The sequence below is a fragment of the Mastigocladopsis repens PCC 10914 genome (assembly GCF_000315565.1).
Taxonomy (GTDB): domain Bacteria; phylum Cyanobacteriota; class Cyanobacteriia; order Cyanobacteriales; family Nostocaceae; genus Mastigocladopsis; species Mastigocladopsis repens.
The window spans coordinates 1,094,455-1,152,125 of the sequence record NZ_JH992901.1 but is presented as its reverse complement, the minus strand read 5'-3'; the positions used below and the strand labels follow the sequence as shown (position 1 = coordinate 1,152,125).

44 protein-coding genes and 2 pseudogenes (2 of these 46 only partly in view) are annotated in these 57,671 nt (G+C 44.3%); 18 read left to right on the top strand and 28 right to left on the bottom strand.

The features are described 5' to 3' along the window. The 3 genes from MAS10914_RS0107385 to MAS10914_RS0107375 all read left to right on the top strand — a co-directional run. Positions 1–137 carry the 3' end of a hypothetical protein gene (locus tag MAS10914_RS0107385; protein ID WP_017315276.1) on the top strand. Its footprint begins 790 nt before the window's first position, so the window shows 137 of its 927 coding nt (coding positions 791–927); the start codon falls outside the window, past its left edge; its stop codon occupies positions 135–137. 326 nt (positions 138–463) lie between these two features. Next, positions 464–1,288, top strand: coding sequence for a hypothetical protein (locus MAS10914_RS31490; protein ID WP_156818107.1), 825 nt, complete (start codon positions 464–466; stop codon positions 1,286–1,288). Between the two features lie 93 nt (positions 1,289–1,381). Then, positions 1,382–2,542: an NAD(P)/FAD-dependent oxidoreductase gene (locus MAS10914_RS0107375; protein WP_017315274.1), complete on the top strand. Its 1,161-nt coding sequence runs from the start codon at positions 1,382–1,384 to the stop codon at positions 2,540–2,542. Positions 2,543–2,613: 71 nt separating this feature from the next. Here MAS10914_RS0107375 and MAS10914_RS0107370 read toward each other — a convergent pair whose 3' ends face one another. The 3 genes from MAS10914_RS0107370 to MAS10914_RS0107360 form a co-directional block, all read right to left on the bottom strand. After that, positions 2,614–3,021, bottom strand: a complete 408-nt coding sequence (locus tag MAS10914_RS0107370) for a hypothetical protein (protein WP_017315273.1) — start codon at positions 3,019–3,021, stop codon at positions 2,614–2,616. A 21-nt stretch (positions 3,022–3,042) separates the two neighbouring features. Next, a complete protein-coding gene (locus MAS10914_RS0107365; protein ID WP_017315272.1) occupies positions 3,043–4,395 on the bottom strand; it encodes a S8 family serine peptidase in 1,353 nt (450 codons plus the stop codon). Positions 4,396–4,798: 403 nt separating this feature from the next. After that, positions 4,799–5,572 (bottom strand): hypothetical protein, encoded by a 774-nt coding sequence (locus MAS10914_RS0107360; protein ID WP_017315271.1) that lies wholly within the window; start codon positions 5,570–5,572, stop codon positions 4,799–4,801. Between the two features lie 755 nt (positions 5,573–6,327). Between MAS10914_RS0107360 and MAS10914_RS0107355 the strand changes: the two genes are divergently transcribed. Both MAS10914_RS0107355 and MAS10914_RS0107350 read left to right on the top strand, forming a co-directional pair. Continuing rightward, positions 6,328–6,987, top strand: a complete 660-nt coding sequence (locus MAS10914_RS0107355; RefSeq protein ID WP_017315270.1) for a hypothetical protein — start codon at positions 6,328–6,330, stop codon at positions 6,985–6,987. A 106-nt stretch (positions 6,988–7,093) separates the two neighbouring features. Continuing rightward, on the top strand, positions 7,094–8,416 hold the full coding sequence (locus MAS10914_RS0107350; RefSeq protein ID WP_017315269.1) for a hypothetical protein: 1,323 nt from the start codon (positions 7,094–7,096) through the stop codon (positions 8,414–8,416). A 9-nt stretch (positions 8,417–8,425) separates the two neighbouring features. On the opposite strand, the gene ilvD is transcribed toward MAS10914_RS0107350, so the two are convergent. The 7 genes and pseudogenes from ilvD to MAS10914_RS32665 all read right to left on the bottom strand — a co-directional run. Next, positions 8,426–10,111, bottom strand: a complete 1,686-nt coding sequence (ilvD, locus tag MAS10914_RS0107345; RefSeq protein WP_017315268.1) for a dihydroxy-acid dehydratase — start codon at positions 10,109–10,111, stop codon at positions 8,426–8,428. A 121-nt stretch (positions 10,112–10,232) separates the two neighbouring features. After that, positions 10,233–10,652, bottom strand: coding sequence for a pentapeptide repeat-containing protein (locus tag MAS10914_RS0107340; RefSeq protein WP_026082396.1), 420 nt, complete (start codon positions 10,650–10,652; stop codon positions 10,233–10,235). Positions 10,653–11,107: 455 nt separating this feature from the next. Continuing rightward, positions 11,108–11,731: a TenA family protein gene (locus MAS10914_RS0107335; protein ID WP_017315266.1), complete on the bottom strand. Its 624-nt coding sequence runs from the start codon at positions 11,729–11,731 to the stop codon at positions 11,108–11,110. 63 nt (positions 11,732–11,794) lie between these two features. After that, positions 11,795–12,568, bottom strand: coding sequence for a pentapeptide repeat-containing protein (locus tag MAS10914_RS0107330; protein WP_017315265.1), 774 nt, complete (start codon positions 12,566–12,568; stop codon positions 11,795–11,797). Between the two features lie 109 nt (positions 12,569–12,677). Then, positions 12,678–12,824, bottom strand: coding sequence for a hypothetical protein (locus MAS10914_RS34890; RefSeq protein WP_017315264.1), 147 nt, complete (start codon positions 12,822–12,824; stop codon positions 12,678–12,680). Positions 12,825–12,982: 158 nt separating this feature from the next. After that, entirely contained in the window at positions 12,983–13,582 is a 600-nt protein-coding gene (locus MAS10914_RS0107320) for a pentapeptide repeat-containing protein (RefSeq protein WP_156818274.1), read from the bottom strand. Positions 13,583–13,741: 159 nt separating this feature from the next. Further along, positions 13,742–13,900: pseudogene (locus MAS10914_RS32665) on the bottom strand (zinc ribbon domain-containing protein); the annotation flags it as partial. Positions 13,901–13,902: 2 nt separating this feature from the next. Here MAS10914_RS32665 and MAS10914_RS0107315 point away from each other — a divergent pair. Next, positions 13,903–14,385: pseudogene (locus MAS10914_RS0107315) on the top strand (transposase); the annotation flags it as partial. A gap of 138 nt (positions 14,386–14,523) precedes the next feature. On the opposite strand, the gene MAS10914_RS0107310 reads toward MAS10914_RS0107315, so the two are convergent. From MAS10914_RS0107310 to MAS10914_RS0107290, 5 genes are all read right to left on the bottom strand, one after another. Next, a complete protein-coding gene (locus tag MAS10914_RS0107310; RefSeq protein WP_198014966.1) occupies positions 14,524–15,417 on the bottom strand; it encodes an aromatic alcohol reductase in 894 nt (297 codons plus the stop codon). Between the two features lie 174 nt (positions 15,418–15,591). Next, positions 15,592–16,461 (bottom strand): aldo/keto reductase family oxidoreductase, encoded by an 870-nt coding sequence (locus tag MAS10914_RS0107305; protein ID WP_017315260.1) that lies wholly within the window; start codon positions 16,459–16,461, stop codon positions 15,592–15,594. 229 nt (positions 16,462–16,690) lie between these two features. Then, a complete protein-coding gene (locus MAS10914_RS29765; RefSeq protein WP_017315259.1) occupies positions 16,691–17,203 on the bottom strand; it encodes a quercetin 2,3-dioxygenase in 513 nt (170 codons plus the stop codon). Between the two features lie 231 nt (positions 17,204–17,434). Then, on the bottom strand, positions 17,435–18,283 hold the full coding sequence (locus tag MAS10914_RS0107295) for an AraC family transcriptional regulator (protein WP_026082394.1): 849 nt from the start codon (positions 18,281–18,283) through the stop codon (positions 17,435–17,437). Positions 18,284–18,948: 665 nt separating this feature from the next. Next, positions 18,949–22,110 (bottom strand): ABC transporter permease, encoded by a 3,162-nt coding sequence (locus MAS10914_RS0107290; protein WP_017315257.1) that lies wholly within the window; start codon positions 22,108–22,110, stop codon positions 18,949–18,951. A 966-nt stretch (positions 22,111–23,076) separates the two neighbouring features. Between MAS10914_RS0107290 and MAS10914_RS0107285 the strand changes: the two genes are divergently transcribed. From MAS10914_RS0107285 to MAS10914_RS0107270, 4 genes are all read left to right on the top strand, one after another. Continuing rightward, positions 23,077–24,750 (top strand): general stress protein, encoded by a 1,674-nt coding sequence (locus MAS10914_RS0107285; RefSeq protein WP_017315256.1) that lies wholly within the window; start codon positions 23,077–23,079, stop codon positions 24,748–24,750. A gap of 108 nt (positions 24,751–24,858) precedes the next feature. Further along, positions 24,859–25,329, top strand: a complete 471-nt coding sequence (locus tag MAS10914_RS0107280; protein WP_017315255.1) for a BON domain-containing protein — start codon at positions 24,859–24,861, stop codon at positions 25,327–25,329. 61 nt (positions 25,330–25,390) lie between these two features. Continuing rightward, positions 25,391–25,831 carry a CAAD domain-containing protein gene (locus tag MAS10914_RS0107275; RefSeq protein WP_017315254.1) on the top strand — a complete coding sequence of 147 codons (441 nt, stop codon included), beginning with the start codon at positions 25,391–25,393 and terminating at the stop codon, positions 25,829–25,831. 324 nt (positions 25,832–26,155) lie between these two features. Further along, positions 26,156–26,566, top strand: coding sequence for a hypothetical protein (locus MAS10914_RS0107270; protein WP_017315253.1), 411 nt, complete (start codon positions 26,156–26,158; stop codon positions 26,564–26,566). A gap of 86 nt (positions 26,567–26,652) precedes the next feature. Here MAS10914_RS0107270 and MAS10914_RS0107265 read toward each other — a convergent pair whose 3' ends face one another. The 8 genes from MAS10914_RS0107265 to MAS10914_RS0107230 form a co-directional block, all read right to left on the bottom strand. Further along, positions 26,653–28,203 carry a metallophosphoesterase family protein gene (locus MAS10914_RS0107265; RefSeq protein WP_026082392.1) on the bottom strand — a complete coding sequence of 517 codons (1,551 nt, stop codon included), beginning with the start codon at positions 28,201–28,203 and terminating at the stop codon, positions 26,653–26,655. 30 nt (positions 28,204–28,233) lie between these two features. Beyond that, entirely contained in the window at positions 28,234–29,214 is a 981-nt protein-coding gene (locus tag MAS10914_RS0107260; protein WP_017315251.1) for a YegS/Rv2252/BmrU family lipid kinase, read from the bottom strand. A 181-nt stretch (positions 29,215–29,395) separates the two neighbouring features. After that, positions 29,396–31,768, bottom strand: a complete 2,373-nt coding sequence (locus MAS10914_RS0107255) for a response regulator (protein ID WP_017315250.1) — start codon at positions 31,766–31,768, stop codon at positions 29,396–29,398. Between the two features lie 10 nt (positions 31,769–31,778). Next, complete coding sequence (locus tag MAS10914_RS0107250) at positions 31,779–33,917, bottom strand: ATP-binding protein (RefSeq protein WP_017315249.1); 2,139 nt, start codon at positions 33,915–33,917, stop codon at positions 31,779–31,781. Next, a complete protein-coding gene (locus MAS10914_RS0107245) occupies positions 33,914–34,927 on the bottom strand; it encodes an ATP-binding SpoIIE family protein phosphatase (protein WP_017315248.1) in 1,014 nt (337 codons plus the stop codon). Before MAS10914_RS0107245 ends, MAS10914_RS0107250 begins: the two co-directional genes overlap by 4 nt. A 7-nt stretch (positions 34,928–34,934) precedes the next feature. Continuing rightward, positions 34,935–35,339 carry an anti-sigma regulatory factor gene (locus MAS10914_RS0107240; RefSeq protein ID WP_232224125.1) on the bottom strand — a complete coding sequence of 135 codons (405 nt, stop codon included), beginning with the start codon at positions 35,337–35,339 and terminating at the stop codon, positions 34,935–34,937. Continuing rightward, positions 35,320–35,715 (bottom strand): STAS domain-containing protein, encoded by a 396-nt coding sequence (locus tag MAS10914_RS29760; protein WP_017315246.1) that lies wholly within the window; start codon positions 35,713–35,715, stop codon positions 35,320–35,322. The genes MAS10914_RS0107240 and MAS10914_RS29760 overlap by 20 nt, the downstream gene beginning before the upstream one ends. A 24-nt stretch (positions 35,716–35,739) precedes the next feature. Continuing rightward, on the bottom strand, positions 35,740–36,600 hold the full coding sequence (locus MAS10914_RS0107230) for an STAS domain-containing protein (protein ID WP_017315245.1): 861 nt from the start codon (positions 36,598–36,600) through the stop codon (positions 35,740–35,742). A gap of 680 nt (positions 36,601–37,280) precedes the next feature. Here MAS10914_RS0107230 and hemC point away from each other — a divergent pair. Then, positions 37,281–38,252 carry a hydroxymethylbilane synthase gene (gene hemC / locus MAS10914_RS0107225; RefSeq protein ID WP_017315244.1) on the top strand — a complete coding sequence of 324 codons (972 nt, stop codon included), beginning with the start codon at positions 37,281–37,283 and terminating at the stop codon, positions 38,250–38,252. Between the two features lie 72 nt (positions 38,253–38,324). On the opposite strand, the gene MAS10914_RS0107220 is transcribed toward hemC, so the two are convergent. Continuing rightward, on the bottom strand, positions 38,325–40,469 hold the full coding sequence (locus MAS10914_RS0107220; protein ID WP_017315243.1) for a peptidase domain-containing ABC transporter: 2,145 nt from the start codon (positions 40,467–40,469) through the stop codon (positions 38,325–38,327). 233 nt (positions 40,470–40,702) lie between these two features. Then, complete coding sequence (locus MAS10914_RS0107215) at positions 40,703–41,569, bottom strand: hypothetical protein (RefSeq protein WP_156818106.1); 867 nt, start codon at positions 41,567–41,569, stop codon at positions 40,703–40,705. Between the two features lie 288 nt (positions 41,570–41,857). On the opposite strand from MAS10914_RS0107215, the gene MAS10914_RS0107210 reads away from it, so the two are divergent. Genes MAS10914_RS0107210 through MAS10914_RS0107200 form a run of 3 tightly spaced genes read left to right on the top strand, consistent with a single transcriptional unit; the run spans position 41,858 to position 44,083 of the window. After that, the gene (locus MAS10914_RS0107210; RefSeq protein ID WP_017315241.1) at positions 41,858–42,094 is read left to right on the top strand and encodes a microviridin/marinostatin family tricyclic proteinase inhibitor; all 237 of its coding nucleotides are present in this window, start codon (positions 41,858–41,860) and stop codon (positions 42,092–42,094) included. A 27-nt stretch (positions 42,095–42,121) separates the two neighbouring features. Beyond that, complete coding sequence (locus MAS10914_RS0107205; protein ID WP_017315240.1) at positions 42,122–43,093, top strand: MvdC family ATP-grasp ribosomal peptide maturase; 972 nt, start codon at positions 42,122–42,124, stop codon at positions 43,091–43,093. A 9-nt stretch (positions 43,094–43,102) separates the two neighbouring features. Beyond that, the gene (locus MAS10914_RS0107200) at positions 43,103–44,083 is read left to right on the top strand and encodes an MvdD family ATP-grasp ribosomal peptide maturase (protein WP_017315239.1); all 981 of its coding nucleotides are present in this window, start codon (positions 43,103–43,105) and stop codon (positions 44,081–44,083) included. A 257-nt stretch (positions 44,084–44,340) separates the two neighbouring features. Here MAS10914_RS0107200 and MAS10914_RS0107195 read toward each other — a convergent pair whose 3' ends face one another. Continuing rightward, complete coding sequence (locus tag MAS10914_RS0107195; protein ID WP_017315238.1) at positions 44,341–45,084, bottom strand: carbonic anhydrase; 744 nt, start codon at positions 45,082–45,084, stop codon at positions 44,341–44,343. Positions 45,085–45,554: 470 nt separating this feature from the next. On the opposite strand from MAS10914_RS0107195, the gene MAS10914_RS0107190 reads away from it, so the two are divergent. The 4 genes from MAS10914_RS0107190 (at position 45,555) to MAS10914_RS0107175 (ending at position 51,066) form a co-directional block, all read left to right on the top strand. Further along, the gene (locus MAS10914_RS0107190) at positions 45,555–47,057 is read left to right on the top strand and encodes an HlyD family efflux transporter periplasmic adaptor subunit (RefSeq protein ID WP_017315237.1); all 1,503 of its coding nucleotides are present in this window, start codon (positions 45,555–45,557) and stop codon (positions 47,055–47,057) included. Positions 47,058–47,417: 360 nt separating this feature from the next. Continuing rightward, on the top strand, positions 47,418–48,857 hold the full coding sequence (glgA, locus tag MAS10914_RS0107185; RefSeq protein WP_017315236.1) for a glycogen synthase GlgA: 1,440 nt from the start codon (positions 47,418–47,420) through the stop codon (positions 48,855–48,857). Between the two features lie 405 nt (positions 48,858–49,262). After that, positions 49,263–50,171, top strand: a complete 909-nt coding sequence (locus MAS10914_RS0107180; protein ID WP_017315235.1) for a M23 family metallopeptidase — start codon at positions 49,263–49,265, stop codon at positions 50,169–50,171. A gap of 283 nt (positions 50,172–50,454) precedes the next feature. Further along, positions 50,455–51,066 (top strand): peptidoglycan-binding domain-containing protein, encoded by a 612-nt coding sequence (locus MAS10914_RS0107175; RefSeq protein ID WP_017315234.1) that lies wholly within the window; start codon positions 50,455–50,457, stop codon positions 51,064–51,066. Between the two features lie 585 nt (positions 51,067–51,651). On the opposite strand, the gene MAS10914_RS0107170 is transcribed toward MAS10914_RS0107175, so the two are convergent. Together MAS10914_RS0107170 and MAS10914_RS0107165 are read right to left on the bottom strand one after the other, a co-directional pair. Next, on the bottom strand, positions 51,652–57,018 hold the full coding sequence (locus tag MAS10914_RS0107170) for a trifunctional serine/threonine-protein kinase/ATP-binding protein/sensor histidine kinase (RefSeq protein ID WP_017315233.1): 5,367 nt from the start codon (positions 57,016–57,018) through the stop codon (positions 51,652–51,654). Positions 57,019–57,164: 146 nt separating this feature from the next. Continuing rightward, on the bottom strand, positions 57,165–57,671 hold the end of the coding sequence (locus MAS10914_RS0107165; RefSeq protein WP_017315232.1) for an amidohydrolase family protein. 831 nt of this gene lie beyond the right edge of the window; the window shows 507 of its 1,338 coding nt (coding positions 832–1,338); its start codon lies off the right edge, out of view — the gene reads right to left on this strand; its stop codon occupies positions 57,165–57,167.

Below are 57,671 nucleotides of genomic sequence, written 5' to 3'. Positions count from 1 at the left end.
CCCCTGAACCTTCAACTAGCCTAGCTTTACTGTTATTTTTGGCATTACTTGCTCTAGTTAACAAAGGTAGATTGAGAGCAAATATTTCGGCTCACTCCTTGAGAGTAAAGGTCATCAAGTTAACTGTTCAGGATTAAGTCAAAGAAGATGTACTCAGAACTCCAGACTCATACTAATTTGTTTTATCCTGATTACAAATCTGTTCACCACAACCCTTCTAGTGTAGGGGGCTAGGAAAAATTTCATGTAAATCACAGCAAAATCAGCCTGTGCGGAAATAAAATAGCGCAGTGTGTAGATTTTGATTATGCTTTACTACTCAGTTAAATTAGCTAGACTGAGTAACAGACAAACTATAGATCAAAATTGCATCCAGCTCTATCTATAAATTGCAAAGAGGTTTTTTCTAATGGCTACTCCAAGCACAGCTACTTCTGCGCCCTCCGCGTCACCTAGTCAGACTGTGACTTTTGCCCTTTCTTATGGAGATTTATTCTTAACAAACTTGGGTGAAAGCTTTTCCACTATTGACAGTGACAATCAGGCTGATACCTCAGCTTTTGCAGATGGTGGTACGGCGACTGTTTACAATAATGCAGTCGTAGAAACTGATGATACAGAAGTATTGACTTTTGCGACTAGTTCAGCTTTCGGTGAAACTAAAAATCATTTTGGATTCGCACAAACTCATGCAACTATTGTTGGTAATTTCTTTATAGATGCAGGTAAAATTTTTTCTTTTAATTTTACATCTGCCCTAGATTTAGAAACATCAATAGATGCTTCTCAACAAGTAGGCAATGCTAGCGCGATTAGAGAGGTTTCCTTCTCTTTATACGATACTTCTGATATACCGAAAGAAACTCTTTCAGACTTTCTTGCCAATTTATTATCTGACCCAGATAGCATTCAAAAAAGCCCTTTAGTCTTCTTTTCTCTATCTGCAGATTTAAACAGTTCGGGTAATGATAATTTTGTGACAAGCGAGAAAAGCGAAAATGTGACCATAAGCACTGAATTCAACGATTCTCATTTTGAAGGAAGTCAAAAATTTGCTAGCACTTTTGTTCGTGGTTCTGTGAAACGCTCTTTTAATAATCAAGCAAATGTCACTTTAGTAGCCTTGAGAAGAGGTCAAGCGAGAGTCGCCGCACCTGAACCTTCACCTAGCTTAACTTTACGCTCAATGCCTGGGTCACTGGGCGTCGCTACCCAAGGTAGACGTCAAGGTACTACCTCAGGTCGCTGTTGCGATAGAAAGGTCATGAAGGTCACAGTTGGCAAATAATTGCGGTAGCATGACAATCTCAAAATCACATTGGCTGGAATAGCACTAAAGAGGGAAAATATCTTTTGAGCCTCCTATAAGCAAGATATTTTAATGAAAACCTACGACTGGATTGTTGTTGGTGCTGGTATTACGGGTGCTACACTCGCCTACGAACTGGCGAAAGGTGGCTGTAAAGTGCTTTTATTAGAGCAAGATGCAACGCCACAGAACGCAACTCGTTATAGTTATGGTGGTTTAGCCTTTTGGTCTGGTACGACTCCACTCACTTGCCAACTGTACGATGAGGGGATAGCACGTCATCGCATCCTGTCGCAAGAGTTGGACACCGATACTGAGTTTCGGGAGCTAGACTTATTGTTGACCATTTCCACTGATGCTGATCCAAAAGCTGTAGCGACGTCCTATACTCGTTTTGCTATCCCTCCCAAATTACTTAATATTAAGGAAGCCTGTGAATTAGAACCACTGTTGAATCAGGAGGCAATTGCTGGTGCTTTAACTGTCAAACATGGTCATATCCACCCAGAAAAAACGACCCAAGCATACATAGAAGCCTTTGTGCGTGCTGGCGGGGAAATGGAGATTACCCAGGTCTTACAAATACTACATAGAGGAGTTAAGACAACAAAAGAGGTATACTACAGCGCTAACACGGTAATATGCGCTGGTGGACTGAGCCGACAGCTACTTAAATCATCTGGCATTTTTACCAAGCTGTATTTCACTCACGCAGAAATGATTGAAACTCCACCTGTGGATGTGCAACTGCGTACCTTAGTTATGCCAGCGAATCTCAGACGGTTCCAATTAGAAGCAGATTCCACTAAAAATGATGATCAATTGTGGGAACAACCAGGTCTTGAGCTAGTACCATCTATCTTAGATGCAGGCGCAGTTCAATTTCGAGATGGTAGTTTTCGCTTTGGTCAAGTGAGCCGCGCTCTCACAGACCCTTATGCCAAAATTGACTCAAAGCAAAGCGAAGCTTCATTAAGAGCAAGCATCAGAAAAATTTTGCCTAAATTAGGTAATCTACCAGGAACTTGGCATCATTGTTTGGTGTCATTCAGTCATGATGCACTTCCCTTGATTGGTCTTATCCCAGAGCGCGAAGGCGTTCATGTTTTCTCTGGTTTCAGCAATCCCCTTGTGATTGTGCCACCCTTGGCTCAACGCTTTGCTGCCTCTGTCTTTGGAAACAAAGACGAAATGATTCCCAAATTTTCTCCGGCTCGCTTTCAAAGTTTCTGATAGCGTCTATTATAAAAACTAATAATTAAGTCCGTTGCTACAGATACAAAACTAAACAGGAGTTGCTCTGTTTAACACTCGCGACTGTGAATATAGAATCTGTTGGCATCATTTGCTGGGACAATCTCTTGTTCCTCCACCACGGCTTTGACCACGTCGGATTCAGCAAGAGCTTCAACACCAGCAGCAGAGATTTCAACAGGAATCGAGCCTAATGCGTCAGGACTCTCTGCTAACTGTATGCCTCCAAAATCCTGTATAATTTTGTGTATGTAACCTAGAGCTTGCTTGGCTGAGTTGCGTATCCCTTCCATGGCTGCTTTGCGTTCAGCACGCGACTGCCGCGAGCAAATCGATTGATCAAGGTTTTCTAGCTTTAAAAATACAATGACACTGATTTTCTGTTGAGGTGCTAGATGACTGAGCCGACACGCAAACTCAGAACTTATCTTGTTTTTCCTAATTGTGTTATGAAACATGATGCACTTCCCTGGTTGCCCTTAACTAAGAGCCTTTAAAGCTTCAAAGGGTTGGAGTAAACCCCATCCCCAACGATTATCAGGGCGACGACCGCTTCCCCCAGGGTGTTTTGCCGTTTCCTTGAGTGCATTAATGATATCCGCTACAGATGCTGTTGGCTGATCTGCCATTAATAAAGCTGCGACGCCTGCAACATGGGGAGTTGCCATAGAAGTGCCATCCATATAGTTGTATTCGTAGGTTCCGTGAGGTGTTTTCGTCGGCGGTATGCATGAGTAAACCTGAGCACCTGGAGCAACAACGTCTGGCTTTGTAACCAAACCATTTAGCTCATCTCCAGGGAACACGAGGCTCGCCCCGCTACTAAAGAATGCGACATCAACCTTGTTGTCTGGCAGTTTTTCTATTGCACCCACACTGAAGGCATTATAAGCATTGCCAGGTGAGCTAGTATTACCGTGGTTTTCATTGCCGATCGCTACTACAGGTAAAATACCATACTGCCTCACAAGTATGTCAAGTACCTCGGCAAACAATGGTTCGTAGTAACTTAAACCAAGGGACATATTGATAATATCTGCTCCTCTTTCGATCGCCCAAGAAATACCTTCCAACAAGGTTCGCAAAGTTGTATCTCCCATTAGCACACCAGCAACTAGCAGATTAGCTTGCGGCGCAACGCCAATAGACAGACCTTTTGAGGTCTGACCTCCAGCGATGGTGCCACAAACATGAGTACCGTGCTGTCCGTAGTCAAAAGCTGGAGAGGCATTAATCCGCCTACCAAGGGAATCAATAACCACAAACTCTTTGACTCGTTTTTTGAGTGCTGGATGAGCCGCATACACGCCTGTATCTAGCACCGCCACATTGATATTCTCGCCCGTGGTTGTCTCCCACAATTTAGGAATTTCAAGCTGTTTCAATCCCCAAGTCACGTTGTCTTTGTTTTCCTCGGTGAATAGCTCAGAATACTCTATTCTCCGGGGTTGGATTAGATGAATTTTTTGATTAGGTAAAATAGCAACCACATTGGGTTGTTCCACCAAAGCTTCTAAGGTCTTGGGAGTCACTTCAACTGTCGCCACTGGCAATGCGCCAGCACCAATCGTAGAAAACTCTAAAGGTTCATCTTCGTACCCAAGATCCTGGCTAGCTTCGTGATATTCATCAAAAATCTCTGCGGCTACTCGGATAGCCGCCTGCTGTTGAACCTGAAACATCCTCTTTTTCAGTTCGCGTAGACGACCCCGTGGCGGCAAACCTTCAATGGGCGGTGCTTCGTAGATCACAATTGCATCTCGCTTGTCATCCTGCCCCATCTCGGCAAGAAACGGCTCGAAAGCGGGTGATATTTTGTTTTCTGGATTCATTGCGATCTACCTCTTTCTCAATTTAGTTTCGTCTGCTTGGCTTTTGACTATAGTGTAATTGCGTAATTTTTCCTCTACCTCTGTATTTATTTTTTCAGACAAATCTCCCCTGCTCAGGTATCCCGGCAGGGGAAGGTGTCCAAGCTGTCTGCTGGTTGAGCAATTTCCGTGCCAATTAAGCCACTATGGAGGTGGACGAAAATTTCGTCCAGTTATCTCCTACCTGCTTTTAAAAATAGCAAAAATTTAAATATTATGAATTTTTCGTGTACTCTTTGAGATTATGCTCAAAAATGTGTTAGTTGATTTAGTTAAACTAAATATTAAGTGTAAAAATATACTTTATGTTATTTGAGTGCGGATGTACTAAACAAAGTAGCTGAGTGCCATCTCAGTTTACCGTTTACTCCACATAATGCTTAAATTTTACTTCCATAGCAATTTTTTCTGGAGCTAAAATCTCTGCTGCTTCTTGTAAAAGCTGATTCTGTTCTTTTTGAATTTCCTCTAATCGAGTAGAAATTTCTATCAATCTTTGCTGCTTGTCCTTGTGAATTTGTTGAGATATAGCAGGCAGTAAAGTTGGCATATTATCAGTTGTGCTAGAATTTGTCAGCTGTTTAGTCGTCAAGCTGGCAACTCTGCTAAACCATGAAAAGCTGACTTTGACAAAAGCTTGAAGTAATTTGAAAGGAACTCGCAAAAGCGACAAACTAGCTGACTCTATTAAACGTCCAATTGCCTTGATAAGGCTCCAAACTACAGCAAGAGCGAAAAGCAGAATCACTAAACTAATGATTGGGTGGTTAACAGCCCAACCTAGAATTTGGACGAGCCGCAAAAGTGTAGGGTATTGCTCAAACCAATCACTCATAGAAGAAGAAATAGCTGTTTGAACCGCCTCCGATGTTGTACTTTTTACCTGTTCAGCAGAGTACAATGTTTGTTCTAAAGAAGCTTTAGCTTGCCCAAGGGTTGTTGTAACTGTATCAACAGCCCGACTGGTTGCGTGAGTTGCTGTTTCCTTCAAAGACTCCCCAGTTTGTTGCGCTGAGTCAGTTAGAGAGTTAACGCTGTGGTTCACAAAATCTTTTGTCTGCTGAAAACGTTGAAAAACTTTTTCAGGTAAATTTATATTTTTATCTAAATAAGAAATTTCAGATGATGGAAGTGTCATAGAGTATTTCACAGTGGACATTGGAAAGCAAGATGATTAACTTGTTGAATGTCAGCAAAAATTTTAAAGTAGATTGTAAATTTTATGTAATAAATATTTTATCTATAGATAAAATTCTATAAACAATGACTATAAATGCACTGATAACCTTATTTTGACAGGCTTGTTAAATTATTGTGTCCTGTAAACAACCAAGTGCAGTCTATTCTTCAAACAAAAAACAAACTGAATGGTCTGCTTGACTGACAATTTTACAGCTCATTCCTCAGTCAGCAGCAATGATCACTCTTAGGTTAGAAGCTAAGGGGCAGTACACGTTGTTAAAAATAAAACAAGGTAAAGCTAAAATAGTAAGCGCCTGTAATTATACTACCTTTATACCCATCCAAAGGGTGTTTTTCCAAAGTCCATCTACTTTTTTTCCGTTTAAATACGAAGAAGGTTAGAACCCCAGTTTATCGCCGGAGCTATTTGCTTTATGACAACAACTAAAACTGCTAATAAAAAAAATTAGCGATTAATCAACTGATTTTCAAGAATTTCTGCCACTTTTCGCGAATTACCAGAGTTTTGCTTTCATTTACATATCAAAATTCTACTTACTCAGGCATAATTACGACGGATAAGTTATCCTGTCAGAGTTTACACCAGAGTTAGCCTCAAAATTTATTAATAGAGGCATCTGTTAACAAAAAGTCTTAGACTCCAACCTTTTACGCAGCAACACTGTCGAGCAATCTACCATCACAAGCCTCATGAATGTCATGATTCGTTTCCTGAGCGCATACACTCTCTCCGTGTCTGTGTTTGCTGCTCTACCTTACGTTGCAATAGCGCAGGAGACTCCAACTCCCCAACAAAGAACAACGCAGAAGCTTTGCTCTTTCGATGCCGTGGAGGATTTGTTGCCCCCAACAGCAGCGCAGCAGAATCGTTCTCCGCTTTCCTACCTGCAAGAGCAAGGTTTTACACAGAACCCAGATGGTTCTTGGGTCTGTTACATGAAAGATGACCAAAAACAGGAACGCTACTACACCCTTTTTAAAGTTCAACAAGTCGATGGAAAGCTTCTAGCCAGTACTTTCCTAGACAGCGGCAGCCTTGTGGAAGGTCAAGAAGACCGCAGCTTGGGTTTGTTCATGACTCTTATTGAGAATCATACGAAGACAAATCAAGGGAATCGTCAAAGTATTCAAAGATATTTAGGATCTTTCATTTCCCTAGTTAAGCAAGGGAAGGTTCCTCCATCACGCCGAGGGTATCTGTTCGACCAACCAAACCGTGGATTTGTGGTATACCACCCTGTCACAAGAGGAGAACTTCAGGGCACAGCAATCACGATTAGTATCAACTCTCCTCAGAACTTAGTTCCCTCCCCAGTCTCTTGGGCTGAATCCCTTCATACCAGGGAGTAGAAAAATTCAATCGTTATAAATATTCAATCATTTTTTGAATTTTGAATTGTGTTCCCTACTCCCTACACCCCGTCAGCCCTACACCCTTAGTGAATGGAGGTCAATCTTGTTTAAGTCCTGTGCCAGAAAAATTGCACTCACGTTATCGTCCTTTGCAGCAATACTGACTGCTTGCCAATCTGCCTCTGCTCAGTTAAATATTGGACGTTATGGCGTCCAACCAGGACTGGAGCCAAATTATCTCCAGTATCAGATGTCGGGGCAGGATTTGAGTCAAATGAGGGCTATTCCTGCATGTCGTGTGGGATTCGGTGTTGGCTGTGACAAGACCGCAGCAGTACTTCAGCAATTAGTTGAGTCCAACGGCGGACCTAGCTACCAAGATCTGCTGATACGAGCGGCAGGTGGGGAGGAAAACTTCCGTAATTTCGCTTCTTTCTACGGAAACAATCCCAATCTTACTCAGGTGCCGTACGCCTCCTTTTGGGAAAACGACAACCCTTATATCATGGATGGGTATCGGTATCTTCTTGGGCAGACAGTCAGTCGGACACCTCAAGAAGGTTTAGGACAGGTTACTAAAAACTTTTATTGGGCACCAGAGGGAGTTGGCGACTCACTTGACCTTCGTAGTGGCTTGCTGAACTTGAAATACTCCTATGGGCGTTTGCTGTTGGAAGAGGTCGCAAAAATTCCCAATATCGAGCAACAGATTCAATCTCAGGATTTGCCGCCAGAGGTCAAGCAGTTTTATGCCAGTAACGCCTCTCAAGGATTGAGTGCGTTGAGTACTGGCAATGAGAGCCAAATAGAAGGTAACATCCTCGAAGTACTCTCCATGCCATTCTCCCCAGATGGGGCGGAGTACAACCGTCCAAATGCTGGCATTCCTCGAGAGTTTGATCGGCTGATTGGGCAAGGTCTTCCTGGAGATGTCTTTGTAGGGGAAGTTCCAGTATTCCCACAGGGAGAAGCAATAAGCCAAGATATTGTTCCCACCCCTGACGCAGATGTTTTGGTACAAGAAGGAACAAGTCGTGGATTCCCATTCTGGGTTCTCGGCGGTCTTCCCTTACTTCTTCTCCCTTTTCTTCTTGGTGGTGGAGATGATTCCTCAGATGAGGGATCAAGTACTGTTGCACAGATATCCCCTTCTGTGGACGTTCAACCTCCCTCGAACGATATCACCTCTCCTGTAGGCGATACTCCTGCTAACCAAATTATTGAGGTTTCGCCGACCCCTACCGTGACTCCTCCGTCTGGAGACAAAGTGGAGAAAGTGCCAGAGCCATCAATTTTAAAGCCTCTTTTGGTGCTGACACTCCTACTATGTATACTCGCTAAAAAACAGTGGCGAATGCATAGGAGTAAGGGTATCACCGTGTTAGGGGATCAGGGAAAATCATTCAAAAATTCCCTCACCCCCTGACATCATGTCTTAAAACAATCCCAAATCCGTTACTGCACCAAGACTGCTGGAGGAAACCAATTTGGTATATTTTGCCAGTACACCCCTAGTGTAAACAGGTGGACGTGGCTGCCAATTGGCACGACGACGGGCTAACTCTTCATCAGATACGTGTAAATGCAGTGAGCGAGCATGGGCATCAATGGTGATGGTATCGCCTTCTTCCACTAGAGCGATCGCACCCCCAACTGCGGCTTCTGGCGCAACGTGACCAACAACCATGCCATAGGTACCACCAGAAAAACGCCCATCAGTAATGAGTCCCACGGAATCACCTAAACCAGCACCAATAATTGCCGAGGTAGGAGCTAGCATTTCCCGCATACCGGGACCACCTCTAGGTCCTTCGTAGCGGATGACGAGGACATCTCCTGGGTTTATTTTCTTTTCCAGAATTGCATCCAAGCAAGCTTCCTCAGATTCAAACACCCGTGCTGGTCCTGTAATTTTGGGGATTTTTACCCCAGTAATTTTAGCGACAGCCCCTTCTGTCGCCAAGTTTCCTCGGAGAATAGCTAAGTGTCCTTGTTGATACATCGGGTTATTCCAAGGACGGATGACATCTTGATTGGCAGGTGGTTCTTCTGGTACATCAGCTAAGGCTTCCGCAACTGTTTGCCCAGTTATGGTTAAGCAGTCCCCGTGTAGCAAGTCATGTACAAGTAGCATTTTCATGACTTGGGGAATGCCACCTACTTTGTGCAAGTCTGTAGCTACATACCGACCGCTGGGTTTTAAATCACACAAAACCGGGACACGAGCGCGGATAGTTTCAAAGTCGTTCAGAGTAAGTTCTATACCAGCAGCATGAGCGATCGCCAGCATATGTAACACGGCGTTTGTCGAACCTCCTACCGCCATGACTACAGAAATGGCATTTTCTAAAGATTGGCGGGTGATAATCTGGCGGGGCAAAATCTGCTTGCGAATAGCTTCCACCAGGACGAAGGCAGATTTTTCAGTACTTTCGGCTTTTTCTTCATCTTCTGCTGCCATTGTGGAGGAATAAGGTAGGCTCATCCCCATAGCTTCAATAGCACTAGACATGGTGTTTGCCGTGTACATTCCACCACAGGAACCAGCGCCTGGACAAGCCCTTCTCTCGACTTCTAAGAAATCCTTCTCGTCCATTTTATCAGCCATGTATTGACCTACCGCTTCAAAGGCGCTGATAACAGTCAAGTCGCGTCCATTGTAGTTTCCGGGTTTGATAGTACCACCATAAACAAAGATGGCGGGGATGTTCATGCGAGCAATAGCAATAAGCGCCCCTGGCATATTTTTATCACAACCGCCAATCGCAAGAACACCGTCCATACTTTGCCCATTGCAGGCGGTTTCTATTGAGTCAGCAATGACTTCCCGCGAGACCAGGGAATATTTCATCCCTTCGGTTCCCATCGAAATGCCATCGCTAATGGTAATTGTGCCGAACATTTGCGGCATTGCCCCAGCATGTTTGATGCCAATCTCTGCTCTTTGCGCCAGTTTATTGATCCCCATGTTGCAGGGGGTGATAGTACTGTAGCCATTGGCAATGCCAACAATGGCTTTGGTGAAATCCTCGTCTTTAAAACCAACAGCACGCAGCATTGCCCGGTTAGGCGATCGCTGCACTCCTTGCGTTACAACTTGGCTTCTTAAATTCTCTGACATTTTGATAATTCCCTTGCGCCGTCATCTTTCGCTTGGCGCATTTGCTTTGTGATTATCTCAAAATATCAGATACTCTACAGCTCAATTTCACTGCTTGGCTCAAAGAGTGCAACTCCTGTGGCTAATCCTTGATTGTGCCATCTGGCATAATTGCACCCTGCAACAGAGTTCCCATCATATAAGCCCCGTACAGATTAGCTCCCTGTAGATTTGCAGCGCTGAAGTCTGCGTCTATCAAGTCTGCCATTTTCATGACTGCCCCATCAAGTATGGCTCTTGTAAGCTTTGCTTCAAAAAGATTTGCCCCACTCAAATTGGCTCCTGTGAGGTTAGCTCCCGTGAGGTTCGCTCTCACTAAAGATGCTTCTGTCAGGTCAACCCCGACCAAATTTGCTGTACTCAAATCAACTTCACTCAGCGACGCTCCTTTTAAACTAGCTCCGCTGAGATTAACTCCATTTAGGTAACTACCTATAAGGTTTACGCCCTTGAAATTTCTTTCTCCTGCTCGATAGCGTTTCAACAAATCATCTACGTTCATTACACTATTTAACAACAGCTCTTGCATGCAGTGTGCCTCAAAGAACCGACTTTGGTGAGTTGATTGTGTTACGATGTTACGTTATGACAAATTATGTCATTAATTAATAAATTATCATTAAGGGAATCTTGACTAAGTCATCGGTGAACAAGTCATAAATCATAGTTTGTTAGGGCGTAAGCACTACTTCAACCTCAAGTTATAAGAAGGTAGACTGAAAACCCCTTCGCAACAGATGCGGGGATGAAAGCTATGACATAAGGTTTGGTACGCTTCTGCTACAATGTACTTCTTGCAAAAGAATAATTTAAGGATAGACAGAACCACAGATGCACACAGATTAACACAGATAATTTATCTGTGTGCATCTGTGTTCATCTGTGGTTTTATTTTGATTGCAATTAACATTTTCAAAACAGGTTTAATTGAGGACAAAGGTCATAACGATGCGCCAATTATAAATATTCCCATGCTGCTTGGAAAAAGTCTCGCTCACATAGCATGGCATAGCGATAGGTTGAGTGTACCAACGCCGTGTTGGTAGCATAACGCTCAACCAAATCTTCTAATTGTTGCGTTAGTGGTTGAAAATCTGCGCCACTGTAAGTACGAATCCAATCCGCATACTGATGATTAGGAATACCATCACGAGCCAACTGTTCTCCTAGGAATGCATACAGCCGCAGACACGGAGACATAGCCGCAGCAGTTAAACCCACATCTCCACCCCAAGCAGTTGCCAACAAAAAGTCGGTATAACGACGGGTTGCGACTCCAGGTTGCACAGAATGCAAACTGACTCCCCACTTTGCTGCATAACCTTCATGCAGCTTCAATTCTTCCAAAACTCCACCAACCAAGGAGTGAAAGGTCGTAAATACTGAGAAATCTGGTGATTTAGCCGCAGCTATGCTGTAAGCACGGGCAAAGGCTTCTAAGAAAAAAGCGTCTTGCCCTACATAATAGGCAAATTTTTGCGGCTTCAGAGTACCAGTACCGATGCCTTGGACAAAGGGATGCTCAAGACAAGCCTGTGCTATATCTTCATTGAGTTCCCATAATTCACGAGATATCGTCATTAATTGTTAGTTGGTTAGTTGTTGACCACTATCCACTATCTACTATCTACTAACAACTCCTCTCTAAAATGACAAAAACTGAAGTAACAGAGAGCCAATACTTCCTACAAAATCAACTAAATTGGGCTTGGCAGGTTTTACCTTGGCATCAGGCGGTGGTGCTTGCAGTTCTTGTATAAAAGCTTGTGCTGTTTGTATTCCAGTACTATTGTTTTGGGATGTAAACAATTTTTCAGCGACTTGGGCATCTTGGAATGCACCTTGTCGGTCAAATATCTGATAACGGACAACGCCACGAGCTAAGTAAGCACCTGCATAATCAGATTTGATGGCAATAGCTTGATTAAAATAATCAATTGCTTGCTGTTGGTTGCCTTTTTGTGCTTCGGCAACACCCCAAGCATAAAATTCCTCATGTGTAGCAATTTGCGATGGTATGCCTATTGCTCCTTGCAAGTTAACGTTATTGAGACTCACACCATTTAACTGAGCGTTAACTAGATAGGTATTTCTAAAATCAGCACCCAGTAGAGTTGCCCCAATGAGATTAGCATTGCTTAGGTTAGCACCAAATAAACCAGCACCGCTTAAGTTTGCACCCCTCAAATCAGATCCGCTTAAGTTTGCGCGGCTGAGGTTAGCACCTGCGAGATTGGCTCCGCTTAAATTAGCCCCCGATAAGTCCGCTATCACCAAACCAGCACCAGTTAGATCACAGTTTTGACATTGTTTGCTTGCCAGTAACTGTCTAACGTGTTCAGGATTTGCTGCTTGAGCTGTCTGGTTCAGGCTGATAAAAGTTAAAAATGCGGCTGTGGCTAGAATTTGGCTTTTCATAATTAATGTAGCAATATCTTGCCCTAAAGGCTGAACCTTTGAGTAGACAAGAAGATGAGTTTATATTTTTTTATTTTTTGAGCAGTATGCCTATCGATATAGGGCATAGTCAGTTATGCTGTTGAGTTAATGTGAAGGTAGGCAAAATTTGCCTAGTTTTCTCTCTAGCTGTTTGGGCTGAAGAAGACCCATTCAGTTCTAAGAATAAGCTCAGGGCAAATGTTAGACTAGCAGCTAGTAATAGTTTTTCCAGCATGGTCATTCCCCCACAACCGCCATAATGGTAAATCAGTATCTATAACCTAAGTATAAATATGATTCTCCCAAGCTAAGAGATAAGCGAATTTGGAGAAAGTGACTCAAATCTAGCCTTCTGGTGACGCTTATCACTGATATACTTTATGTATAAATTTCCTACCGAGAATTAACTCCCTGGGGCATAATTGCGCCACTGAGGTTTGCACCTTCGAGAATAGTACTTTTCAAAATAGCTCCCTCAAGGTTAGCATCATCAAGATTAGCACCCCTGAAATCGGCTCCACTTAGATTAGCATTGTCAAGCTTGGTATTGTCAAGATTCGCACCACTGAGATTAGCATTGCTTAAATTAACACCAGTTAATTTAGCATTTGCGAGATTTGCACCACTCAAGATAGCACCGCTCAAATCAACACCACTCAAATCAGTATTTGCAAGATTCGCACCGCCGAGATTCGCATGACGCAGCTTCAATGTCCGTAAGTCCTTGCCTTTCCAATTAACACCACCAAGGTTTTTCCCTAGTTCATTTTGCTGTTTTTGAATTGGTACTACTGGTGTGTCTGCTAGTAATGGAACTAGTGTATCTACAGGTGCTTGTGTCATGTCTGATCTGGTAACACTTGTGTCTGGTGCTGCAACTGGCGTTTCCCCACTTTTGAGTGCTATGTAGACTCCAACTCCAGCCAAAAGAGTTGCTCCAGTCAGTACAGCAGAGAGGGTGAAAAGTAAACCTTGGCGTTGCTGCTGATACATTTGTGCTGCCTCAGGGGTTGGGATTTGGGGTTTTGCCTTATTAATAACACTTGTTGTAAAAGTTAGTTCTGTGAAGTACCCTAAGTTCCGCACAGCGTACTTAGGGCTTCCTGACCTCACCCACTACTGCGGGTGATACCCAGTCTTGCAACTGGCTGTTCAGGAGTAAATTGACACGGATTCCAGGGGTATTTTTGATTCAGAAAAAAGCATCAAGTTAAGGGCAGCGTTGATATCTCTATCCCAGAATTTATTACATTCTGGGCATTCCCATTCACGAATAGCCAGGGTTAAATCTTCAAAGTTTGGCGAATGCCTCCATGCCCAAGCGAAAAAGTCGCAATCCTGACCACAGACAACGGCACAGTAGACCTAGCCAAAATAATGAAGAAATTGCACATCAGTTAGAAGCATTGTTAACTCCGGCCCCTTATGTGGTAGCTGATTTGTATCGAAGACGTTGGCGGATTGAGGAGGCTTTTAACATGGTTAAACGCTTGTTGGGTTTGTCTTACCTGTGGACTGGTTCTATTAATGGTGTGAAGTTACAGGTGTGGGCTACTTGGCTATTTTATGCAGTCTTGGTTGACTTGGGAGATGCCATTGCTGATGAATTATCTCTACCATTTGACAGGATTTCTTTGGAGATGGTTTATCGAGGTTTGTACCATTTCAACGTCGCTTACGACAAAGGTAAAGCAACTGATCGTGTTAAGTACTTCGCTGCCAAAGAAAATCAAGATTTAGGTGTGGTCAAAACTCTCCGGAAACCTGTGCCTAAGCTGGATTTATCGCCTTTTCCTGCACCTACTTGACAAAAGTGCAATTACCTTAACCTGTCATGGATGCCTACCATGTCTTGAAGTTCCTTTAAGGTGAATGTTCCGCCATACTGAGGCTTCACGTTGCTCCCCATCGCTTTTCCTACTCAAGCCGCCGTTTTACGAATCTCCTTTGCTGAGAAATTGCTTAACTGTCATGGGTTTGATGTGAGGATAGCGAGCATTTCCAATCCGATCGAGTTTGCCCTTACCCGATACCATCGCGTACATATACTGGTGGAAGACGTACTCGTTGAGTGAACTGGCTGACGCTTTTTTGGCAGTAATCCAAGCTTGCATCTCGGCTATACTGCCCAATGATTTTTCGGTTAATTTGCTGCCTGTCGCCTCTTCGTAAGTGGCTTTCAACTGCTTCGCAGTCAGAGTATCGCCTGCGACTTCCAGTGCGGTGTTTGCCAAGCCTGGGTCGCTCACCGCTTCCGCCACGTACTTGGCGGTATCATCAGTGGTCGTGAAATTGAGCGGCGTTTCACCATCGCCCCAATATTGAAATGTCTGATGTTCCAGGTCAAACAGCGGCATATAGGTGATGATATCCATAAATGCCCCGTTGAGCACTAAGGTATATTCCAAACCGCTGTGCTGAAGATACTCAAATACTTCCTTGCGCTTATCCAGGTTGTCGTTGTCGCCGTAGTCCAGCTTGCGATAGTCCGCAGAGTAATCGGAGGGAATGAACCGCTTTACGCCCTGCTGTTTGGCAGCATCAATCAAGTTTTTCTGCCCTGGAACCGTCACTTCATTGTTACCGATCGCCGATACAACAACATCGACTCCTGCACACAACGGCAGCAAAGTTTCAGGCTTCATCACGTCGCCTTCGACAATCGTTGCGCCCTTGGCTTTCATTGCGTCGATTTTTTTACGCTTTTCTGGATTGGTATCGTTAATTGATCGCACCATTGCTCGAACATCAAGGTTGCCTTTGTCGAGTAGAGCAGAAACAATCTTAGAACCCAGCATCCCAGTCGCACCAGCAACCAGAACCGTCAATTTTTCAGCCATGATTTTCCTTGTAAAGTTTACAGAATTTATCCTTTGCCGCTATCTATCAATAAGGCAGACTCATAACCTGAAAAGCAACGGTTTGTTAGAACGGCGTTTGCCGTCAGGCTTCCGCCGCAACTCTGATTAAATTTGTGTAGTGAACTGTGCCTGGCTGCCAGCTTAACCGGCAATAGCGTTCAACTCTTCAATCGCGTCATCAGGCAATTGCAGATTAGCGCCCGCTATATTCTCTCTTAGGTGCTCGACTGAGGATGTTCCAGGAATGAGCAAAATGTTAGGTGAGCGCTGTAGCAGCCACGCTAAAGCGACGGCCATCCGTGTCGTATGCAGACGCTCGGCAACTCTAGCGAGCGTATCAGATTGCAGCGGTGAAAAACCACCGAGTGGGAAGTATGGTACATACGCAATGCCTTGTTCGGCAAGGGAGTCAACCAGCGAATCATCTTGTCGGTTAGCGATATTGTAGAAATTCTGTACGCAGACAATCGGAGCAATTGATTGCGCCTCGGCGATTTGCTCGGCGTTGACAGTGCTTATCCCAAGGTGTTTAATAAGTCCCTCTTCCTGCATTTCGGCAAGCACACTGAACGGCTCGGCTATCGAACCTGGAGTCGGGGCATCCAAGCCGCCCACCCGCAGGTTGACGACATCGAGTGCCTCAACGCCGAGATTGGCGAGGTTATCATGAACGGCTTGGCGTAGCTGGTCGGGAGCCAGCGCTTTGGGCCAATTTCCCTCCGCGTCACGCAGCGCGCCGACCTTGGTGATGATCCGCAACTGCTCGGGATATGGATAGAGTGCCTCTTTGATAAGTTGATTGGTTATATGGGGACCATAGAAGTCGCTGGTATCGATATGAGTAATACCAAGCTCAACCACAGCCTTAAGGACTGCTATCGCACCGTCGTGGTCTGCTGGCGGCCCGAATACATGTGGACCAGCTAGCTGCATAGCACCATATCCCATACGGGTAAGCGTAAGGTCATCAGCGAGTTTGAATGTGCCTCCGGGCAGTGTAGTGGGTGTCATACGATTGTTGCTGGCATTAATGAAGTATTTGTAGTCATTGAACCTAATGTAGTCGGCTTATAAGCGACTGGAACCGTCAATTTTGTAGTCATGATTTTCTTCGTGAAGTTTGCACAATTCATCCTTTGCCGCTATCTATCAATGAGGCAGACTCATTACCTGAAGAGCAACTGCACAGAGCGCGATCGCAATGCCTGAGCCAAACTTAGATCATCCAGTGTCGGGTAATTTAGCTTGCGAAACCTTGTAAGAATTTGGTTTTAGCCGCAGGATACTTTTGAATAACTTGCTCAAGCGCTTGATTAGCTTGTTCTTGATTGGGAAAAGGCATCGAAGCGGGAGGCAAGGTGCGCGCCTCTGCGGGCACAGTCGTCGCCATAATCATGTACTCAAAACCTGCGGGGACATAAGTATTGAGTAATCGTGCCGTTTCAGAATCGATTTGAAAAGCGTGTTTTGTGCCCCGTGGAATTGACACAAACGATCCAGCAGTTGCTTTAATCGGCTGGTCTTCAACAAAGAAGGTGGCTTCGCCTTCCAGAATGTAGAAGGTTTCATCTGCCGCCTCATGAATGTGGGGCGGTGCTGCCGGACCCTGTGGCAATAGTTCTTCTATGCAGGAATACTGTCCATCCGTATCTTCAGCCGTTGCCAGCATAATCCAGAGAATGCCCATCCCCCAGTAAGCGTGACCTTCGGCACTATTGACTTGAAAAGATTGTGGCTTGCTTTGTGCGTTCATTTATGAATCCTTATACTTCAGGCGGTTATTACAAAGATCGCCGACTGGCTCTCCCGATCAAGTTCGACATACCACAGTGGGCTAGAAAAACCTGTTGAAGCAAGAATCTCCCTTCACAGGCGAAGCCTTGAAGGTGAGAGTGTCAATGTTTAAGGATGCCAATTTACTCTAGTCTTCATCGTTATTGCTTGCGATCTTGGTTTAGAACAAACTACCTACAGCCTAATGAATTTAAGCATCGAATTTTATCACGTTCTTGCTGTCTTGAATGTATTGCCTCGGAGTCACACATTCAAGCCGCTTGAAGTGTGAACCAAAGTGACTTTGACTCACAAATCCAGTTTCAAGAGCTACCTTCTGGATCGACCACTCTTTTCTTAGCAGCCGTTTCGCCCACAAAATTCGCACTTGGATTTGATAAGCGTGCGGCGGCATTCCAAAGGTTTTGCGAAACGATCGATTGAGATGAAACGAACTCAAGTTTGCAATCTGTGCTAATTGCTCTAACGAAACCTCTTGACTGTAATGCTCTTCTAAATATGCCCGGATGCGCTCGACGGGCTGACGTTCTTCCCCTAACTTTGCTTGGCAAGGCGGATTTTCTGCACAGCGCAAAATTAATTGTGCTAACAAATCCAGGATCAATGTTTGTTGTTCAAGCTGAGAAATGGATTGTTCTAAGGCTTGATGAACTTGAACAATTTGTGTATTAAGGTCGCGGTCATGGACTAAAGGCATCGGAAAAGATGGCAGCGCTGTTTTGCGTCCTGCCACTTCTGTTGCAACTTGTTGAAGTAAATCTATACCTACCCGTAGCCCTCGAAAAGTGCAGTCTCGATCGCTCGTAGAATCAGCATAATGTGCTTCTCCGGGTTGTGTCACCACCAAGGTATCTGATGGAACGCTATACATCGTGCCTCGGTAGTTAAACTGCCAGCCGTCACCCTGCCTAATGCCGAGTTCCAGTTCTTCGTGAAAATGGCGGGGCAATGAATAGCTTTTGCAAAAACCATGCACCAACTCGATCGAGTGCAGGTACTGCGATCGCCAGATTCTAGGGCGTGACGGATTTGCTTTCATTAAAGAAATTGAGCGTATTTTAGGTGTTGATACAAACTGGTATTTTGGTCACAAAAAAGGGAAATGCGGAAATTATGTTACATCTCCGTTGTCAATGGATAGCTGGATGTTGGCATAATTTCTGTAACTCTATTTTCACCTCTTTTATCGGGAAAGGCAGAGGGCAGGAGGCAGAAGGCAGCTATGCTGAAGGGAATTCTGGCTCCTGCCCCTCTGCTCGTGACCGTTCGCGCAGCGTGCCCCTTCGGGCATAGGGAACAAGGGTTTAAGACCCCCGCTGAATTTCATTCAGTGGCTACCGTTTAGGAGGGGTTTGAATCCCCTTCTAAACGGAACCTTCTGCCCTCTGCCCTCGCGGTGCGGCACGGCTGCGCCGAACGTACTTCTGCCTTCTTCAACGTTCTGAGCGACAAATATTTAAGTACATAGGGGTATTGACAAAATATACGTGACTTTAATCTGTCACGGATGGTTACGCATGGGGTCTTCCCGCCAGGATGATAAAAATAAACCACAGATGCACACAGATAATTTATCTGTGTGCATCTGTGGTTCCAAATACTAAATCTGGATTTTTGCAAGACGGCTATAAATTTTGGCGGTATAGGTTTGTTGGTGTTCAGCGTATGAAGAAACCCGGTTTCTCGAAGAAACCGGATTTGGTATCACCCAAGGAAATTTAACCCCGCAACAGCTACTGCTCCCCCCATTGCACTAGCTACAAGCGAAGTCAGTGCAGTACCAAAGAGCCACCATGCAGCACCTGCAACAGCTTTTTTAGCTTCAATACCTTGCTTTTTAGCTTGTTCCTGGACAGCAGAGAGGCGTTTTTGAACTTCTTGCTGGATGCGTTCTGCACGGTGCAGGACGCTATCCCGCGCTGCTTCAATTTGGTTGACGATGCGGTTAGCATCTTCTTCGGAAATATCCTCGCGCGAACTGAGGAGAGCAACAAGAGTACCACGGTCGAATTGACTGAGGCGCGATCTTAACGCCTCAAACCCTACTTGCGGATCGTCAAACAATTTGGCAAAGTCTTGCTGAATGCCTTCATAATTCAGTTCTGGACGATTCAGTGAGTTGAGATAAGTGCGAATTCTGGCAAAAATCCCATCAATAACTGATGTCACTCTTTGCTGAATCTGCTGGAATTGTTCAACAATCGAGCTGCGAACAGATTCAATTTGCTCCACAATTCGATTTGCTTCCTCTTGTGAGATATCCTGACGTTGAGAAAGTAGAGCCACAAGTGTAGAACGGTCGAATTTGGAGACGCGATCGCCTAAACTCCCAACACCTGCGCGTGGATCTGAGAGCAGCAATTGCAAATCACGCTTGATACTTTCTGGATTGAGTTCTTCTTTATTGGTGTTACGCAGGTAGTCTTCCAGATTGGCTTCAAAATCTAAAACCTGTTTTGTCGCACGGTTTGCCAAGCGTCTTGGCGCTCCTACTATACTACGAATTGCTTCTTGTACCTGGTCAATGACTCTGTTAACTTGCTCTTCGCTCAAATCTCCCCGCTGACTCAAAAGTTTGACCAAAGTTTCGCGATCCACACCCGACAGGCGATCGCGTAATGCTAAAGCACCCTCTTTGGGGTTATCCAACAATTTTGCCAAATCTTGTTGGATACCTTCTGGGTTGAGTTCTTCCAAATTGGTTTTGCGGAGATACTCAGCAATAGCGCTTAATGTTTGCTCGTATTGCTCTTTTGCTGTATCCGCTACTTTTCGCGGTGCTTGCAAGATGCTATTCCGCACTGCTTCCAACTGGTCGATAATTTGATTGACCTGCTCCTCGCTCAAATCTTGACGCTGAGTCAGTAGTTTTACTAATGTATCGCGGTCAAATTGTGATAAGCGATGCTCCCAAAGGGAGCCGCGCAAAGCGCGATCGCGCACAAGGCTCATTCCTGCTTGCGGGTCTTCCAGCAAAACTCTAAAATCGCGTTTGATGCCTTCAGGGTTGAGTTCTTCTTTATTAGTATTCCGCAGATAGTCTTCGACTCTTTGGCGCAGTTGATCAGCTTTTGTTCTTGCTTGTTCTTGCAGTTGTCGGGCTCGATTCAAAACATTGTCGCGGGTGCTTTCGAGTTTGCTAACAATATTATTAGCTTCCTCTTCGCTAATATCTTCACGCTGCTGAAGCAACTGTACAAAGGTATCACGGTCAAATTGCTTGAAGCGTTCTGTTAAATCTTCAAAACCACTTTCTGGGTCTTCCAGTAGTTTGGCGAAATCCCGCTCAATCTCTTCTGGGTTAAGTTCTTCTTTCCCAGTTGAGCGCAGATAATTTTCAATGCGACTGCGGAGGTCTTGTGTTTTTTCTCTTGCTTCCGCCTGCTGCACAGTTTCTAAAACTTCCGCGCGAACACTCTCAAGTTGAGAACCAATTTCCTTAACCCTTGCTTCACTGATATCGCCTCGTTGCGTCAGCAAATTAGCAAAATACTCTTGGTTGAGTTCCTCCAATTCCCGTCTGACAGTTGTAGGGTTTGCATTTGGGTCGTAGATGACGTCTTTGAATTCATCTTTCAACGTGATGCGGTTTAAATGCCAAGGGAAAGAATTCTTGATGTAATCTTCTACATCTGCCTTAATGGTATTGTGGGGTAGCGCTGGTGTTGCAGCTATTGATTCGGTTGCTTGTTCTCTAAGCTTTTGCAGCTGGTCTGTAATTTTCTCGATGTCTACATCCTGAACTTTGTTTTTCAGCTTTTGTAGCTGACCTGTCAACTTTTCAAAATCAATCTCCGACAAATTTACCCTGTTGAGAACTGCTGGAGCAACAGCACTCAAGCCATATGTAATTGCTTGCTTCATCACACCATTGCTTTGCTTACCATTACCTCCTCCGGCTGTCACCAATTCTTGCAGTCGTTCACCTAATTGCTCCGAATTCAGTTCTTCCGAAGTGGCAGACTTGAGCAAATTAATGACTTGCTCGGTTGGATTTTTCCAACCCAAGGATTGTTGCCAAGCGGCTTCAAGTTCGTCAGCAATGCGATTGATATCTTCTTTGGAAAAGTCTGTACGACTGCTGATGACATCAACAAATGTTTGGCGATTAATATTTTTCAGCACATCGCTATCGGCAATAGATTGCAAATCTGCATCTTTGAGGAGTTGATCAAATTGAGTGCGAATTTCTTTTAAATCGAACTTTGGTACTGGTAGAGAAGCCAAAGAACTTTGCAGCGTATTTCTAATACTGTCAGCGTCCAAACCTGAAGTAAGTTCCCGACGGACGGCGGCTGTAATTTCCTCAGCAGTAGAAACCATCTGTTTTTGTGCAGCACTCGCACCAAGAGCAGCAGTTGCTGTACCCATCAGTCCTTGAAAGCCCGAGGTTGCAGTACTGACGACAGTACCAATTAAGGAACCTACCGCAGATGAACCTAGCCACACGAGCAAAAAGAAGTAGGTAGACCAAATGACTACACCAATAATCGCTCCTAAAAGCGCACTTTCAATCAAGCTTAGTTTTACTGCTAGAAAACAAGCGATGAATAATGTAATGCTAGCGGTTACTAGCGCCCAAAAACCAACTGTAGTTTCAACTTTGCGAATTGTACCGCCTAAGCTTTCCGACTCATCACTATGATAGGAGTTAGTTCCCAAAGATGAAATTCCTACGGCTACAGAGAAATTTGTAAATAGTAATTGGAAGGCAAATGCCATTACGACGCCAGACAGTAATGCCACAAAAATTTTTGGACCAGAAAAAAGAACTGATGCTTCTTCTGGAGTGACAATTGCCTGAGCCAATATGACTGGCGCTAATTCAATTTGTAACCAGCACTCATTGAAAATATTTGAGAACATAAGCTTTCCCTCGCTCTAGCTCAAGTAAATAGACTGGTACAAACAAGGTTAACTAGTAATACTGGGTGTATGGGTATACGGATGTATGTGAATTATGAATTTTTTTTACACTTTTACGAAAGCAAAACATTCCACCCTTACACCTAGTCAAAACAGTTGCGTTTCTTTGTATCCAGTTATATATCAGCCTAACTAGCAGCTACTTTGACTCCCACTTTCTTAAGTGATATATACATTTGCCAAAAGTATGAAATAACAATATTAATTTTTATATATTTTTATGAGAAGTAACAGAAAAACATTTAATTTTCTTCCTCATCAAATATTGTCACCATCTTAGGCTGGCAACGTTGAATAACGACAATAGAACTCTTGCAAAAGTCAATTTTTTGAAAATAAACCACAGATGGACACAGATAATTTATCTGCGTTTATCTGCGTGCATCTGCGGTTCAAAAATTCATTAAATCGTATTTTTGCAAGAAGTCTAATAATTCCTTGCACTCCTTCAATAGAGCCAGGTTAATTCATAACTGTTTCTTTACGAATTTAGAATGGGTCAAAATAGTAAATACGGCGAGGTTTAGTCGTGATATTTTTTACGGTTTACACTTTTTAAAATAGGTTATATAGCTAATCATGAAAAAAGATTTTTGCTATTTATAAATTAATGTCTTTACGTTATTTTGTTAATTCTTAAAATATTATTTTTGAAATTAATAGGCATTTTGTTTTTGTTAAAAATAAATTTCTGATGTCAAGCGGAACAAAAAATATAAAATTTTTTTTGTGGTTTCACCTAAAAGTTACAAAGAGTAAACTTTTACTTTATCTAATACTAATGGTAGATACAATTTTTCCTCCAAGGGATTGATGTAAAGATTAATGAAAACCTCTAATTATATTATTAATGGCATCAATAAAAGATTAGTGAATAAGTGATTTTTACTATTGAGGGAAGAAACTATGGTTATAGGTGTACATAAGCGTGCTGTAGGTGTGTTTTCTCATCGTCGGGATGCAGAAGACGCACTGTATGAATTGAGAAATTCTGGCTTTCCAATAGATAGAGTATCTGTTATTAAGCGGGATGCAGACCGCAATGATGATATTGCAGGTGCTGAGGTACGGGAAAATGTTGGGAATAAATCTGATGAGGGTGCTACAGTCGGGGCTGTTTCTGGCGGTGTTTTGGGCGGATTAACAGGCTTGTTAGTCGGTCTTGGCACTTTAGCCATTCCAGGAATTGGTCCGATTATGCTGGCTGGAGCAACAGCAACTGCTCTGGCTACAACTCTTGCTGGAGCTGGTATTGGTGCTGCGGCTGGTAGTTTGCTTGGTGCATTGATTGGTTTGGGAATACCTGAAGAACGAGCCAGAGTTTACAACGAACGAGTAGAGCGTGGAGACTACTTAGTTATCATAGATGGTACGGACGCAGAAATTGCCACAGCAGAAGAGATTTTAAGACGGCGAGGAATTGAAGAGTTTGGCGTCTTTAACCGACCTAATGTCACAACTGGGACAGCCGAGTACGTCCCTGCGACGGCTGCAACGACTGGCGTCCCCAATACAGGTTTTGGTAAAACCAAACACGCTGTTGGTTATTTCTCTCATCTACGGGATGCAGAAGCTGCAATTCACGATTTACGAGATGCAGGCTTTCCCTTGAGTCAAATTTCCTTATTTCACAGGGAGCCTGTTCGACGGGAACCTTTTGCAGGAGTTACTGTAAGCGATCGCTTTGACGCCATGAGATTGGGATTCCCAGATGCTCGTGCTCGCTTCTACAACGACCGAATTCATCAAGGGGACTACGTAGTCATTGTGAGCGGTACAGACGATGATATCCATCGCGCCGCTACTATTCTCAATAGACACGGAATCCAGCAATGGGAGATTTACGACCCAACTGTCATTAGTTCTACACAACCTGTTGGTAACACAGCGCCCTTGCAAAGAAACAAACGGGCAATAGGGGTATTTTCTCACCGTCGAGATGCAGAAGCCGCACTTGCGGAACTGCGAGATGCTGGTTTTCCCATGAACCAAGTGTCGCTCATTGCTAAAGATACAAACGGCAATAACAACATTGCTGGCGTGAATAGAAACCTGGGTGAAGGTAACAAAGCTGACGAAGGCGCAAAAGCTGGAGCCGTGACAGGTGGCGCATTGGGTGGTTTAGGCGGCTTGTTAGTTGGTCTAGGCGCATTAGCCATTCCTGGAGTCGGTCCTGTGATTGCGGGTGGTGCAGCAGCAACTGCTTTAACTACAGCCCTTGCTGGCGGTGCTATTGGTGCGGCTGCTGGTGGTTTAACAGGCGGATTGGTTGGCTTGGGAATTCCAGAAAACCGGGCGCGAGTTTATAGCGATCGCATCAACAAAGGCGACCACTTGGTAATTGTTGATGGTACAGAGGATGAAATCCGCCGTGCTGAACCGATTTTGAAACGTCGAGGAATTGAAGAGTTTGATATCTTTGACGCCGCCGACACAAATGGTGTTCATCACCAAAGTTATGACCGAGATATTCGTCACGAAACACCAGTTGTGCATACCGCTTCTACTAATTACTCGACAGGGTATGACGAAGACGATCCTGCTGTCATCATTATTGACCGCCGCGATGAAACTGTTTAATAGTTAGTGGTTAGTTGTTAGTTGTTGATGGTGTATACAAATAACAATTAACAACTAACTACTCACAAAAAAACTAACTCTTAATGAATGAATAAGGACAAATAAAAAATGAAAAAGCTAACTCCTTTCTTAATGACTTGCGTTTTACTTTTTAGTGCTGCTGCCTGTCAAAATCCTCCGGCTAGAACCAGTGCAGATGCGCCTACCACGACACAAGAAGTGACCGCACCACCAGAGCCACAAGCCACAGAAGCTGCTAAAGAAGATGCTCAAAGTCAGCTCCGCAGAGACCAACTTAATGCGGACATTCGCGCTCGCGAACAGCGTAATAATGCATTTAATGATGGTAAGGCTACTGGCAGAAGCGAAAGCAACCTAGAAAGTGAAGTTCGCTCCAAGTTAGAGGCTAACATCCCCAATGGTCATTTAACAGTTGCAGCTTCAGAGGATGGTACGGTAACAGTATCGGGAACTGTAACTAATAAGGATCAACTTGCTAAGATTGACCGTTTGCCTAAAGAAATCAAAGGGGTTACAAAAGTGATTAATAAAGCAACAGTCGCCCAGGCAAAAAGCTAAATTAGTTAATAACTAAGTTAAATCGTAAAACTGTTGTTATTGCAAAAAAAACGGAAAAACTATGGAAGCCAACCTACAAGAAACGGAAGCCGTCGATACGACGTTAGCCACGCCTATAGGAGCACTTGAAGGTTCAGCACTTGGAACTCAGCCACTCCTCCCGCCTGCTACTAAACCTAATACAAAGTGGCAGCAAATTGGTACGCAAATATCGGATTTTTTATCCAATTTGCCTGATAACACAGTTAGATTTTTCATTGAATATAATCAGCCGATTATCACTGTTGCTTTAATTGTTGCAGCAATTGTTACACTTAAGGTAGTTTTTGCAGTCTTGGATTCAATAAATGATATTCCGCTGATATATCCAACTTTCGAGTTGATTGGAATTGGTTACACAACTTGGTTCGTTTTTCGTTATCTCATACAAGCTTCAACTCGCCAAGAATTAGCTGCACAAATTCAGTCTATTAAAAACGAAATTTCTGGCAGTTCAACCTAGAGTCAAGTTGATAACTCCCCAAAGTGAAAGAGTGAATCAAAAAGCATTTTCTTTTGTCATGGATGCTTAGTTAAGTGCTAACGGTCAAGTAGAAATCAACTTTTCTACTTGACTATTGTAATAATTTTGTGTTGTTTTCAACTAATATCAAGCAACCTTAGGACTAAGATTACTATAACAATCTCTTATGAATATATCTTAGGATAGAGAAAATACTTTATCTGTTAAGTTAAATCACTTCTAAAGATAGTTTATTCCTTATAAAGAAAAGCTTAATTTTATTATTAAGGTCATTTGACAGATTTTTTAAGAAGGACATAATTTATGACTAATGAACCATTTAATAAAGCAGTAGATTCATCTGACCGTGTTGCAGAAGATAATTACGATAGAGGAATTACACCTGCCGAAACTGCTGCTCGTCGCGAAAGAGAAGGAGAACTGTTCAAAACAGTGCCCACAGAAGAGAAAGAGGCAAGCGCACCAACTGATGACCAAACCCATGTAGGCGACAGTATACGCACCACAGATGGATACACAGTTGACAAAGAAGGTTTGTTAAACAACTACGCAGTTGAACCGGAAATGTACTATGAAACCCCGGGCGATGCGCGACAACAAGCAGCAGAGGACACCGCACACCGTGTTGAAGAACTCACAGATGTGAATGAGGATAAAGAAGGTCAATTGACTATGGACGATGACAAGCGGGGTAGAGGACCAGGAATTGTCTAATTTTGCTGCTTCAATTCTCTGATATTCATAAAGGCACCGTAGCGATGATCAGGGCACTATCCTAATCATCGCTTTCCCTTCTTTAATCAAATCGTAAACGGCTGAACTTCGTAATTATGCCACTGTCGCTGATACCACTCGGCAACTAAAGGGCGAATGATGAACTTGGGAGGAGAACCGCCTTTAACCTCAATACGCAAACAAGAGTAAGGTCTTCGCTTTTGTGAGCCTTGACCGTTGCGACCAATAAAAAGGTGCGAACGCGCCACTAACTTCTGGTCTTCCATCAAATCTGCTCCCTCGGTCCGCTGTCGTCGCAGGCTGTAGCCACTCCCACCGCAGACAATCCAATGAATATGAGAGTCAGCGCCTCCTGTGTTGAATGTCTCAATATGTTCCAAGCAGTGAGCGTGACCATTTAAGACCAAATCAACCAGAGGGCGATCGCCTGTCTTGGAACCTATAACCTCAGCGACTGCATTGAGGACATCACGCAAACGGTTACGAACTGCTAAAGTTTGGGCTTGTTGCCATTTCGTCGCCTCAGTCACGTAGGGAGGATGGTGGAAATAAATCACCCGTCCGCGAACATCTGCGGTATTCCAGGATTCAATCAGTCTTTGCTTGAGCCATTGAAGCTGGTCGATATCAGTCACTGTTTTTTCGTCAGTGGCTAATTGCTTATCTATATCAACAATAATTTCCTCAATTTGTGATACCCGTTGCTGCATATCATCGAGTTGTTCTGCTTCGGCGGGGTTATCTGGATTGAGTTTTGCTGATTGCTCCATATATTGCATTTTCTGCTGCTCTAGTTCATCGCGGCGTACCTCCAATTCCTTGCGATTAGCTTCTCCTTCCTGTGTTGCAGGTAGGGGAGGCGGAGCGTTAAATGTATTGGAATCCAGAGCGAAGAAGTCTATGCCACCGTAGCGGAAGGTATAGTAACGATTGGGAAGGCGGGTGAAACGCCCCGGCTCGTAGCGCAAACAGCGACCAGTATCTGTTTTTGCGGTGTAATGTTCGTCTAGGTGACGAGCTAAATCCCCTGGAAGCATAAACGCCTTCAGGTAATCCAGAAATGCTTTTGCATAAGCGTCACCTTGCCATGAACCCTGAGCGCCAACATCTAAGTCTAGCCTCGACCGGACTAGGCGACGCAGCGGCATTGTTGCAAAGGATACCAAGCCAAACAAAAGCGGCAGATCGTAGTAATCGTGATTTCCTGGTACAGGTAGGATTGGTCGAGTGAAAACCATCCTGTCATAGGCAATGCGCTTGGGATGCTCTCCTCCTACAAGAAACTCTCGGTAAGGTTTGATGAAGTTTTCTTGATAGTACTCCTTTGACCCCACCAGATAGATCACATCGCCCGTATGCAACATGAAACGGCATTCTTGGCAATGGGGTTGCATCAGTTCGGCAACTTGTCGCTGAGGATTGTGACCCCGGTGTCCTCCGGAACCACTGTCACCCACAACCAGAAATGAGAACTCTGGATCGTCAGAGCTTCCATCGTCCAGAACCAACTGAGTTTGGTCAATCCCCCGTTCAACAATTACGGGGTCTTGCCACCGCACCCGCTGGTTCATCTTGCGAATTTTGTCGGCGATCGCCGGATCGGATACGAGTTTCAACGCAACTTTCTCCTAAACGTACATCTGACATTAATCAGGAGAGTTTTCTGCGCTTTGTTTCTCTTCAATCGTCAAATTTGGCAGTCCCTCCAGTTTTTCTGCTGGTTCCTCTTCTTCTATAGAAGGGACAAAGACTTTCAAACCCGCTGGAATGCAGCGAATCTCCACAGGAGTTGTCCCTAAAATTTCTCCGTCAACAACAATTTTTTGCACAGGATCAGTTGTGATTTTAAATTGTTTTGCTCGCAGATAACCAATGTCATTTCTCTCTGCGGCATTCCCAGCAGAAGCAGTTTGAAACAGATGAAACGCTGCGGCGATCGCTCCTGCCCTGGTCACTGAAGCTACTATTGTTAAATCTAGTAACCCATCATCGACAATGATTCCCCCTGGTCCCTGAGCTAAGACTGAAGAGGGAGGTGCTGCATTTGCTACTGTGACTGCAACTGCGGAAGTTTTAATGATTTTTTCCTCTGTTTCAATTTCTACATCGAAGCTCTGTAAATTCCGCAGTTCTTGCAGTCCTGCAAGAATATACGCGAGAAAGCCGAACCGATTTTTTGCTTCCCGATCTGCTCTTTCTACGGTATCGGCTTCAAAGCCGATACCTGTCAGCAGTACCATTGGATGACCGTTACAATCTGCTGCATCTACAGTCCGAGTGACTCCCTGCAAAATGACTTTACAGGCTGCATCGATAGTGTCAGGGATTCCTAAAGCTGTGGCAAAAGCGTTTGCCGTTCCCCGTGAAATAATGCCAAACGGAATGTCGCTACCCACCACAGCTGCCGCAGCTGCGGAGAGAGTCCCATCTCCCCCCGACGCAATAATGGTATCTACACCCCGCCTAACCGCTTCATATGCCAATTCTTCAGCGCTGATTTCTTCAGTTGTCAGTTGAATATCCAGGTCGATTTCTGGCTCTAGGATTGCCCGAATCATCGCCAAATCTTGTTCTGAGTCACCTTGACCCGCAACTGGATTAAAGATAAGGCAGGCGGAACGATTCATAGGGTGAAATTTATGGTCTGTCAATAAATTGTTACTCTCTATTATTGTATTTTGCTTGAGCCTATCCCACCTTCCGCCTTGTGACAGGTTTGCCGACTCTTCAAAAGACTGGTTTTTTAGCTACGTCGAATCAGGATAGATAGTAGATAGTGGTTAGTTGAAAATAATTATTAACTACCCACTATCCACTACTTCCAGTGTTGTTCACCAAGCTAGCAACCACAGTTGCCAATTTATCTGGTTCCACAGGCTTAGACAAGTGCATTTGAAATCCTGCCGAGAGCGATCGCATCCGGTCTTCTGCCCTAGCATAAGCTGTTAATGCCACTGCTGGAATCTCTCCTCCTTGCTCTTTGGGGAGCGTCCGTACCTTGCGAATTAAGCTGTAGCCATCTTCCCCCGGCATACCAATATCGCTGACTAGCACATCCAATCTCTGTTGCGAGATGACTTGAATTGCCTCAACGACCGATGAAACTGCAATAACTTCACCTCCACACATCTCTATTGCAGCCACGAGGAAATCTCGCGTATCAGCTTCATCATCCACCACCAGTATTCGCACTCCATCAAGTATGGGCACAGCAGTATTTTCTCCCCTGCTCACGCCAGTCGCCTCAACGGGGGAAACACCCGCACAGCGGTGGCTCCCCGGCTTCCCTGCTTTCCTGCTTTCTTTAACAAGTGGCAGCCTCACTGTCAGGGTTGCTCCCTTCCCCTCACCAATACTTTCTGCATGAACGGTGCCACCGTGCAACTCTACCAAGTGACGCACGATTGCCAGCCCCAGTCCTAATCCAGAATAGATGCGTGTCGTTGAACTATCAGCCTGCCGAAAGCGTTCAAACAAATAAGGTAAAAACTCAGGATCTATGCCCCGTCCTGTATCGGCAACCGTAATTTCAACATGGGAGTTAACACGTTCTAGCCGGACTTGAACTCGTCCTCCTTTAGGGGTAAACTTAATCGCATTAGATAATAAGTTCCAGACAACTTGCTGCAAACGGTCAGAGTCGCCTGCAACTGCACCTGCTGTTGAGTCAAGTAGTGATTGGATTTGAATTTCCTTGGCATCAGCAGCTGGACGCACCGTTTCCAACGCTGCTGAAATCACCGGCACCAGTTGAATGGGACGAACATTCAAGCGCAGCTTACCCTGAATAATGCGGGAGACATCCAGCAAATCTTCAACCAGTTGTGCTTGTGACTTGGCGTTGCGCTCAATCGTTTCCATTGCGCGTGCAGTTGTAACTTCGTCAAACTTACGAGTATTGAGTAAGTGAATCCACCCCAGCATCGCATTCAGGGGAGAGCGGAGTTCGTGGGAAAGAGTCGCCAAAAATTCATCCTTCATGCGATTGGCTGCTTCTGCTGCACTTCGTGCCTGTTGCTCACGCTCAAGTAACTGGGTGCGTTCATCTTCGGCTCGCTTTTGCTCAGTGAGATCACGCATAATTTTGCAGAAGCCTCGTAGCTGTCCAGCTTCATCTATTAAGCGTGTAACGATGCCACTTCCCCAGAAACGGCTGCCATCTTTGCGTACATGCCAGCGTTCATTCTCAGCCCGCCCTTCTCTGACTGCTTTTTCCAGTTCTTTCTTTTCTTCCCCCTGCTGCAAGTCTTCCGGTATAAAGATAATGCCGGTAGGTTGTCCGAGAATCTCTGCCTCCTGATAGCCCAAAATATACTCCGCTCCCAAACTCCAACCGTTCATCCGCCCTTGTGAGTCTAAGAAGAAAATTGCGTAGTCTTTGACGTTTTCCAACAGTAAGCGGAACCGTTCTTCGCTTGAACGCAACGCTATTTCTGCCTGCCTTTGAGCCGTGATATCAGCCAGGTTGTAAACAGCACCAGTAAAGCCTCCAAATTCATCCAGTACCGGATCTACTGTGACAGAAAACCACCGTCCCCCAGTGTGAATGACCAAGCTTTGACGATGTCGAGTTTCCTGAACACGAAGGAAGGGAGTGACATTGCAGCCGAGTGCCTTTTGCATCAGATCCTGATGCAGCCTACCGATGATTTCGCTAGACGGTTTGTTCAAAAGCTTTGTCATGGAACTGTTACAACGCAGGAATTTACCTTCCTTGTCTAGTAACCCAACCCCATCACTAATCGAATCGAAAGTTGTTTGCCACTCCCGTGCTAGAAGTGTGGCTGAGTCCTCAGCCCGCCGCATCCTCAATAACGCTTTCACCGTTGCAATTAACTCAATTGGCTCGACGGGTTGCGCTAGGTAAGCATCTGCACCGCTGTCTAATCCTTGAGCTTTGTCCCGACTTTCTGTAAAATGGGCAGACAGATGAAGCACGGGAAGATTGGCAGTCGCTGGGTTGGATTTAATCCGATGACAAACTTCAAAGCCGTTCATATCAGGAAGCTGGACATCCAGAATCACCAATTCAGGTTGAGCTTGAGCGATTGCCCTTAACCCCGCCTCGCCTGTCGCCGCTTCTACAACCGCAAAGCCAGCATTTCGCAATACACGAGCGACAACATAACGGTTGGTTTGGTTGTCGTCAACATGCAAGATTGTGACTAACGGTTCTGACATAGTTTTTCTCTCAGGTGTCTAAGAATAGCCCAGCTTTTTTGAGGGCTTCCCGTAGTAGAACCCTCGCTACTTCTTGAGAAAGAGTCTCTTTAGAAAGAATTGCCACAGCGTGTTCAGCGAGAAACTTTTGCTCTTGGGATTCGATCTGTTTTGATGTGTTAACAATTACGGGAATAGAGGTAGTAACTCTGTTGCTTTTTAGCTGGTCTAAAACATCAATGCCACTCAATTCTGGCATAGTCATATCTAACACAATACAGTCAGGATTTTCGAGTTGAGCTAAACGAATCCCCTCACGTCCATCCGCAGCTTCCAGAATATCTAGGGGAATATGGACTAGAAGTTGCTTCAACACGTAGCGGGATGCCTGATCATCATCAATCAGCAAAAGTTTTTGTTGCCTGTCCTGCTTGACCAGCGTACTGATTTTGTTCAACAGTAAAAATCTATCTACAGGCTTAATCAAGAACCCATCGGCTCCTTGAGCCATCACTTGCTTCTCGTTATCTACGACACTAATGACAAGAATGGGAATATTTCGGGTTGCTTCATTCCTCTTGGTTTCAGCCAGAAACGCCCAAGAGTGTTCCTTTCCAAGTAAAATATCTAACATGATGGCGATTGGCTTAAACATCATAAGCGCCTGTTTTGCCTCGTTGAGCGTTCGTGCCGAAATCATCTGATACTTCGACTCTTGAAAATACTTTTCGTAAGCAAAAACAGTTTCAGCATTGTCTTCCACAACCAGGATGGGGTGGCGAGCCGGATCGATTTGCCAAGTCGGTTGTGGTATTGAGGAATCTTCGGCAGAACCAGGAAACACCAGTGGGAGCGAAGCAAAAAACGTAGATCCCTTCCCTAATTCACTATTAACCCAGACGCTTCCTCCCAACAGTTCTGTCAACTTGCGCGAGAGTGGCAGCCCTAAACCTGTTCCTTTGACCCGTTGTTGGAGGTGAGACTCTATCTGAACAAAATCCTCAAAAATCCGCTCTTGATCCTGCGGTGCAATTCCAATACCTGTATCGGCAACAGAGAAAGTGACTCTGTTGCCTGCCATGACTGCCGCCACCCGCACCTCACCCTGCTCAGTATACTTTAGTGCATTAGAGATGAAGTTTCGCAGAATTTGGGCAACCTTACCTTCATCTGTATAAAGGAGTGGAATACCAACAGGTTCCTCGAAGATAAGAGCAACCGAAGAGTTATGAGCAAGCAGAGGACGTAGCATCCCTCTTAAAGTTCCAAACAGGTCGCTCACTTCAAACTGGCTGGGATAGACGACAATTTTTCCTGCTTCTACCTTTGCCAGGTCTAAAAGGTCGTTGACTAACTCCGATAGACCCTCCGCACCTTTTTGAATGAACTTAACCTGTTTTTCCTGCTCCGTTGTTAACGGACCATCCATTCGGTCTAATAAAATCCGAGACAGAGACATAATCGAGTTCAAGGGTGTACGAAACTCATGGCTCATGTTCGAGAGGAACCGAGTCTTGAGTTCATTTGCCTTCTGTAGAGAATCAGCTTTTTCGTCTAATTCAGCATACAGAGCCACGACTCCGCGATTCGTATCTTCTAGTTCGCGGTTGAGCTGAGTTAACTCTTCCTCGCGCTGGCGTAGTTCCTGCATTGCACGCAGCAGTTCCTGATTCTGCCGTTGAATTTCTTCAAACGGATTTTGTGCCTCTCGACCATCCAACTCATCTCTAATCTGGTGCAAGCGCCCTGTTGTCAGTTTAGGCAATCGCTTTGGCAAGGTCTTCCCCATCAATACTGTGGTTCCCTGGTTCGCAACCGACTCAATTTGAAACTGATCCATCAGCCGACGAGTGCCGATAATCCCCAATCCCATCCCAGTTGTGGAAGTGAATTGCCCATCTAAAATTGCTTTCAAGTTAGGAATCCCCGGACCTCTATCCCGAATGCTAATCCAGAAATTTTGAGGAGATTCGTTATCTACCGAAAATTCAACACTTCCGCCATTCGCATACACAAAGGCATTTCGAGCGATTTCTGAGATAGATGTGGCAAGGCGTGCTTGGTCTTGGGCATCAAATCCCAAAGCTTGGGCAATCCGACGTGCCATTTGACGAGTCAGCACCACATCTTGCTCATAGCAAATTTCTAAGGTGAGGATAGTTGTACTCATGGCGATACATTCTCACGGACAACTAGCACAGTGACATCATCGCGAGATCGGTAAAAGTCTCGGTATAAAACGCCAGCAATCAAGCTGGGATGTTTGTGAATCAGACCAGGATAGCGCTCTAACCGCCATTGGGTTCCCAAGCCATCGGAATGTAAGAGCAAGAGTGCCCCTGGATGCCATTGGTGGGTAAACTCCTGAATTTTGCGGACTTCATGCCCAACTATACCATTGTAGGAAACAAGTCTATAGCTTCCCTCAGACCAGAGAACGGTGGCGGCAATGTTGCCCACCCCTGCAAAGCGAACGGACTGATGTTCAAAGTTGACTTCTGCGATCGCCACTGCTGCTCCCCGCGTACTCCGCAATGCCCCATGAGCGGCTTCGATAATTTCCTGGGGACTACGGTGGCTATTTTCGTGAAAGACTCGCACAGCTTCTGTTGCGGCTTGAGCGGCTAGCGGTCCGTGACCCAATCCATCAGCAACGAGCAACAAGCTGCGCTCTTGACTTATTTTGCATGCCCAAGCATCACCGCAAACCTCTTCTCCCGCCTTTGGCAGACACACCACTCCCAACTCCAATTTGTCTAGGGCTAGACTTGTGGGTAAGGGGGTAGCCCAAAGATGGGAAAGAATGGCTGTTCCTACATCTCGGATGGAATGAATATCAACAAAACCAGAAAGACGGCTGATAGCTCCTAACCCATTTCCAGGACTTCCGGCTGTCGAAAACCCGTCATGTATGCACTCGCTGATATTGTCCATCCCTGGTCCTTTGTCTAACGCCAGGACTTCCAGACCGTGAATGTTGTATTTTTCAATTGCCTGTAACAACAGTAGCCCATCCCTACCATGCCGCACCAGGTTATTTGCAATTTCAGTTACCACAATGGCAACCTTTCCCCGCTCGGTTTCGTTGAAACCGAGACGACTTGCCAGGGCGATCGCACTCCGTCGCGCTTCACCTGCTTGACTTGGTTCCAAAATTGGTAGGGCGAGGGTTTCTCTCATAATCTAGTTACTTCCACTTTGTAATTGTGATGCAGGTGCCCTCACCTACACGGGAAACGATATTGAATTCATTCATCAGTCGCTTGGCACCGCCCAGCCCCATGCCCAACCCATTACCTGTGGTGTATCCATCTTTGAGCGCCAAGTCAATATCTGGAATTCCAGGTCCTGAATCTTCAAAAACGAGCCGCAGACCCCGACGCATCCCATGCTCGAGTGCTTCCAGTCTGACAGTACCACCGCCTCCGTAGTCCAAAGTATTACGGGCTAGCTCGCTGGCTGCCGTGACAATTTTCGTCTGATCTACCAGGCTAAACCCCAGTTTAACAGCAAACTGACGCACCTTCTGCCGAACTAAAACCACATCTTGTGAGGATTGGATACTCATGGTTTCACACCCGTACATATCCATCGGCGCTTCCTCCAGCAGCCGCCTTCAGCGATGCTCGCAGAAGTGCCATGCCCTTTTCAACGTTTAACGCGGTGCAAATACCCGTTAAAGAAAGTCCTAACTCTACTAAGGTGATGGCAACGGCTGGTTGCATTCCGACCACAACGGTCTGAGCATCAAGAACCTGTGACATCTTAGCAATATTCCCCAGGACTCTGCCAATAAAGGAATCCACAATTTCTAAAGACGAAATATCAATCAGCACTCCACGAGCCTGAGTCTTGGTGATGCGATTTGTCAAGTCATCTTGCAAAGTCATTGCTAACTGATCGTGCATATCAACTTGAATCGTCACCACAAGGAATTCGCCCATCTTGAGTATTGGAATGCGTTCCATAAGAAAAGACCTCCTGATTCCTTACTAGGCTTGCGGACGGTTGATTGTCATCCCAAGGCGTTTTAGAGCCAGCAGAAAAGCGTCCGCTAAACTTGCCTTTGTGACCACGTCTGCCAAATCAACACCCAAGTAAACAATCGTTTGAGCAATCTGGGGGCGAATTCCGCTGATAATGCACTCTGCACCCATTAACCGCGCTGCGGTGACTGTCTTGAGTAAGTGCTGAGCTGTGAGTGTGTCCACTGTTGGCACTCCGGTGATGTCGATAATGGCAATTTCTGAACCTGTCTCAACAATCTTCTGCAACAAAGACTCCATCATCACCTGAGTGCGGCGGCTGTCTAAAGTACCAATAATGGGCAGAGCCAAAACGCCTTCCCAAAGCTTAATAACGGGTGTTGAAAGTTCCAGCAACTCCTCTTGCTGGCGAATGATGATTTCTTCACGCGTTTTTTGATAAGCTTCGGTAGTTAAGAGTCCCAGCTTGTCTATAAGAGTGGTGGCAAGCCAAGTTTCTTCAACCAGAGCGTTTGCATCCTCAGACAATTCCTGGCGCAAACAAGTAAATAGAGGTTGTTTAAACGAGAAAATAAAGGTGGCAGTTTCCAAAGGTGTAAAGCCTTTGTGCGAACGAGTACGAGAAATGCTAACCAGCATTTCTCGCACAGAGCGCCATTCAGAGGATTGCACGTTGGTCAAGTTGCCGTACTGTGCAGCCGTCTTCAGCAAACTGAGGAATTCCCGACACTCCTCTTGTAGTTCCGTTTCTTTGAGCAAACCTTTGCGGGTGTTGTTAGCCATTATCGTTTGAATCCAATCTGCTAACAGATCCGCTTGGTATTTTTCAAGAACCTCTAGAATTTTACTTCCATTGCTCAAACCCATACAATAATTCCTTCTACCTGATTGGCATTTAGCCAGTAATTGATATTTATATGATTAAGTGTCAATCATTTAGGCTTCCAGGTATACTAGCTCGGTGAAGTTGTGGGTGATTCGTCAGGAGGTAGTTCCTAAAGGCTTATTTCTTCCCAATTATTATAGAGATAACCTAGGACAAAAAAGTACGTGTCACCATAAATTTCAAAGTGAGCTTTTGACTTATAGTTTCCCGTTCCAAAATTGCAATTGACCGCTGAGAAAAAACATAATCCAGTCTACAAAATAAGAGCAATACCTGCAAAATAAGAGGTAATTTTCGTCAATGTAAAGTAATTTCTCTTTAAGAAACTTCATAAAAATTAGCAAAAATCTCTGAAGAAGATCATAGACTTCTTGCAAAAGGCTGTATCTAATATTTAAAACCACAGAGAAACACAGATAATTTATCTGTGTTTCTCTGTGTAGCCTACGGCACGGCTTACGCCTACATCTGTGGTTTCATTTTCATAGCAATTGACTGCATGCAATCTTACTTTATGACCTTTTGCTCATAAGGATGAAAGTAGACTTTCAAGGCAGATTTAAAAACTTGCATTTAAATGAGGCAATTGAAAGGGCTATAAGTCACGCACTGCGGTAGTCTAGATAAAGTGAATTTATCTCCTGGCTTGACATATTTCTTTATGACATCTGTTGTTTCCAGTTCCGCCCGCACAATTCGCATTGGTTCTCGCAAAAGTCAACTGGCTCTCGTTCAAACTTACTGGGTACAAGAACAACTCCAGAAAAGCTTTCCTGAGGTTTCTTTTGAAGTCAACACCATGTCCACCCAAGGTGACAAAATCCTGGATGTGGCATTAGCCAAGATTGGCGATAAGGGATTATTTACTAAAGAACTCGAAGTGGGAATGCTATCCCTTGAGCTTGATTTTGCCGTTCACTCCCTTAAGGATTTGCCGACTCGCTTACCAGAGGGGTTAGTCCTCGCAGCGATTACAGAACGGGAAAACCCAGCAGATGCCCTAGTGGTGCATGAAAAACATAAAGATAAGCAAATTGATACACTGCCAGAGGGTGCTGTTATCGGTACGTCCTCGCTACGACGTTTAGCACAGTTACGCCACCATTTCCCTCACTTAAAGTTTAAAGATGTGCGGGGAAATTTGAACACCCGTATGGCAAAGCTGGATGCAGGTGAGTACGATGCGCTGATTTTGGCAGTTGCTGGTTTGCAGCGGTTAGGAATGGGCGATCGCGTTCACCAAATTCTACCAAAAGAAGTTTCCCTCCATGCTGTTGGGCAAGGAGCTTTAGGAATTGAATGCCGTGGGAACGATACCGAACTGCTATCACTGCTCAAAGCTATTGAACATCCAGAAACACGCGATCGCTGTCTTGCCGAGCGAGCTTTCTTGCGTGAATTAGAGGGCGGCTGTCAAGTACCCATTGGTGTAAATACTGAAATCAATGATGGGAATTTAACACTAACGGGCATAGTTGCCAGTGTGGATGGTCAAAAGCTAGTACAAGATACCGTCGTAGGGAATACCAAAGATGCTGAACAGCTAGGCATAGAACTAGCACACTGCTTGCGAAAACAGGGAGCGCAGGAAATTTTGGATGAAATCTTTGCCCAAATCCAACGTGGTTCTTAAACCGCTGTGTAGAGACGTAGCATGCTACGTCTCTACAAAAAACGCGAACACAAAACCTGGTTTTATAATTTTTCAAGGGGTTAAAAAGTCTATATGATTGCCGCTTTGGGAGAGCAACTCTTCTGGAGTGCCTTGCATTTTCCATTTGCCCTGCTCTAGGAAGACAATCCAATCGGCACGAGTGATGACTCTGGGACGGTGGCTAATGAGGATTGTGGTTTTGCCTTGGCGATGAAACAGCAGTTTATCGAGGACTTGCGTTTCACTCACGGGGTCGAGTCCAGCTGTTGATTCATCTAAAATCAGAATTGGTGGGTCGTTGACAATTGCTCTTGCTATGGCTAATCTTTGCCGTTGTCCACCAGAAATATTCGCGCCAAATTCTCCTAAAACTGTTTGATATTTATCGGGTAGTTTACTAATAAATTCATCCGCTTCAGCAATTTGACAAGCTGTGACAATTTGTTCAAAGGTAACGTGAGGAGAACCTAAGCGGAAATTTTCAATTATCGAACGACTCCAAAAGTGAGGTTCTTGGGGAATGAGAACAACTTGTTGGCGGAGGGAATCTAGGGAGAGGTCTTGTTGATTATAAATACCAATTCTAATATTCCCAGATGTCGGCGAATATAACCCCGCAATTATTTTCGCTAATGTACTTTTACCACACCCTGATTTACCTATTAAAGCGGTCACTTTACCACCATGAATTGTCAGGTAAAAATCTTCTAGTAATTCAACTCTGCCAGCATGATGAAAGTTAAGGTTAGTGCAAATAATATCTGCGTTACCAGGAATTTTGACAAAAGGTCTAGTGTCATCCGCTAAAGTTTCTGGTGTGGAGTCGATGACTTCTGTCAAGCGCTGTGTGGCTGTCTGGACGCGAGTCAGTTCGTCCACAAATGCAACTCCAGTAATAATGAAAGCAAGAAAATTGCCATTCATGCTGTTAAATGCCAACAGTTGCCCAATGCTTAATTCCTTGCTAATCACCAAGCTACTGCCGAACCAAAGTAAGGCGATGCTGCCGATACTTGAAACTAGTTTAGAAAAAGTGTTATTGATAATGGCAATTTGAATTGTACGGAAGGTGAGGTTGGCAAGGCGACCAAAGCGACTCTGGAACTCTTCCCAAAATTGGGGAGCAGATGCGGTGGTTTTAAGAGTGAGTGCGCCTTTGAAAGTTTCGACTAAAACGCCTTGGTTTTCTGCGTCTAAAACTAATAAACTGCGAGTTTTTTGTCGCAGTGTGGGCAGTAAAATAATGGTAGTTAGCGTCATCAAAGCTGCAAATAACATGGCAGCAGTTGTCAGTTTCCAGCTATAAACAAACATTAAACTAAACGAGGCAAATGCAATAAACATCTGGCTGGGCAAACTGGCAACAACTTGGGAAACTAACTGATTAATCTCTTGAATATCTCGCAGTCGGCTGACAATTTCCCCACTGCGACGCGATTCATAGTAAGATAATGGCAACCTCAAGATTGCTCTGGCAAATTCCAAGATTAGCCCTAACTCCAAGCGTTGAGCAAAGTGAGCAATCAGGTTAGATTGCACCAGTCCCAAGCTGCTTGACATCAGGTTCATCACCACCACAGCCGTCACCACACCGGCTAGCAGGTGAGTATCTCCCCGCACCAAGACATCATCGGTGAGGACTTCGATGAGAAAGGGGGACGCCAAGGAGAGTAAACCGAGGACGAGGTTGATGAGAAACGCCTCAGCGAGAATACCCCGGTAAGTCCAAATGGGTTTGAAGAAACGCCCAAAACCGACAATTTTCTCATCCGGTTGGGCAAAAAAGCGAACGGGGTCTGGCTCAAGTAAGAGCATGACGCCATTTCCCCAGCCCTCCATGAGTTCTGTTTTGGAGAGGAAACGCACGCCCACCCCCGGGTCAGCAACAACGTACTTTCTGCCCCGGTTGCCATACAAAACAATCCAGTGATACCCCTTCCAGTGAATGATAGCGGGCAGGGGTATTTCATTTATCTTGTCCAGGATAGCAGGAGTGACTTTCACACCTCTGGCATTGAAGCCGAGTGCTTCTGAACCGCGTCGCAGACCGAGTAATGTAGTTCCCAATTGCCCTGTGCCTACAGCTTCACGGGTGCGGTTGATCGTAAAGTTACGCCTGTAGTGTTTGGCGACCGTGGCAAGGCAAGCCGCTCCGCAGTCTTCTTCACTATGCTGGAGGATGCTTGGGTACTTCATTCTAGCCAAGTACAGCTTATTGCTTCTTGAACATACTCCCTAGATTACGCCCTAAAAGTGACAAACTCGGGACAAATGCAAGCGATTTAAGTGCAACACAGATTTCTAGACTTCTTGCACTCGTGAATAATCTTGAAAATAAAACCACAGATAAATATCAGTGTGAATCTGTGGTTTCATATAAAAAATATACTTTTGCAAGAGTTCTACTGTATAGAGCGTTTCACAATTTACTATTCAAACTTTTCAGATTCTAGGATTAAGTTCTCGAACTGTTCTCGAACCTCTAACAACTCATTATCCGTACGAACAGACTCCACCTTGCTTCTCAAAGACAAGCCCTGTTCTTCCAGAATTTTGTATCCGGCAATACTCTTTTCTAGGAGAAATATGTTGACATTAAATTGTATTAAAACCGTGATAATTCCAAGAATGAAAATAACCAGCCTTTTGTAAGGAAGCTCAAATAGAGCCGTTCCCAACAGTGTAATGACTGTGGTTAAGACAATAGTGGCGATCGCTGAGATACTATGCCAGGTTTGGCTACTCGTTCTTAGAGCTTCCCATTCTTCATACCTCTCATTGATTTCCTTTCCTAGGGATTTCTTCGCCTCTTCTAACGAGACTTCCTGTTCTTGAGGCGGTTTTTCTCGAGTGGGAGATTCTCCTTGTTCTTGAGGCGGTTTTTCTTGAGTGGGAGATTCTCCTTGTTCTTGAGGCGGTTTTTCTTGAGTGGGAGATTCTCCCTGTTCTTGAGGCGGTTTTTCTCGAGTGGGAGATTCTCCCTGTTTTTGTTGGGATTCTGCTTCATTCGCAGATTCCTTTTGTGTCTGTGGCAATTCTTGCTGCTTTGACGGTTCTGTCTCTGTTTGGTTTTTGCTCTCCTCAGCCTGTGGGGCTTTCGTTTCCTGTTGAGCCAAAATCCATACCTCATTTGCTCCTTTTTGCGGAGTGCTAGACGCTACAGGCTGCCCTACAGCCAACAATCCTGAACCCAGAATCATGATGGACACAGTTAGGATGGCGACAACCAGGTACCCATTCCAATTGATGGGTTTCAACCATTTTCTTTTTCTATAACCATTGACTTTCTTCTTCATTGGCTCCATCTAGGATTTTGATTCCGGGATGAGCTTTCTATGATGGCTTAGGAAATGTAACAAACTAGGGACAAAACTGTGACAACCAAGGCTCATTTCGCTGTAGTGATGCAATTTGAGTTAAGGGTGTTTTCATTGTTGTGATATTTTTGTCTCTAGTTTGTCCCGGTTCGTAAGCGATATTGGTGGTAGGCTACGCATAAGTATTTGCCACGTTAAGCGCGAGCGCTTCGCACCTTACAGCTCATGTTGGGATAGGAATAATCCAATTCATCAAAGGAAAAACCTATGTCTAAGAATCACAAGCAGAACTTAAAGCAAGAAGCAGTTCCTTTCTTCGCCCGCTACCTAGAAGGGCAAATCATTGAACTGTCTGAGGAGGAGATGCAGGCAGTGGTAGGTGGCAAGAAAGATATCGTAACAACGCAGAAGTATCCATCTGACAGCGAAGAAGACTCGGAGCCGATTTTGGTGACGCAGAAGTACCCATCTGATAATGACGATTCCACTTACACCATAGAATGATAGCTTTCACAGCCTACTGCATATTTGATGAGTTTGCCGCGCAATGTTGTTTTACTATTGACCCATAGTGCTGATTACTTTACGGTAGAGCGAGTAGCACAAGCCCTGTCAAGACGGGGCGCGCAACCATTTCGCCTGGATACAGATCGTTTTCCAATGGAAGTTCGACTTTCAGCTCGTCTCGGCAGCGCAGGGCTTTGTCACCGGGTGGAGTATGGTGAGAGGATTGTCGGCACAGATGAGGTACAAGCCATTTGGATGCGCCGCATCTGGCAGCCACAGTTGAGTACAAATCTTGCTCCTCAGTTTCACGATGCCTGCGTTAGAGAGTCACTGGCATCTCTGCGTGGGTTTTTGGATGGACTGAGCGAGGTTCGCTGGGTGGATGACTTGCAGCGGATCTCCTTGGCAGAAAACAAGCTGCGCCAGCTTAGGGTTGCCAGAAATGCAGGTCTTTCCATCCCCCGTACCCTCGTCACCAACGATCCGCAGCAGGCGCGGCAGTTTTTCTCGGAGGTAGAGGGACGAATGGTTGCCAAACTGCTCACGCCACTTTCGGTAAGTATGGAAGGTTCATCCTTGTTCGTTTACACCAGCGCAGTCCAAGAGCAAGACCTGGTTGACGCAGAAGCACTCCGCTATAGTCCGATGGTCTTCCAAGAGCAAATCCCCAAGTTACGGGAGTTGCGGGTGGTGTTTGTGGCTGGAAAGTTATTTGTAGGGGCTTTGGATGCGTCGCGTTATTCAGCAGTCGATTGGCGGCGTACTACACCAGAGGAGTGCCCGTGGGAGGCGGATGAACTGCCCAGCTCGGTTGCCCGTTGCTTGGAAGAGTTCATGGCACAGTTGGGGTTAGTCTTTGGCGCGATTGACCTGATCCACACATCAGAAGGGGAACATATGTTTCTGGAAGTCAACCCCACAGGTGAGTGGGGAATGCTAGAACGAGACCTAGGCTACCCCATTTCTGAGGCGATTGCAGATGCGTTGCTAGCATAGGTAAGTGACATGACGACGGTTTTGATTGTTACCCATAGCAAAGACAACCAAAGCATTCCTCTGGTTCTCAAGGCGATCGCCGAACAGGGTGGAAAAGCGTTTCGCTTTGACACAGACCGATTTCCCACAGAAATCCAGTTGGATGTCTACTACGGCAAGGGGATACAGCGGCTGATACTTGCCTCAGCGCAAGGAAAGCTGGATCTTAGCGACGTATCCGCAGTCTGGTATCGGCGAATCGGGATTGGCAGACGCATTCCCACCACAATGAACCCGCAATTGCGACAAGCCTCTGTTCAGGAATCACGAACTACGATTCAGGGAATGATTGCCAGCCTTCAGGCGTTCCACCTCGACCAACTGCCGCATATTCGTCGCGCAGAAAACAAACAGCTCCAATTGCAAATGGCACGAGAACTGGGTCTTGATATCCCACCTACGCTAATTACCAACAATCCGCAAGCGGTGCGGGAATTTGCTAAGGACTGTAAAGAGGGGCTAGTGACGAAGATGCTCTCCTCTTTTGCCATTTATGAGGAGGGTCAGCAGAAGGTCGTTTTCACCAACCCCGTCACAGCCGAGGATTTGGATAACCTTGATGGTCTGAGCTTCTGCCCCATGACATTCCAAGAAAATATCCCAAAAGCGTTGGAGTTACGCACAACGATTGTAGGGCAGCGTGCGTTCACCGCAGCCATTGACTCCCAAACTAACGAGCAGGCACGTCACGACTGGCGGCGGCAGGGGATTGCCTTGCTCGACGCTTGGCAGCCTTATGTTCTCCCCCTAGATGTAGAGGAGAAGCTACTGGAGTTGATGGCTCGTTTTCGGTTGAACTATGGAGCGATTGACCTCATTTTAACGCCGGACGGGAGGTATGTTTTCCTTGAGGTGAACCCGGTCGGCGAGTTCTTCTGGCTTGAGCAATATCCTGGCTTACCAATTTCAAAAGCGATCGCTGACCTGTTGCTTGGTCAGTTGCACAAGTAATATCATGTTCGGGAAATTCCCCATAATCCAACTTGTTTGTAGTAAGGACTTTAGTCCTTGCTTTCAAACAATAAGAGGAGTAAAGTCCTCACTACGGATTTATTAAGGTTATTTAACCGGACATAATATAAGCTCATGTACATTTAACGTGTAAAAATCTGCCAACCTACGGAAAAATCGCTCAAAACTAAAAAGTCTGAGCGCAAATTGAGTATTTATACACTTAGGCAATTTGTTCGCCAATATCCTTTGCCATTCTACCCAACTATTTCTGAAAGGAGGGGAGTTTCACTGGGGGAGAGTTCGCACGCAACAAATGGGGCATTGGTTTTAATCACCAGCTCTTGCGGCAGTTCATCGGAGTTATCGTAATCAGGAATCTGGCTTTGGGGACGCACGTAGGCATGGTTGGTGGAATCATACGCTAACACTTCGCCAGTCTCGATGTGGTAGACCCAGCCGTAAATGTGGAGCTTGCCCTGATACAGCCTGGAGTGGACTATTGGATAGGTCTTCAAATTTTCGATTTGTGTTAGCACATTCTCCGCTACCATAATTTCTACTAGTTCGTCATCAGTATAGTTTTGGTAGCTATCTTTCACGAGTCTGCGAGTCGCTTCCGCATGCTTGAGCCAGTCATACACGAGCGGCATATCTTCCTGGAGCTTGTTGAGCTTCAGCAATCCACCCATTGCACCGCAGTGGGAGTGACCGCAGACAATGATTTGCTCGATGCCCAATGCGTTAATCGCATATTCTACCGTTGCCCCTTCGCCCCCCCTGGCTGCTCCGTAAGGCGGGATGATGTTTCCGGCATTGCGGATAATAAACAATTCTCCCGGCTCAGTTTGGGTAATTAAGTTAGGTGCTATCCGGGAGTCAGAGCAAGTAATGAACAGGACTCTGGGCTTCTGACCATGGGACAACTGTTCCATCAATTCCCAGTGTGTAGAAACGTAGTTTGCCCGAAATTCCTGCAGACCTTTAATTAATTTCTTCATTGCTTGAAACTCCTTTGGAGTGTTTCCTTTCGTGAATGTAGTGGAGGCATTTCGCCTGGGTATATTTACTGCCTGCACTACAGCTTTGTAGGAAACTGTTCTTGTACTAAGGTTAGGGAAACAACAGTAATAAAGTCGGGACAAAAAAGTGACTTTCTTGAGACAAATCGGCGGAATTTGCTGATTCAAAGATGCGGAAATTATTCTCTCGAAAAATTTTCTGCCAATAAGTTTAGAGTTAAAAACAAAAACCAGCGTAAATTGAGTTTCGTTACGAAACGCAACATATAGCTGTTTGCAATTGGGTAAGGTACACCAAAGAAATAATGAACCACAGATGTAGGCGTAAGCCCTGCCGTAGGCTACGCAGATAAATACAGATAAATCTGTACTTCATTCAAATGAGTTGCGCTATAGAATTATTCTTAACTGAACCGTATTGGGTTTTAATAGAAATAGGTTGATTGCTCATGCTGAGTGAACATAACCCAGACTTTCTTCGTCCAGTCGAAAGTGACGAGTTTTTACCCCCGATCAGTCGTTGGACAACTCTAGGTGGTCTGTTTCTCGTCGGTAGTTTTGGTGCAGTCTTCACCCTCGCCACTGTTATCAAATACAATGTCACAGTCAAAGCTTCTGCCACCGTCCGTCCTATAGGAGAACTGCGTATTGTCCAGGCAGCAAGCGAAGGGACTGTCAAAAGCATCTTGGTGAAAGAAAATCAGGTAGTGAAACAGGGAGACTCGATCGCCTCTATCGACAACTCCCAACTGCAAACCAAAAAGAGCCAACTTATCGGCAATATTCAACAAAACCAGCTACAATTCGCTCAACAAGATGCCCAAATTCGTGCCTTAGATGGGCAAATTGCTGCTGAAACAGACCGCAGCAATCGCGCTGTTGCCTCAGCACAAGCAGATTTAAATCGCACCGAAAGCGACTATCAAGAAAGAAAAGTTACAGCCAATAGTGAACTACAAGAAGCAGAAGCTAACATTAAAATCGCCCAGAATGAATTGCAAAAAGCTCAAGCTCAGTTACAATCAGCCGAAGCGAATGCTAGATCCACAGAAGCTGCATTAAAATCAGCTATACTCAAGCGCGATCGCTATCAAACCATAGCCCAATCTGGCTCGATTTCTCAAAATCAACTAGAAGAAACACAACTGGCGGTTGCTCAACAAGAACAAGCTTTAGAATCGCAAAAAGCGACTGTGGAAAGTCAAAAACAAGAGATTGAGCGGCAACAGCAAACGGTAGAAGCTGCTTACGCCAGACGACAAAAGGCATTAGCTGCAATTAATCCAAGTAATGCAGTTATATCAATAGCAAAGGAGAAAATTGCCACTGAACGTGCTACAGGTGGAACTAACCTAGCCCGATTAAACCAAGAACGAGAAAGCCTGCTACAGCGTAAAATTGAAATCCGAAATCAAATCAGCAGCACTCAACAAGATTTAATACAAGTCAATACTGAACTGCAAAAAACTATAATTAGGACTCCTGAGGCAGGCACTATTCTCAAATTGGAACTAAGAAACCCAGGTCAAGTGGTGAGTGCTGGGGATGCTATAGCCCAAATTGCCCCCAGTCATGCCCCTATGGTAATAAAAGCGCGTGTTGCCGCTCAAGATATTAGCAACGTTAAAGTTTGTAAAGCAGAAAAAGTTTCAGAGTGTCAACAAGGTAAAGTGCTTTTGCGGATTTCTGCCTATCCTTACCCGGATTATGGCACGCTCTCTGGCAGTGTTAGAGCCATAACTGCCGATGCCATTACACCTCAAAGCAATTCATCTGGTGCAGTTGTGCCTTACTTTGAAGTGACAATCCAGCCAGAAAAGCTTTCTTTAGAAAAGGGGGGTATTTCCTACCCCATTCAACCAGGGATGGAAGTGACAGCAGATATTATCTCCAGAGAAGAGAAGTTACTCACATTTATTCTCAGAAAGGCAAGGCTGCTCACAGATTTGTAGGCAAACTCTCGCTTCAGGAAGGGCACAAGCGCATGGAATCATCACTCATTGCAAGCGCAACAAAAGCGGCGATGCTAGGGCGAGCGCAATCAAACCATAGTCCGATCCGGTTCGATTTCTTAGAACCAATTTGAAGAAGCACAACTGGCGGTTGCCCAGCAAGAACAAGCCTTAAGCTACCCTCTGATTGACCTGCCCTAAAAGGGCGCCAAGCTTGCAACTATGACGGGAGACTTACAGTGGTAAAGTTAAGAAAGATTTTTGTTACATGGCAGGTCTTCCAGGCGCGATACATCACGTCTGGAAATCTTGTTGAGTTAAGTAGAACACATAGGCAGAATCGGGGAAATATAGATTACCATGCGGATTCTATTTGTTGCAGCGGAGGCAGCTCCCATTGCGAAAGTTGGCGGAATGGGTGATGTTGTCGGAGCACTACCCAAAATCTTGAGAAAAATGGGGCATGATGTGCGGATCTTCTTGCCTTACTACGGCTTCGTGCCAGATAAAATGGAAATTCCCAAAGAACCAATATGGAGGGGATATGCCATGTTCCAAGACTTTGCGGTTTACGAAGCCGTTCTGCCTGGTACTGATGTTCCCTTGTATTTATTTGGACATCCAGCTTTTTTGCCCCGTCGAATTTACTCTGGAGAAGATGAAGACTGGCGGTTTACATTATTCGCCAACGGAGCAGCTGAGTTTTGCTGGAATTATTGGAAGCCGGAAATCGTCCACTGTCACGATTGGCACACAGGAATGATTCCCGTGTGGATGCATCAATCTCCTGATATCAGCAGTGTTTTTACGATACACAACCTGGCATATCAAGGACCGTGGCGCTGGTACTTAGAGAAAATTACTTGGTGTCCTTGGTATATGCAAGGACACAACACAATGGCAGCTGCGGTGCAGTTTGCCGACAAGGTGAATACAGTTTCCCCAACTTATGCCGAGCAAATCAAAACCGCTGCTTATGGCGAAACTTTAGAAGGTTTATTGTCTTTCATCAGCGGCAAGTTGTCGGGGATTATAAATGGCATCGATACAGAAGTTTACAACCCAACCACCGATAAGTACATTACCCAAACCTTCAGTGCCGATACTTTAGACAAACGCAAAGCTAACAAAATTGCTTTGCAAGAAGAAGTCGGGTTAGAAGTGAACTCCAATGCCTTTTTGATTGGTATGGTGACGCGGTTGGTGGAACAAAAAGGCATTGATTTGGTGTTGAATATTCTGGATCGCTACCTGGCTTACACAGATGCACAATTTGTCCTGTTGGGGACAGGCGATCGCTACTACGAAAGCCAAATGTGGCAGATGGCATCCCGCTATCCCGGACGCATGGCGACTTACCTGCTATATAACGATGCCTTGGCTCGCCGCATCTATGCTGGTACCGATGCCTTCCTAATGCCAAGCCGTTTTGAACCCTGCGGTATCAGTCAAATGATGGCTTTGCGTTACGGTTCTGTGCCAATTGTCCGCCGCACTGGGGGATTAGTTGACACCGTATTCCACCACGACCCCATAAACCATGCAGGTACTGGTTATTGCTTTGACCGCTATGAACCACTGGATCTGTTTACCTGTATGATACGAGCTTGGGAAGGTTTCCGTTACAAGGATTACTGGCAGCAGCTACAACAACGTGGGATGAGTCAAGACTTCAGTTGGTATCAATCTGCCAAGCAGTACGTGAAGCTGTATCGGTCGATTTATGGCTTACCCGAAGAGGAGGAACCGCCACAGCAGGAGGAGACGCAAGTCAATGAGCCTGTAGCTAGCGGCACCTGAGAGGATGGCGCAGTTACGTATTCATCTGTCAATGATCACTGATAATCAATCAATACGGTTCAGATAAGATTCGCCCATGGCGATCGCCGACGTAGAGACGTTGCACTGCAACGTCTCTACAGGGTTTAAATGAGTGCATATGTGGTTCATTTATTTGAAAACCACTGTAAATAAAAACTCGCGCGTCAGGGCTTTAGCCCTTTAAAATCTTATACAGAGCGATAAATCGCTCACTACGAACAAAAGTTTTATCTTACATTTAATTACGTCCACCTGCTTACCTGTAGTTAAAGACGGCTTTAGTTGCAAATTTATCCTGCTGACACTCCTGATGTTATTGACTTAATACTGTAACAGCAAATAACCAATAGACAGCTAAACCATTTTTCTCATAGGCTTTAACTAATGAAAAAAGTTACTGTTTCTCAAGTCTGTACGTATGGCTTCATAGGGTTAACTTCTTTAACTGCTGTAACAAGTACAAGTACGCAGGTTTTGACTCAGTCAGCAAAAAGCTCCAATACTCCACAAAAGCCTATTTCTTCTGACTTGATTTGGCCCACTCAAGGGATGATTTCTCAAGGTTTTCGCAGATATCAACATGAAGGAATTGATATCGCAGGGGCATCTGGTACTCCTATCGTTGCTGCCGTATCCGGTACAGTCATGAAAGCAGGTTGGAATGAATGGGGATTAGGCAATGTCGTCGTCATTGAGCGTCCCGATAGCAGTATCACAGTTTATGGTCACAATAGTCGCCTGTTGGTGAAACGGGGTCAACAGGTGAGCCAAGGCCAAGTTATTGCCCAAATGGGCTCTACAGGCAATAGTACGGCACCTCACCTGCACTTTGAAATTCGTAGAAAGCGTCGTATTGCTGTTGACCCGCTGAGTGCATTACCGTCTTTGGTTGCAGGAAAAATCCCACAAAACCAGATAAGCAGCGATGCTTCTTTGAGTTCCGAAGCAAATCACTCAACTAGCCAAGTTTCTCCTTCGCAACCAATTCCGGTAGCTGTCGGATCTCAGATACCTGATGCTGAATGCAATGGTCCTACAGTGATTGAAGGTGAAACAGCAAATGTTTTTGTCAAAGTCTGTCGAGAAAATGGTCAGTTGTTTTATATTGGTCAGTTGAAGCAAGATCCAACTCAGCCTGTACGTCTGCCAGCTTCGAGTGTTGGTAGTTCTCGGTATCGAGCAGATAATGGTAGTTTCTCCTACCTCGTTAGCCCTGATGGGGTGGAAGTTTGGCGAAATGGTCAGCAAGTCCGTTCTGATACTTTTTCCACTTCAAAGCAGTTTGAGAAATAAAGTTGGCTATCTGTTCTGACCAATAGTACTGATGCAATCACCAGTAAGGGCACTGCGCGGAGTGTGGTTGCATAGTGTTAACCTTTAATTATACTCACAAGAGTGAGTTCACAAGGACTCGCATTTTTCCGGATTTTTTGTAAATAAAATTATTTTTTCTTTATTAAGTTCTAGGTAAAAATCCTTTAATATAAAGCGTAGTCTAAGTAACATTAGGCGAAATTCGGAGAAAAAGAAATTAAAACTCTGCATTTGTGAATTATACAGTACTAAGGAGGTTAATATGGAATATTTTGCTTATTCTCTCCTTGATAGTGCCTACGCAGAGGCAACTAGAGATACAGAATTCAGCCTTCCAGAATTTAAACTGAAACTCAACTGGAACAAAAATTTCAAATCTGCTTGGTTAACTTTTGCTAGCATCGGTGCGTTGTTGGCAATTTTAGCTCAAGCCCAATCAGCCTCAGCGGCATACTACGGTCCTAGAAGCGACTATTATGTTAGGACAAACGGCAATTGTCTCCATGTCCGCACAGGTCCTAGCAGATATTATGCTTCTGTTGCATGTTACCGTAATGGCTCACGGCTTCCACGAATTGTAGGATACAGGAATGGATTTGCTAGGCTGTCTAATAATTATTATGTTGGTGCAAATTGGATTAACACTAGACCTGGTACAGGGTATACTTCTGGTCCAGGTGTTGGTGGTATCTCCATTTTAAGTGTAGGCTCTCGAGGTTCTGCTGTTGCAAGACTTCAAAGAATTCTGGGAGTTACACCTACTGGATACTACGGTTATACAACGGCAAATACAGTCCGGAACTACCAGGCAAGAAATGGTTTACGTGTAGATGGAGTCGCCGGACCACAAACCCTAGCTGCTGTGGGATTCTAGTACAGGGAAGTTTTTACCTAGCTGTTGGCAACAGAACAATTTGAACATCGTTTTGACCAATTTCTTAACAAATTGTTAGCTTTCAATTCCTGAAAGGGACTTATCGTTAGTACCTAAATATAGGTTTACCCTATCTGTAAGAACAACAAACAGATAGGGTTTTTGACTTGTTATTATAGCGCTTTTCATGTGAATGAAGTACAAATTTATCTGTGTGTATCTGTACGGCAGTTGCTACAACGGGGGGAACCCCCCTATGCCTACGGCACGCCAAGGGCGAACGGGTGTCTCCTCCGGAGAGGCTGCGCCAACACAGTCCCCTATGGCGGGAAACCCCTTCGGGTTCGCCAGTTGCCTGCGGAGGGAAACCCTCCTGCAGCACTGGTCTCACCGCCTGCAGGGCTGATTCACCGCAACGCACTGCCTCGTCCATCTGTGGTTCATTATTTCTTTTTGTGCATCTGTGTTTTTTTTCATAAACATTGATTTCATGCAAGAGACTCCATGAGCTTTTGCTCACAAGGAACAATGAAAATGATGCTGGAACGATTTTGCGTGGTTTCAGGCTCTATTTTCAAGGCAGGTTTATTGAATCGGAATCTTAATGACAAATTCGACTCCCTTTCCTGGTTGAGAAAAGACGTTCAATTGACCGCCATGTTTCTCTACAATGATTTGATAGCTAATAGATAGACCTAATCCAGTCCCGTTACCAACAGATTTTGTTGTAAAAAAGGGACAAAAAAGTTGCTGTTTGACTTCCTCTGTCATACCAATACCATTATCAACTATCCGAATCACGACCTGAGTATTGTCTACCACTTCAGTACGAATCCGAATCACATTAGGATAAAGTTGGATTTCCTCAAACGTTCGTCCACTGTTGTACTGATCAATAGCATCAATAGCATTAGCAATTAGGTTCATAAATACCTGGTTTAACTGACCTGCAAAGCATTCCACAAGGGGCAAATCACCATACTCTTTCACCAGTTGAATAGCAGGACGTTCTGAAGACGCTTTTAGGCGATGCTGTAAGATAAGCAGCGTACTGTCAAGACCTTCATGGATATCAGCTAGTTCTTTTTGAACCGCATCTTTTCGGCAGAAGATACGAAGGGAAGACATAATTTCGTGGATGCGGTCTGTTCCCAGTTTCATAGAAGTCAGTATTTTGGGCAAATCTTCCAGTAGAAATTCCAGATCTATTTTCTTGATTTTGTCTTGAATATTAGCAGGGGGATTGGGAACGCATTGCTGATAAAGTCTCAGCAAATCGCTCAAGTTTTCGATGTATACCTGGAGATGTTCAAGATTTGCGCCAATAAATCCGATGGGGTTATTCACTTCATGGGAAATCCCTGCAACTAGTTGACCTAAGCTAGAAATTTTTTCAGTCTGCACCAACTGCGCCTGAGTTTGTTGCAACTTATGCAGAGATTGTTCAAGTTGTCGAGATTTTTCTTGCTCTCTTGCGTAAAGACGAGCATTTTCAATTGAAATAGAAACCTGAGATGTTAAGACTTTCAAAACTTCTAGGCGATCATTTGTAAAAGCACCTGTTGTCAAATTGTTTTCTAGATAAAGAATGCCAGTTAGTTTATTTTGATGAATGATAGGTAAACATAAAATAGACTGCGGTTGACTGCCTATTATGTAAGGGTCGGTGGCAAATCTTTCTTCTTGAGTAGCATTATTTATGACTAAATTTTCTCTCGTCCTCTGGACATAGTTAATGACAGAAATAGCTAAACTTTGACTCGCATCAAGTGGTATAGACTCGAGTACTGTGACTTCACCATTTTCTGAACCCTCAGCCTCAATAAGCCACAGATTGTCTTGATTAGCAATAAAGAAGCCTTTTTGAGCGCCTGCATTTTCAATCGCAATGTTTATTAATTGCCTCAATAAGTTCTCCAGAATAATTTCACGAGAAAGGGCAAGGGAAGCTTTAATAACGGTTGTCGCATCCAGTATTCTCGCATCTGCACTTATTGTGAAAGTTGTCGTTTCAGTAGTTCTTGAAATTATGGTTTTTCGTGGGAGCATCGACACGAAAAACTGAGGATATCTTACTTCTAGGTCTTCAACTTTTGCTGTTGCACCCCAAGAACCATAGCAGAAGTGAGCTTTATGCAGATAAGTTTGAGCAATTTCCTGTCTACCCAAAGCGTAATAAAATTCTGCTGCCAGTTCATACGCCAGGGCTTCTTCATGAAGGTATTGCTGAACTCTTGCTCCTTGAATAGCCCGGTCATAGTGTTCCATTGCTTCTATAAATTGATTCAATATCCGGGCTTTCTCTGCTTCCACTAGCTCATATTTATGCTGATAATTTTCTGGGGCATGTTCTGCCCAGTGTTTCAGTTTTTGCTGATTCGTTTCTACAATTTCCAAAGCTTCTTTTTGTTGAGCGGGGTTCAGTGTTGGATATTGAGCCAAAAGACTGAGAGAATAATAAAAGTTAGTTTGAGCAATCTGTATCATCCCAACCAAGATAGTTTCGTATTTCAACCCCAATTCTGCATTGGCAACTGCTTGAGGATAGTTTTTAAATAAATAACTGAAAATAGTCTTGCAAAGATACAGAGAAATGAGGGAAACGTGATTATTATTGTTTAGTAACAAAACTGTTACTTTTGCTTCATCAAAGTCTTGACTATCGAAACAATCTTTCTCCCCTGCTTTGCCTTGTAGCTTCAACGCTAATTGATACCATATTTTACCAAAATAAAGCTGAAATCCTTGTTTGGATTTTCTAATAAAATCAATGTAAACACGCTGACTTTGGCTAACGACTTCTAGGGATTCTCCGGTTAAAAATATATATCCACAATAGAGCATTGCAGAATAACAAGCATATTCCACATCACCAACTTCGATACCGCTTTGAAATGCTTCTAGCAAAGGCTTTATCGTTGTGTTGACATGCTCTTTCCAATGTCTAACAAAGAAGTTAAATACCACGTAAACTTTAGCTTTTAGCTCTCTGGAGTCAAATTGATCTAACAACTTCAAAGCCAATCGACCAAATCGATATCCAGAATCAATGTCTCCCATTGCTCCCAAGAACAGCAAGCTATACTCAACATAGGCATAAGAAGCTAAGACGGTATTACCATACTGGATAGACAGATTGACCATCGTCAATGCAAGCAGCGGAAACAAAGCAGGATATGCAATAAAAACTGGCGGAGTCACAGTTACCAAAATCCGCATTGCCGCAATTTTATAAGGATCAGTCATTATGGGAAGGTATTGTAAATCCTCAATTTTTTCTCCCCGCCAACTAATTAGTTTTTTCTGTAGTTGTTCTGTAGCCAAATTCAATTCTTCCGGTTCTTGGGGCAGGAATATACCTAATTCTGACAAGACTTGTAGAGCAACGTCTATCGATTCTCTCATTTTGTTTTGAGAGATATAAAACTGGATTTGGATTTCATAGACTTTGACTCTGTCTAGAAGCTCTCTTGAGTGTTGAAAAACTATTTCGGCAATAGTTTCAGCTTGTTCAAAGTTAGTATTCAAGTATTCCACTTCCACAGCTTCTATATGAAGCGCTAGTGTCAACTCATAGTGGCTTTGCCAACAATCTTTAGCTAACAGTCTCAACCCCACTGTTAAATTTCGATGAGCAGTTTCATAAGCAGTAGAAGTCTTGGCTTTGCGACCTGCAAGCAAATTTAGGTGAGCTAATTCATATTTTTCTGACTGGTCGTTAATTAGCTCAAATCCAATATTGAACTGGTTAACAATGTCAAATATTTGGTCTTCTAATCGTTCTGAACTTGTATTTTTTAGTAATAGTTTTCCTATTTGAAAATGTGTGGTTTTTTTCTGGTCTTCTGGAATGAGCGAATAGGCAGCCTGTTGGACGCGGTCATGTAAAAAGCGGTAAGCAGTTTTAGAAGATTCAAAGGTAAGTTTATCAAGTTCTGCTTGAGTAAAAACCAAGGGAATATTATAATCATCATTTATAGGTAAAATTAAACCTTCAGAAACTGCTTCCCATAACTCATGAGCAGTCTCTTTCAAGGATTTTTGGTTAACAATAGCAAGCACATTCAATTGAAAGACTGTGCCAATACAAGCTGCTAATTTGAGAACTTGTTGTGTTGTCTCTGGTAACTTTTGAATTTTACCTACCATTAACTCGACTACAGTCTGGTCTGTGATGCCAACTGCTTGAATTTGCTCAATGTCCCATGACCACCTGCGTTTTCCAAAATCAAATGTTAAAAGGTTTTGCTGGTATAAAGCTCTTAGCAATTGATTCAGAAAGAAGGGATTTCCTTGAGTCTTCTTGAAGAGTAACTCCGCAAGTTTATTTGAATCTTCGGTTTCATTCAGTGTGTCAGCAATCAGTTGCTCAACATGGGTTTTTTGTAAATTTTCTAATGTAATGTTGCTGACTCGGACAGCCATTTTCCGTACTTCATCTAACATCAGCATGAGAGGATGGGTTGGGCTAACTTCGTTATCTCTGTAAGCTCCAATGATGAGAAGACATTGGCTATCGGAGTCGCTCATGAGTAATTGAATTAACTTCAAAGAAGCAGAATCAGCCCACTGCAAATCATCAAGAAAGAGTACAAGTGGGTGTTCTCGATTTGCAAAAACATGAATAAATTTTTTGAAAACTAAATTAAAGCGATTTTGGGCTTCAGCAGCAGCTAGCTGGGGTACAGGATTTTGCTCCCCTACAATCCACTCTACTTCAGGAATAACATCAATAATTACTTGACCATTAGGGCTTACTGCCTCTAAAATTTTTGCTTTCCAAGCCTCTATTATTTCTTGCTCTTCTGTTAGCAACTGGCGAATCAATTCCTGAAAAGCCTGAATGAGAGATGCATAGGGAATATCTCGTTTAAATTGGTCAAATTTTCCCGAGATAAAATAACCATTTTTGCGAACCATCGGTTTATGAACTTCATTCACCAAAGAGGACTTACCGATGCCTGAATAACCACTCACTAGCATCATTTCGGTACTGCCTTGGCTAATTCGTTCAAAAGCTTCCATCAAGGTAGCAACTTCAACTTCCCGTCCATAGAGTTTTTCTCTGATATGAAATTGGCTAGATTTATCTTGTTGACCTAGAGGAAAATCAAAAATTGTCCCTGTTGCTTGCCATTGCACTAAACACTGTTCCAAATCTGCCTTTAATCCATAAGCATTTTGATATCGGTCTTCTGCCGTCTTTGCCAAGAGTTTCATCACCAAGTTGGAAACGACTAGAGGCACTGATTGATTTAATTGTTGGGGAGATACAGGTATTTTAGCCATGTGACTGTGAATCAATTCCATGACATCTTTAGTCTGGAATGGTAACTGTCCAGTCAAAAGCTCATAAAATGTGACTCCCAAGGAGTAAAAATCAGTGCGATAGTCAATGATTCGATTCATTCGTCCCGTTTGTTCGGGGGACATATAAGCTAGAGTTCCTTCCAAAGAGTTAGGATTAATAATCCTGGGATTTTCTTGTGAGAGCGATGAGGCAATGCTAAAGTCAGTAATTTTAATTTTTGCGGTTTCTGGGTTAAAGATAATGTTTTGTGGTTTAATATCTTTATGAATGATATTGTGAGTATGTAACTCACCTAAAGTTTCAGAAACTTGAATAGCAATTTTTAAAAAATCTTCTAGGTCGAGTGCGTTTTTAGTAATAAATTCTTTTAAAGATTTGCCACTAAAGCCTTCCAAAACTAAGGCTAAACCGTTTTCATAGTTAACGAGTTCATAGGCTTTGACAATCCCAGCAATTTCTAAACCTCGAATAATTTCATACTCGTGTTTAAGTCGAGCAACATTTTTCAAATTAGAATAATTTGTCTTGAGTAGCTTAATCACGACAGGTTGCTGATCTCGCTCTCTGTATCCTCGAGAAACAACGGTTTTCTTAGTTTCATACAAGACTTCTGTTAGTCTGTAATTCAAACTGATAAGCATACTTTTGCTCTCCTCAAGAGGTAAAAAAAATCTGACTTTTTCTAACGAAAAAGCAGAATTTTAATTTTTCTTATTTATTGTTATGTTTCCCAAATCCTTACCCCACATAACAGATGCAAAATTTTACATCCGTTACCCATAAATTTTCATAATCCAGCACGTTTGCGGGCACGCACAGCATGTGTACGCGCTTTCACTAAAATTTCTTTCTCATCCACTGTTGTAAGCCTTCTGTTTTGCATCACAATTTGCCCATCAATAATGACTGTGTGGACATCAGATCCCCTGGCAGAGTAGACGAGTGTAGAAATTGGGTCATGCATCGGGGTCATATGGGGAACCTCAGTGTCAATTAAGATTATGTCAGCTAAAAATCCCGGCTGAATTGAACCCAGTGACGAGCCCATGCCGATCGCTCTTGCACCCCCTCTAGTTGCCATTGTAAATACATCTTTTGCAATCAGTGCGTCTGCTTGACGGGTAACGACTTTTTGCAGCAAGGCAGCATCCTTCATTACCTGAATCATGTCTTGCGTGTTGTTACAAGCTGGTCCATCGCAGGCAAGACCAATATTAATCCTTGCTGACCGCAGTTTTGGAATTGGTGCTATCCCGGAGGCAAGCAGCATATTACTCGTGGGATCGTGGATGAC

Excerpts from the sequence above, each read along its gene's own strand:
- MAS10914_RS0107285 (WP_017315256.1), top strand. The coding sequence starts at position 23,077 with ATGGTTATAGGTGTACATAAGCGTGCTGTAGGTGTGTTTTCTCATCGT.
- MAS10914_RS0107175 (WP_017315234.1), top strand. The coding sequence starts at position 50,455 with ATGGAATATTTTGCTTATTCTCTCCTTGATAGTGCCTACGCAGAGGCA.
- MAS10914_RS0107200 (WP_017315239.1), top strand. The coding sequence starts at position 43,103 with ATGACGACGGTTTTGATTGTTACCCATAGCAAAGACAACCAAAGCATT.
- MAS10914_RS0107230 (WP_017315245.1), bottom strand. The coding sequence starts at position 36,600 with ATGGGTTTGAGCAATGGAAGTAAAATTCTAGAGGTTCTTGAAAAATAC.
- MAS10914_RS0107370 (WP_017315273.1), bottom strand. The coding sequence starts at position 3,021 with ATGTTTCATAACACAATTAGGAAAAACAAGATAAGTTCTGAGTTTGCG.
- MAS10914_RS0107260 (WP_017315251.1), bottom strand. The coding sequence starts at position 29,214 with ATGAATCGTTCCGCCTGCCTTATCTTTAATCCAGTTGCGGGTCAAGGT.
- MAS10914_RS0107210 (WP_017315241.1), top strand. The coding sequence starts at position 41,858 with ATGTCTAAGAATCACAAGCAGAACTTAAAGCAAGAAGCAGTTCCTTTC.
- MAS10914_RS0107190 (WP_017315237.1), top strand. The coding sequence starts at position 45,555 with ATGCTGAGTGAACATAACCCAGACTTTCTTCGTCCAGTCGAAAGTGAC.
- MAS10914_RS0107170 (WP_017315233.1), bottom strand. The coding sequence starts at position 57,018 with ATGCTTATCAGTTTGAATTACAGACTAACAGAAGTCTTGTATGAAACT.
- MAS10914_RS34890 (WP_017315264.1), bottom strand. The coding sequence starts at position 12,824 with ATGCTGGAAAAACTATTACTAGCTGCTAGTCTAACATTTGCCCTGAGC.
- MAS10914_RS0107245 (WP_017315248.1), bottom strand. The coding sequence starts at position 34,927 with ATGAGAGAAACCCTCGCCCTACCAATTTTGGAACCAAGTCAAGCAGGT.
- MAS10914_RS0107335 (WP_017315266.1), bottom strand. The coding sequence starts at position 11,731 with ATGACGATATCTCGTGAATTATGGGAACTCAATGAAGATATAGCACAG.
- MAS10914_RS0107295 (WP_026082394.1), bottom strand. The coding sequence starts at position 18,283 with ATGAAAGCAAATCCGTCACGCCCTAGAATCTGGCGATCGCAGTACCTG.
- MAS10914_RS0107275 (WP_017315254.1), top strand. The coding sequence starts at position 25,391 with ATGGAAGCCAACCTACAAGAAACGGAAGCCGTCGATACGACGTTAGCC.
- ilvD (WP_017315268.1), bottom strand. The coding sequence starts at position 10,111 with ATGTCAGAGAATTTAAGAAGCCAAGTTGTAACGCAAGGAGTGCAGCGA.
- MAS10914_RS0107195 (WP_017315238.1), bottom strand. The coding sequence starts at position 45,084 with ATGAAGAAATTAATTAAAGGTCTGCAGGAATTTCGGGCAAACTACGTT.
- MAS10914_RS0107375 (WP_017315274.1), top strand. The coding sequence starts at position 1,382 with ATGAAAACCTACGACTGGATTGTTGTTGGTGCTGGTATTACGGGTGCT.
- MAS10914_RS0107340 (WP_026082396.1), bottom strand. The coding sequence starts at position 10,652 with ATGAACGTAGATGATTTGTTGAAACGCTATCGAGCAGGAGAAAGAAAT.
- MAS10914_RS29760 (WP_017315246.1), bottom strand. The coding sequence starts at position 35,715 with ATGGAACGCATTCCAATACTCAAGATGGGCGAATTCCTTGTGGTGACG.
- MAS10914_RS0107270 (WP_017315253.1), top strand. The coding sequence starts at position 26,156 with ATGACTAATGAACCATTTAATAAAGCAGTAGATTCATCTGACCGTGTT.
- MAS10914_RS0107240 (WP_232224125.1), bottom strand. The coding sequence starts at position 35,339 with ATGGATATGTACGGGTGTGAAACCATGAGTATCCAATCCTCACAAGAT.
- MAS10914_RS29765 (WP_017315259.1), bottom strand. The coding sequence starts at position 17,203 with ATGAACGCACAAAGCAAGCCACAATCTTTTCAAGTCAATAGTGCCGAA.
- MAS10914_RS0107290 (WP_017315257.1), bottom strand. The coding sequence starts at position 22,110 with ATGTTCTCAAATATTTTCAATGAGTGCTGGTTACAAATTGAATTAGCG.
- MAS10914_RS0107330 (WP_017315265.1), bottom strand. The coding sequence starts at position 12,568 with ATGAAAAGCCAAATTCTAGCCACAGCCGCATTTTTAACTTTTATCAGC.
- MAS10914_RS0107280 (WP_017315255.1), top strand. The coding sequence starts at position 24,859 with ATGAAAAAGCTAACTCCTTTCTTAATGACTTGCGTTTTACTTTTTAGT.
- MAS10914_RS0107205 (WP_017315240.1), top strand. The coding sequence starts at position 42,122 with ATGAGTTTGCCGCGCAATGTTGTTTTACTATTGACCCATAGTGCTGAT.
- MAS10914_RS0107180 (WP_017315235.1), top strand. The coding sequence starts at position 49,263 with ATGAAAAAAGTTACTGTTTCTCAAGTCTGTACGTATGGCTTCATAGGG.
- MAS10914_RS0107215 (WP_156818106.1), bottom strand. The coding sequence starts at position 41,569 with ATGAAGAAGAAAGTCAATGGTTATAGAAAAAGAAAATGGTTGAAACCC.
- MAS10914_RS0107255 (WP_017315250.1), bottom strand. The coding sequence starts at position 31,768 with ATGTCAGAACCGTTAGTCACAATCTTGCATGTTGACGACAACCAAACC.
- MAS10914_RS0107305 (WP_017315260.1), bottom strand. The coding sequence starts at position 16,461 with ATGACACCCACTACACTGCCCGGAGGCACATTCAAACTCGCTGATGAC.
- MAS10914_RS0107360 (WP_017315271.1), bottom strand. The coding sequence starts at position 5,572 with ATGACACTTCCATCATCTGAAATTTCTTATTTAGATAAAAATATAAAT.
- MAS10914_RS0107250 (WP_017315249.1), bottom strand. The coding sequence starts at position 33,917 with ATGAGTACAACTATCCTCACCTTAGAAATTTGCTATGAGCAAGATGTG.
- MAS10914_RS0107355 (WP_017315270.1), top strand. The coding sequence starts at position 6,328 with ATGAATGTCATGATTCGTTTCCTGAGCGCATACACTCTCTCCGTGTCT.
- glgA (WP_017315236.1), top strand. The coding sequence starts at position 47,418 with ATGCGGATTCTATTTGTTGCAGCGGAGGCAGCTCCCATTGCGAAAGTT.
- hemC (WP_017315244.1), top strand. The coding sequence starts at position 37,281 with ATGACATCTGTTGTTTCCAGTTCCGCCCGCACAATTCGCATTGGTTCT.
- MAS10914_RS0107220 (WP_017315243.1), bottom strand. The coding sequence starts at position 40,469 with ATGAAGTACCCAAGCATCCTCCAGCATAGTGAAGAAGACTGCGGAGCG.
- MAS10914_RS0107365 (WP_017315272.1), bottom strand. The coding sequence starts at position 4,395 with ATGAATCCAGAAAACAAAATATCACCCGCTTTCGAGCCGTTTCTTGCC.
- MAS10914_RS0107320 (WP_156818274.1), bottom strand. The coding sequence starts at position 13,582 with ATGTATCAGCAGCAACGCCAAGGTTTACTTTTCACCCTCTCTGCTGTA.